The sequence below is a fragment of the Streptomyces thermocarboxydovorans genome (assembly GCF_039524635.1).
GTDB classification, from domain to species: Bacteria; Actinomycetota; Actinomycetes; order Streptomycetales; family Streptomycetaceae; genus Streptomyces; species Streptomyces thermocarboxydovorans.
In genome coordinates this window covers 1-55,578 of the sequence record NZ_BAAAGU010000028.1, presented here as the reverse complement: position 1 = coordinate 55,578, position 55,578 = coordinate 1, and the positions used below count along the sequence as shown (strand labels likewise).

48 protein-coding genes and 8 pseudogenes (1 of these 56 only partly in view) are annotated in these 55,578 nt (G+C 71.2%); 26 read left to right on the top strand and 30 right to left on the bottom strand.

Translation table 11 applies throughout. The features are described 5' to 3' along the window. On the bottom strand, window positions 1-637 hold the start of the coding sequence (locus ABD198_RS14990; RefSeq protein ID WP_344001310.1) for an FAD-binding oxidoreductase. It extends 749 nt beyond the left edge of the window; the window shows 637 of its 1,386 coding nt (coding positions 1-637); the start codon lies at window positions 635-637; its stop codon lies off the left edge, out of view. A gap of 137 nt (window positions 638-774) precedes the next feature. Further along, window positions 775-2,481, bottom strand: coding sequence for a LuxR C-terminal-related transcriptional regulator (locus tag ABD198_RS14985; protein WP_344001308.1), 1,707 nt, complete (start codon window positions 2,479-2,481; stop codon window positions 775-777). 106 nt (window positions 2,482-2,587) lie between these two features. Between ABD198_RS14985 and ABD198_RS14980 the strand changes: the two genes are divergently transcribed. After that, entirely contained in the window at window positions 2,588-3,079 is a 492-nt protein-coding gene (locus ABD198_RS14980) for a phosphatase domain-containing protein (protein WP_344001306.1), read from the top strand. 66 nt (window positions 3,080-3,145) lie between these two features. Here the strand turns inward: ABD198_RS14980 and ABD198_RS14975 are convergent, their stop codons facing one another. The 5 genes from ABD198_RS14975 to egtA all read right to left on the bottom strand — a co-directional run bounded on the left by ABD198_RS14975 (window position 3,146) and on the right by egtA (window position 8,011). Beyond that, window positions 3,146-3,361, bottom strand: a complete 216-nt coding sequence (locus ABD198_RS14975) for a dodecin (RefSeq protein ID WP_344001304.1) — start codon at window positions 3,359-3,361, stop codon at window positions 3,146-3,148. A 261-nt stretch (window positions 3,362-3,622) separates the two neighbouring features. Next, window positions 3,623-4,585 carry an L-histidine N(alpha)-methyltransferase gene (egtD, locus tag ABD198_RS14970; RefSeq protein WP_344001302.1) on the bottom strand — a complete coding sequence of 321 codons (963 nt, stop codon included), beginning with the start codon at window positions 4,583-4,585 and terminating at the stop codon, window positions 3,623-3,625. Then, the gene (gene egtC / locus ABD198_RS14965; RefSeq protein ID WP_344001300.1) at window positions 4,582-5,400 is read right to left on the bottom strand and encodes an ergothioneine biosynthesis protein EgtC; all 819 of its coding nucleotides are present in this window, start codon (window positions 5,398-5,400) and stop codon (window positions 4,582-4,584) included. Before egtC ends, egtD begins: the two co-directional genes overlap by 4 nt. Next, window positions 5,400-6,716 carry an ergothioneine biosynthesis protein EgtB gene (gene egtB / locus ABD198_RS14960; RefSeq protein ID WP_344001298.1) on the bottom strand — a complete coding sequence of 439 codons (1,317 nt, stop codon included), beginning with the start codon at window positions 6,714-6,716 and terminating at the stop codon, window positions 5,400-5,402. The genes egtC and egtB overlap by 1 nt, the downstream gene beginning before the upstream one ends. Then, window positions 6,713-8,011 (bottom strand): ergothioneine biosynthesis glutamate--cysteine ligase EgtA, encoded by a 1,299-nt coding sequence (gene egtA, locus ABD198_RS14955; protein WP_344001296.1) that lies wholly within the window; start codon window positions 8,009-8,011, stop codon window positions 6,713-6,715. Before egtA ends, egtB begins: the two co-directional genes overlap by 4 nt. Before the next feature lie 295 nt (window positions 8,012-8,306). Here egtA and ABD198_RS14950 point away from each other — a divergent pair, with 295 nt between their 5' ends. Continuing rightward, the gene (locus ABD198_RS14950; protein WP_344001294.1) at window positions 8,307-9,170 is read left to right on the top strand and encodes a TIGR02452 family protein; all 864 of its coding nucleotides are present in this window, start codon (window positions 8,307-8,309) and stop codon (window positions 9,168-9,170) included. A gap of 18 nt (window positions 9,171-9,188) precedes the next feature. Here ABD198_RS14950 and ABD198_RS14945 read toward each other — a convergent pair. After that, a pseudogene (locus ABD198_RS14945) lies at window positions 9,189-9,633 on the bottom strand (type II toxin-antitoxin system PemK/MazF family toxin). 152 nt (window positions 9,634-9,785) lie between these two features. Between ABD198_RS14945 and ABD198_RS14940 the strand changes: the two are divergent. The 4 genes and pseudogenes from ABD198_RS14940 (at window position 9,786) to ABD198_RS14925 (ending at window position 12,273) form a co-directional block, all read left to right on the top strand. Further along, window positions 9,786-10,292: a cysteine hydrolase family protein gene (locus ABD198_RS14940; RefSeq protein ID WP_425580479.1), complete on the top strand. Its 507-nt coding sequence runs from the start codon at window positions 9,786-9,788 to the stop codon at window positions 10,290-10,292. Then, window positions 10,283-11,116: an aminoglycoside adenylyltransferase domain-containing protein gene (locus ABD198_RS14935; protein WP_344001290.1), complete on the top strand. Its 834-nt coding sequence runs from the start codon at window positions 10,283-10,285 to the stop codon at window positions 11,114-11,116. The genes ABD198_RS14940 and ABD198_RS14935 overlap by 10 nt, the downstream gene beginning before the upstream one ends. A gap of 105 nt (window positions 11,117-11,221) precedes the next feature. Continuing rightward, window positions 11,222-11,839: pseudogene (locus ABD198_RS14930) on the top strand (FHA domain-containing protein); the annotation flags it as partial. An 8-nt stretch (window positions 11,840-11,847) separates the two neighbouring features. Further along, entirely contained in the window at window positions 11,848-12,273 is a 426-nt protein-coding gene (locus tag ABD198_RS14925) for a CBS domain-containing protein (protein ID WP_344001288.1), read from the top strand. Between the two features lie 54 nt (window positions 12,274-12,327). On the opposite strand, the gene ABD198_RS14920 is transcribed toward ABD198_RS14925, so the two are convergent. After that, entirely contained in the window at window positions 12,328-12,780 is a 453-nt protein-coding gene (locus ABD198_RS14920) for a YbhB/YbcL family Raf kinase inhibitor-like protein (RefSeq protein WP_344001286.1), read from the bottom strand. Between the two features lie 135 nt (window positions 12,781-12,915). On the opposite strand from ABD198_RS14920, the gene ABD198_RS14915 reads away from it, so the two are divergent. Next, entirely contained in the window at window positions 12,916-13,578 is a 663-nt protein-coding gene (locus ABD198_RS14915) for a phosphoribosyltransferase (RefSeq protein WP_344001284.1), read from the top strand. Between the two features lie 50 nt (window positions 13,579-13,628). On the opposite strand, the gene ABD198_RS14910 is transcribed toward ABD198_RS14915, so the two are convergent. Next, the gene (locus ABD198_RS14910) at window positions 13,629-14,816 is read right to left on the bottom strand and encodes a CaiB/BaiF CoA transferase family protein (protein ID WP_344001282.1); all 1,188 of its coding nucleotides are present in this window, start codon (window positions 14,814-14,816) and stop codon (window positions 13,629-13,631) included. A gap of 72 nt (window positions 14,817-14,888) precedes the next feature. On the opposite strand from ABD198_RS14910, the pseudogene ABD198_RS14905 reads away from it, so the two are divergent. From ABD198_RS14905 to ABD198_RS14895, 3 genes and pseudogenes are all read left to right on the top strand, one after another. Then, window positions 14,889-15,125: pseudogene (locus tag ABD198_RS14905) on the top strand (LysR family transcriptional regulator); the annotation flags it as partial. Between the two features lie 289 nt (window positions 15,126-15,414). Further along, on the top strand, window positions 15,415-17,544 hold the full coding sequence (locus ABD198_RS14900) for a xanthine dehydrogenase family protein molybdopterin-binding subunit (RefSeq protein ID WP_344001280.1): 2,130 nt from the start codon (window positions 15,415-15,417) through the stop codon (window positions 17,542-17,544). Then, window positions 17,537-17,770 (top strand): annotated as a pseudogene (locus ABD198_RS14895) (XdhC family protein); the annotation flags it as partial. The gene ABD198_RS14900 and the pseudogene ABD198_RS14895, both read left to right, overlap by 8 nt. A gap of 33 nt (window positions 17,771-17,803) precedes the next feature. Here ABD198_RS14895 and ABD198_RS14890 read toward each other — a convergent pair. After that, the gene (locus tag ABD198_RS14890) at window positions 17,804-18,367 is read right to left on the bottom strand and encodes an NAD(P)H-dependent oxidoreductase (RefSeq protein WP_344001278.1); all 564 of its coding nucleotides are present in this window, start codon (window positions 18,365-18,367) and stop codon (window positions 17,804-17,806) included. Between the two features lie 118 nt (window positions 18,368-18,485). On the opposite strand from ABD198_RS14890, the gene ABD198_RS14885 reads away from it, so the two are divergent. Next, window positions 18,486-19,181 carry a TetR/AcrR family transcriptional regulator gene (locus ABD198_RS14885; protein WP_344001276.1) on the top strand — a complete coding sequence of 232 codons (696 nt, stop codon included), beginning with the start codon at window positions 18,486-18,488 and terminating at the stop codon, window positions 19,179-19,181. A 94-nt stretch (window positions 19,182-19,275) separates the two neighbouring features. Beyond that, window positions 19,276-20,313: a LacI family DNA-binding transcriptional regulator gene (locus ABD198_RS14880; RefSeq protein ID WP_344001274.1), complete on the top strand. Its 1,038-nt coding sequence runs from the start codon at window positions 19,276-19,278 to the stop codon at window positions 20,311-20,313. Between the two features lie 57 nt (window positions 20,314-20,370). Here ABD198_RS14880 and trxA read toward each other — a convergent pair whose 3' ends face one another. Next, a complete protein-coding gene (gene trxA / locus ABD198_RS14875) occupies window positions 20,371-20,772 on the bottom strand; it encodes a thioredoxin (RefSeq protein WP_344001272.1) in 402 nt (133 codons plus the stop codon). Window positions 20,773-20,890: 118 nt separating this feature from the next. On the opposite strand from trxA, the gene ABD198_RS14870 reads away from it, so the two are divergent. Beyond that, a complete protein-coding gene (locus ABD198_RS14870) occupies window positions 20,891-22,336 on the top strand; it encodes a dihydrolipoyl dehydrogenase family protein (protein WP_344001271.1) in 1,446 nt (481 codons plus the stop codon). Between the two features lie 223 nt (window positions 22,337-22,559). On the opposite strand, the gene ABD198_RS14865 is transcribed toward ABD198_RS14870, so the two are convergent. Together ABD198_RS14865 and ABD198_RS14860 are read right to left on the bottom strand one after the other, a co-directional pair. Continuing rightward, window positions 22,560-24,146: an ABC-F family ATP-binding cassette domain-containing protein gene (locus ABD198_RS14865; RefSeq protein ID WP_344001269.1), complete on the bottom strand. Its 1,587-nt coding sequence runs from the start codon at window positions 24,144-24,146 to the stop codon at window positions 22,560-22,562. A 258-nt stretch (window positions 24,147-24,404) separates the two neighbouring features. Then, entirely contained in the window at window positions 24,405-25,049 is a 645-nt protein-coding gene (locus ABD198_RS14860; protein ID WP_344001268.1) for a peptide deformylase, read from the bottom strand. A gap of 150 nt (window positions 25,050-25,199) precedes the next feature. Here ABD198_RS14860 and ABD198_RS14855 point away from each other — a divergent pair, with 150 nt between their 5' ends. Next, on the top strand, window positions 25,200-26,597 hold the full coding sequence (locus ABD198_RS14855) for a PepSY-associated TM helix domain-containing protein (RefSeq protein ID WP_344001266.1): 1,398 nt from the start codon (window positions 25,200-25,202) through the stop codon (window positions 26,595-26,597). A gap of 215 nt (window positions 26,598-26,812) precedes the next feature. Here ABD198_RS14855 and ABD198_RS14850 read toward each other — a convergent pair whose 3' ends face one another. Next, a complete protein-coding gene (locus tag ABD198_RS14850) occupies window positions 26,813-27,160 on the bottom strand; it encodes a tetratricopeptide repeat protein (protein ID WP_344001264.1) in 348 nt (115 codons plus the stop codon). A gap of 154 nt (window positions 27,161-27,314) precedes the next feature. Between ABD198_RS14850 and ABD198_RS14845 the strand changes: the two genes are divergently transcribed. From ABD198_RS14845 to ABD198_RS14835, 3 genes and pseudogenes are all read left to right on the top strand, one after another. Next, window positions 27,315-28,280 carry a pirin family protein gene (locus tag ABD198_RS14845; protein ID WP_344001262.1) on the top strand — a complete coding sequence of 322 codons (966 nt, stop codon included), beginning with the start codon at window positions 27,315-27,317 and terminating at the stop codon, window positions 28,278-28,280. A 204-nt stretch (window positions 28,281-28,484) separates the two neighbouring features. Then, window positions 28,485-28,844, top strand: a complete 360-nt coding sequence (locus tag ABD198_RS14840; RefSeq protein WP_344001260.1) for a DUF488 domain-containing protein — start codon at window positions 28,485-28,487, stop codon at window positions 28,842-28,844. Between the two features lie 71 nt (window positions 28,845-28,915). Next, window positions 28,916-29,245: pseudogene (locus ABD198_RS14835) on the top strand (hypothetical protein); the annotation flags it as partial. A 57-nt stretch (window positions 29,246-29,302) separates the two neighbouring features. Here the strand turns inward: ABD198_RS14835 and ABD198_RS14830 are convergent. The 9 genes and pseudogenes from ABD198_RS14830 to ABD198_RS14790 all read right to left on the bottom strand — a co-directional run. After that, window positions 29,303-29,734, bottom strand: a pseudogene (locus ABD198_RS14830) (GTP cyclohydrolase I); the annotation flags it as partial. A gap of 168 nt (window positions 29,735-29,902) precedes the next feature. Then, a complete protein-coding gene (locus ABD198_RS14825) occupies window positions 29,903-30,361 on the bottom strand; it encodes a Crp/Fnr family transcriptional regulator (RefSeq protein ID WP_344001258.1) in 459 nt (152 codons plus the stop codon). A 240-nt stretch (window positions 30,362-30,601) separates the two neighbouring features. After that, window positions 30,602-30,964 (bottom strand): DUF488 domain-containing protein, encoded by a 363-nt coding sequence (locus ABD198_RS14820; RefSeq protein ID WP_344001256.1) that lies wholly within the window; start codon window positions 30,962-30,964, stop codon window positions 30,602-30,604. 37 nt (window positions 30,965-31,001) lie between these two features. Continuing rightward, entirely contained in the window at window positions 31,002-31,499 is a 498-nt protein-coding gene (locus ABD198_RS14815; protein WP_344001254.1) for a VOC family protein, read from the bottom strand. 135 nt (window positions 31,500-31,634) lie between these two features. Beyond that, window positions 31,635-32,117: a hypothetical protein gene (locus ABD198_RS14810; protein ID WP_344001252.1), complete on the bottom strand. Its 483-nt coding sequence runs from the start codon at window positions 32,115-32,117 to the stop codon at window positions 31,635-31,637. Beyond that, entirely contained in the window at window positions 32,114-33,898 is a 1,785-nt protein-coding gene (locus tag ABD198_RS14805; protein ID WP_344001250.1) for a glycoside hydrolase family 15 protein, read from the bottom strand. Before ABD198_RS14805 ends, ABD198_RS14810 begins: the two co-directional genes overlap by 4 nt. A gap of 235 nt (window positions 33,899-34,133) precedes the next feature. Then, window positions 34,134-34,658, bottom strand: a complete 525-nt coding sequence (locus ABD198_RS14800) for a DUF2231 domain-containing protein (RefSeq protein ID WP_344001248.1) — start codon at window positions 34,656-34,658, stop codon at window positions 34,134-34,136. Between the two features lie 202 nt (window positions 34,659-34,860). After that, window positions 34,861-35,901, bottom strand: coding sequence for a PP2C family protein-serine/threonine phosphatase (locus ABD198_RS14795; RefSeq protein ID WP_344001246.1), 1,041 nt, complete (start codon window positions 35,899-35,901; stop codon window positions 34,861-34,863). 256 nt (window positions 35,902-36,157) lie between these two features. Beyond that, window positions 36,158-36,515 (bottom strand): annotated as a pseudogene (locus tag ABD198_RS14790) (cbb3-type cytochrome c oxidase subunit I); the annotation flags it as partial. 429 nt (window positions 36,516-36,944) lie between these two features. On the opposite strand from ABD198_RS14790, the gene ABD198_RS14785 reads away from it, so the two are divergent. The 4 genes from ABD198_RS14785 to ABD198_RS14770 all read left to right on the top strand — a co-directional run bounded on the left by ABD198_RS14785 (window position 36,945) and on the right by ABD198_RS14770 (window position 40,590). After that, complete coding sequence (locus ABD198_RS14785) at window positions 36,945-37,346, top strand: Crp/Fnr family transcriptional regulator (protein WP_344001244.1); 402 nt, start codon at window positions 36,945-36,947, stop codon at window positions 37,344-37,346. 176 nt (window positions 37,347-37,522) lie between these two features. Continuing rightward, window positions 37,523-38,695 (top strand): transaldolase, encoded by a 1,173-nt coding sequence (gene tal, locus ABD198_RS14780; RefSeq protein WP_425580478.1) that lies wholly within the window; start codon window positions 37,523-37,525, stop codon window positions 38,693-38,695. A gap of 2 nt (window positions 38,696-38,697) precedes the next feature. Then, on the top strand, window positions 38,698-39,948 hold the full coding sequence (locus ABD198_RS14775; RefSeq protein ID WP_344001242.1) for an NAD(P)/FAD-dependent oxidoreductase: 1,251 nt from the start codon (window positions 38,698-38,700) through the stop codon (window positions 39,946-39,948). A 147-nt stretch (window positions 39,949-40,095) separates the two neighbouring features. Then, entirely contained in the window at window positions 40,096-40,590 is a 495-nt protein-coding gene (locus tag ABD198_RS14770; RefSeq protein ID WP_344001240.1) for a universal stress protein, read from the top strand. Window positions 40,591-40,673: 83 nt separating this feature from the next. On the opposite strand, the gene ABD198_RS14765 is transcribed toward ABD198_RS14770, so the two are convergent. The 6 genes from ABD198_RS14765 to gap form a co-directional block, all read right to left on the bottom strand. Beyond that, entirely contained in the window at window positions 40,674-43,037 is a 2,364-nt protein-coding gene (locus ABD198_RS14765; RefSeq protein ID WP_344001238.1) for a glycoside hydrolase family 65 protein, read from the bottom strand. A gap of 277 nt (window positions 43,038-43,314) precedes the next feature. Continuing rightward, window positions 43,315-44,613, bottom strand: coding sequence for a dihydrolipoamide acetyltransferase family protein (locus tag ABD198_RS14760; protein WP_344001236.1), 1,299 nt, complete (start codon window positions 44,611-44,613; stop codon window positions 43,315-43,317). A gap of 9 nt (window positions 44,614-44,622) precedes the next feature. Beyond that, the gene (locus tag ABD198_RS14755; protein WP_344001234.1) at window positions 44,623-45,639 is read right to left on the bottom strand and encodes an alpha-ketoacid dehydrogenase subunit beta; all 1,017 of its coding nucleotides are present in this window, start codon (window positions 45,637-45,639) and stop codon (window positions 44,623-44,625) included. A gap of 2 nt (window positions 45,640-45,641) precedes the next feature. Beyond that, on the bottom strand, window positions 45,642-46,745 hold the full coding sequence (gene pdhA / locus ABD198_RS14750) for a pyruvate dehydrogenase (acetyl-transferring) E1 component subunit alpha (protein WP_344001232.1): 1,104 nt from the start codon (window positions 46,743-46,745) through the stop codon (window positions 45,642-45,644). A 46-nt stretch (window positions 46,746-46,791) separates the two neighbouring features. Then, window positions 46,792-47,259: a CBS domain-containing protein gene (locus tag ABD198_RS14745; RefSeq protein ID WP_344001230.1), complete on the bottom strand. Its 468-nt coding sequence runs from the start codon at window positions 47,257-47,259 to the stop codon at window positions 46,792-46,794. Between the two features lie 55 nt (window positions 47,260-47,314). Next, window positions 47,315-48,322: a type I glyceraldehyde-3-phosphate dehydrogenase gene (gene gap, locus ABD198_RS14740; RefSeq protein ID WP_344001228.1), complete on the bottom strand. Its 1,008-nt coding sequence runs from the start codon at window positions 48,320-48,322 to the stop codon at window positions 47,315-47,317. Between the two features lie 407 nt (window positions 48,323-48,729). Here gap and ABD198_RS14735 point away from each other — a divergent pair, with 407 nt between their 5' ends. From ABD198_RS14735 to ABD198_RS14715, 5 genes and pseudogenes are all read left to right on the top strand, one after another. Then, complete coding sequence (locus tag ABD198_RS14735) at window positions 48,730-51,501, top strand: aconitate hydratase (protein ID WP_344001226.1); 2,772 nt, start codon at window positions 48,730-48,732, stop codon at window positions 51,499-51,501. 337 nt (window positions 51,502-51,838) lie between these two features. Further along, a pseudogene (locus ABD198_RS14730) lies at window positions 51,839-52,174 on the top strand (universal stress protein); the annotation flags it as partial. Window positions 52,175-52,658: 484 nt separating this feature from the next. Then, window positions 52,659-53,297, top strand: a complete 639-nt coding sequence (locus ABD198_RS14725; protein ID WP_344001224.1) for an NADPH-dependent F420 reductase — start codon at window positions 52,659-52,661, stop codon at window positions 53,295-53,297. 401 nt (window positions 53,298-53,698) lie between these two features. Next, window positions 53,699-54,061 (top strand): fluoride efflux transporter FluC, encoded by a 363-nt coding sequence (locus ABD198_RS14720; RefSeq protein WP_344001222.1) that lies wholly within the window; start codon window positions 53,699-53,701, stop codon window positions 54,059-54,061. Window positions 54,062-54,291: 230 nt separating this feature from the next. Next, window positions 54,292-55,236, top strand: a complete 945-nt coding sequence (locus ABD198_RS14715; RefSeq protein WP_344001220.1) for an MIP/aquaporin family protein — start codon at window positions 54,292-54,294, stop codon at window positions 55,234-55,236. Window positions 55,237-55,578 lie beyond the last annotated feature (342 nt).

Genomic DNA, 55,578 nt, shown 5'->3' with positions numbered 1-55,578 from the left:
CGGGATGCAGCCGGAAGCTGAAGGAGGTGACCACGCCGAAGTTGCCGCCGCCTCCGCGCACCGCCCACAGCAGATCGGCGTTCCGCTCCGGCGTGCAGGTCAGGAAGGAGCCGTCGGCCGTCACCAGGTCCACCGACTCGAGGTTGTCGCAGGCCAGGCCGCACCGCCGGGACAGATGGCCCATGCCCCCGCCGGTGGTCAGCCCGCCCACCCCGGTGGTGGAGACGATGCCGCCGGTGGTGGCCAGCCCGAAGGCGTGCGTGGCGTGGTTGACGTCCGCCCAGGTGGCGCCGCCCTCGACCCGGGCGGTGCGCGCGTCGGGATCGACCCGGATCCCGCGCATCCGGCCGAGGTCGAGCACCACGCCGTCGTCGCAGGTGCCGTAGCCGGCGACGCTGTGGCTGCCGCCCCGCACCGCCAGCGGCAGCCCCTCCTCACGGGCCAGGCCCACGGTGGCGACGACGTCTCCGGCGTCGGCGGCCCGCACCACCAGCGCGGGGCGTTTGTCGTGCATGGCGTTGTACACCCGGCGTGCCTCGTCGTAGCCGGGGTCGCGGGGCCGCACGATCTCACCGTGCACGGCGTCGCGCAGCCGATCCGCCAGCCGGTCGTCCACGGCCGGCACCGAGATGGTCATGGCCGTCACCCGCTCTCGTCTCCGGATCGGAAGAACTCACACCACCGGTGTACGCGCGGGGGCGGCCCCGTCTCATCGGGGGAACGGCTCATTCTCGTCAGGCGGGTATGGGCGGAACGGCCCATGCCGTGCGTGGATCAGGCCAGCCCGTGCCGGTAGGCGTACGCCGTCGCCGCCGCCCGCGAGGACACATCCAGCTTGGCGAAGATGTTGTTCAGATGGCGGGCGACGGTGTGCTCGCTGATCACCAGCTCCGCGGCGGCGGACCGGTTGGTCTCACCCCGGGCGACCAGGCGCAGCACCTGGATCTCGCGCTCCGTCAGACCACCGGGCCGGGGGCGCGCTCCGGCCAGCAGCGCCGCCGCCCGGCGCGCGTCCGGCAGGGCGCCCAGCCGCTCGAAGATCTCATGGGCCGCCCGCCACTCCATCCGGGCACCCTCCTCGTCACCGGCCACACGGTCGGCCTCCGCCAGCGCCATCCGCACCTGGGCGGCCTCGTAGGGGACGTCCAGCTCCAGCCAGAGGGCCAGGGCCCGGCGCAGCAGCGGCAGCGCGCGGTCGAGGTCATGGGCGGCCAGGGCCACCGCTCCCTGAGCCGCATCGGCGCTCGCATGCACCGGCGTCGACCGTGAGCCGCGACGCCGCTGCCACTGCCCGGCCAGGCCGGTCAGCTCCCCGGCGGCGGTGCGGGCCTCGTCGAGGCGGTCCATGGCCAGGGCCACCTCCACCTGGGCGGCGAGCAGCCGGCACCGCTCGACACCGCCGTCCCCCTCCCACGCCAGGGCCGCCCGCAGTGCGCCGGCCGCGGACTCCGCGTGGCCCTCGGCCAGATGCAGCAGCGCCAGACCCGGCTGCGGATCGGCACCCAGCTCGTGCGCCCGGCGATACGCCTCCCGCGCCGCGGTGTACTCGCCGCGCCGCCGTCGGACGTCCCCCAGCAGACAGAACGCCCGCCCGGCCACCGGCCGTTCGTTGCGCAGCAGCTCCTCGCAGGTGCGCGCCCCCTCGGCCAGCGCCCCGGTCCAGTCGCCGCGCAGCTCCAGCACCTCGGCCCGGTGCACCCGGCACAGGCCCCGGAAGTTGTTCTCCGCCGGCATGGAGGCGCACCAGTCCATCGCCGCCTCGGTCCACTCGGCGGCGCGTTCCACATCCGCGCAGGCCATGCACCGCTGCAGACCGAGACAGTAGATCCAGCCGGTGAAGAACGAGCTGAGCTCGCCCGCCATCACCGCGCACATCGCCTCGTCGAGCACCTCAAGACCCTCGGCCATCCGGCCCTGGGCCATCAGCACTCCGGCCTGCGCCTGCACGCTCATGGCGAGCAGGTCCGCGCTGCCGCAGCGCTGGGCGATCCGGCCCATGCCGCCGGCCGTCTCCATCGCCGCGGCGAAGTCACCGCGCTCCTGGGCCCGCTCCGTGTCGACCCATGCCAGATAGCACTGCTCCACGCAGTCGGGCTGATCGCACAGATGCCGGCGGGCGCGACGCAGCCAGCCGGCGGCCACCGCGGACCGTCCGGCGAGCATGTGCTCGTAGTACAGCAGCCAGGCCATGAGACCGGCCCGCCGCTCGGCGCCCGCCGAGGCGTACCCGGCGTGGGCCCGCGTCCGGCGGTCGATCGACTCCTCGATGTGCCCGCCCCACCAGGCGGCGTCCGCGAAGACGGCCCAGTCGTCGGGGACGAGGCGGGCGGGATCCAGACGGTGCAGCAGGCCATAGGCCTCGGCCCATGCCTCCCGGGCCGCCGCGTCGCGCGCCCGGTGCAGTGCGTCCGCGTCCCCCGCGCGGGAGGTGCGCCGGACCGGCCCGGGCGCTCGCCGGGTGTCGGTGCTTCGCTCGGTCACACGCGGCTCCCTTCCCGCTCGCCGCGAGCAGGAGTGCCTGCCCTCAGGATATGCCGGTCCGGGACCGGAGATTCCCGGACGCCGGCACCTGTCTAGGCTGGGCGGCGTGACCGACAGCAGCAGGCGGCCGCTGGCCGTGTTCGATCTGGACAACACGCTCGCCGGCACCGCGCACCGGCAGCACTTCCTCGAGCGCAGGCCACGCGACTGGGACGGCTTCTTCGCCGCCGCCTCGCAGGATCCGCCGCTCGCCGAGGGCGTCGCCATGGCGCGGGAGAGCGCCCGCGAGTGCGAGATCGTCTACCTCACCGGGCGCCCCGAGCGCTGCCGCCAGGACACGCTGGACTGGCTGCGGAAGCACGGTCTGCCCGAGGGCACCCTGCACATGCGCGGCAACGCCGACCGCCGGCCCGCCCGCTGCACCAAGCTCGCCGTGCTGCGCCGGCTCGCCCGCAACCGGGAGGTCAGGGTGCTTGTCGACGACGACGAGCTGGTCTGCGAGGACGCCCGGCGGGCCGGATTCACCGTGCTGCACGCCCGCTGGGCGACCCCGTCGGACGCGCTCGAGGCCGCCCAGGAGCGCGAGGGCCGCACCTGACACCGTGCCGCGGCCGGCGGGCTGCCGTACCCGACGCTGGGCCCACCGCCGGGCGGCCCGCGCGGACTACTCGGTCTCCTCCAGGCGGAAGCCGACCTTGAGGCCCACCTGCCAGTGCGCGATCCGGCCGTCCTCGATCTGGCCGCGTACCTGGGTCACCTCGAACCAGTCCAGGTTGCGCAGCGTCTGCGAGGCGCGCTCGATGCCGTTGCGGACGGCCTGGTCGACCCCGTCGGGCGAGGTGCCGTAGATCTCGGTGACCCGGTAGGTGTGGTTCGACATGCGGGTGCTCCTCTCCGTGGCGGCTCCCACCGACCCCGGCGGTGCCACCTGTGTCACACGTCACTCCACCGTGCCCCAAGCCGTGGCCGGGCGCGAGACGTCGGCTCCGTTCGCCCGACGGCCCTTGACCCTGCACATTGGTCCATACCAAGATGCGTGAAACCCGTACGAGCGCGCGCCCGCTCTCCCCCCACGTCGGGACCACCCCTGTCCGCCCAGACAGAATGGACCCCACGTGAGACGTCGACTGCTCGCCCTCGGTCAGCGCACCGTGCTCAGCGACAGCGCGAAGCGTCCCTCGGAGTCCGTCCACCAGCGGCTCAGCTCCAGACCCGCGGCGGCCAGTTCGGCGCGCACGCCCTCCTCGCGGAACTTCGCCGACACCTCGGTGCGCAGCTCCTCGCCCTGCGCGAAGTCCACGGCGAGATCCAGCGCGGGCACCTTCACCGTCTGCGTCGTGCGGGAGCGCAGCCGCATCTCGATCCACTCCCGCTCGGCGTCCCACAGGGCGACATGCTCGAAGGCGGCCGGATCGAAGTCGGCGCCCAGCTCCCGGTTGATCACGGTCAGCACGTTCTTGTTGAACGCCGCGGTCACCCCGGCCGCGTCGTCGTACGCCCGCACCAGCACCTGCTCGTCCTTGACCAGGTCCGTGCCGAGCAGCAGACAGTCGCCCGGCGCCAGCAGTGCCCGCACGGAGGCCAGGAACGCGGCCCGTTCGCCGGGCAGCAGATTGCCGATGGTGCCGCCGAGGAACGCCACCAGCCGCGGCCCCGGGGCCTCCGGCAGCGTCAGCCGGTCCGTGAAGTCGGCGATCAGCGCGTGCACTTCGAGGCCGGGGTGCTCGGCCACCAGCGCCTCCCCGGCCTGGCGGAGCGCGCTCTCGCTGACGTCGACGGGTATGTAGGTGTGCAGCTCGGTGAGGGCGCCGAGCAGATGCCGCGTCTTCTCCGAGGAGCCGGAGCCCAGTTCCACCAGGGTGCGGGCACCGGCCGCGGCGGCGATCTCGCCCGCGCGGGCGGAGAGGATCTCGCGCTCGGCCCGCGTGGGGTAGTACTCGGGGAGCCGGGTGATCTTCTCGAACAGTTCGCTGCCGTGGGCGTCGTAGAACCACTTCGGCGGCAGCGTCTTGGGGTCACTGGTCAGGCCCCGCAGGACGTCGGAGCGCAGGGCCGCGCCGGTGGCGTCCTCGGGCAGGGTGCGGGTGATGCGGAACGGGCTCACGTGCTCGGCTCCTTCGGTGACGCGGCTCGGGCGGGGCCCCGAGCGGGGGCGGCCGCCAGGGCGTCGGCCGGCTCTTGCAGAGGGGTGAGCAGCACCTCGGTGCGGCTCGCCGTGAGCAGGGTGCGGTCCGGGACCTCCTGCCAGTGCGGGTCGTCGTCGTAGGGCTCGGAGGCCACGACGGTGCCGCCGCCGGGCCGGGCCAGGTACCACAGGGTGTCGCCCCAGGCGGTGGCCGAGACGGTGTCCCCGTCGGTGAGCAGCAGATTGAGCCGGGACGCGGGGGCGGCCCCGGCGACCTCCAGCACCGTGTCGCCGAGCGCCTGCCCGACCGGGGCGCCGGACCGCAGCCGGGCCAGCACCAGGGCCCAGACGAACGCCGAGTCGTTGCGGGCCTCCAGCGACAGCAGCTGCTCGGGCGGCAGCACGGACACCAGCGGCGCGAGGCTGCCCGGCCAGCCGGGGACCGCCCCGTTGTGGCTGAACAGCCAGGTCCCCGCGGGGAACGGCGCCGCGGCCTCCTCCGCGTCCGCGCCCGAGAGCGTCGCGTCCCGCACGGCCGCCAGCAGCGCCCGGGTGCGGACCACCCGGGCCAGGTCGGCGAACGACGGGTCCGCCCAGACCGGCCCGGCCCGCCGGTACCTGGCCGGTACCGGATCGCCCGGCGCGTACCAGCCGACCCCGAAGCCGTCGGCGTTGACCGTGCCGTAGCCCTGGCGGCGCGGCGCCCACGACTGCCGGTACAGGCCGTGCGCCGGTTCCACCAGCAGCCGCCCCAGCGGCTCCTCCGGCCCCACGTACGCCACATGACGGCACATCAGACGTCCTCCGAGCGTGCGGTGCGGAAGCCGGAGAAGATCTGCCGCCGGATCGGGTAGTCCCAGTTGCGGAACGTTCCCCGGCAGGCCACCGGGTCCACCGCGAACGAACCGCCGCGCAGCACCTTGTAGTCGGAGCCGAAGAACACCTCCGAGTACTCCCGGTACGGAAACGCCCGGAACCCTGGGTACGGCAGGAAGTCGCTCGCCGTCCACTCCCACACGTCGCCGATCAGCTGCCGCACCCCGAGCGGCGACTCACCGGCCGGACAGCTTCCGGCGGGCGCCGGACGCAGGTGCCGCTGGCCGAGGTTGGCGTGCTCCGGGCCCGGGTCGGCGTCGCCCCACGGGTAGCGCATCGAGCGGTCGCCGGCCGGGTCGTACCGCGCGGCCTTCTCCCACTCGGCCTCGGTGGGCAGCCGCCGCCCGGCCCAGCGGGCGTAGGCGTCCGCCTCGTACCAGCACACGTGCAGCACCGGCTCGTCGGGCGGCACCACCTCGGTGACGCCGAAGCGCCGCCTGAGCCACTGCCCGCCGTCCAGGCGCCAGAACAGCGGCGCGGTGATGGAGTTGCGGCGGATGTGTGCCCAGCCCTCCGGGGTCCACCAGCGCGGGTCCCGGTAGCCGCCGCCCTCGATGAACGCCAGATAGGCGGAGTTGGTCACCGGGGTGGTGTCGATCCAGAAGGGCGCCACCTCCCGCACATGCGCGGGCCGTTCGTTGTCCAGCGCCCAGGGCTCGGTGGAGGTGCCCATGGTGAACGGCCCGCCCGGCACCAGCACTTCGGACGGTCCGGTGAACAGCGGCGCCGGGTCCGGATCGGGCGCGGTCAGCGCCTGCGGCCCCTTGCGCAGCTGGTGGGTGATCAGCATCGTCTCGTCGTGCTGCTGCTCGTGCTGCGCGATCATCCCGAAGGCGAAACCGGCCTCGGTCAGCCGGGTCCCGTCGAACGCGGTGCTCTCCAGCACGTCCAGCGCCCGGCCGCGCACCTCGGCGGCGTAGCGGCGGGCCTCGTCGGGCGGCAGCAGCGGCAGCCTGGGGCGTTCGGCGCGCGGGTGCTCGAAGGCGTCGTAGAGGCTGTCGATCTCGGGCCGTATCGCCTCCTGCCCGGCGACGGCCCGCAGCAGCCACTGCTCCTCCTGGTTGCCGATGTGCGCCAGGTCCCACACCAGCGGGGACATCAGCGGCGAGTGCTGTGCGGTCAGGTCCGGCTCGTCCACGCTCTCGGTCAGCAGGGTGGTGCGGTCGCGGGCGGTGACCAGCGAGGTGACCGCGCGCTCGCGCAGGGTCTCGGTGTCGGGGGCGAGGTCGGTCATGAGCTCAGGTCCTTCCCGTACGGGGGCTTCCCGGCGTGGAGTGCGTCGAGCAGGTCGTCGGCGGGACAGCGCCCCCGCCTGACATGGCGGTCCTCGAACGCCGCCACGGCGTCCACGACCTCACGTGCGGCGCCCAGCCGGGGCAGGGCCTCCAGGGCCGCCGCGAAGCACACGGCGGCGATCTCGCGCAGCTCCGGGTCGGCGAGGCCGGTCCGGGCCGCAGCGCGCCACAGCGGATTGTGCGGGGCCGGCCGGCCCAGGGTCCGCTCGGCCAGCGGCTTCACCGCCCGGTAGGCGGTCTCGGTGGCCTGCGGATCGTCGAACAGCGCCGCCGTCACCGCCAGCGGCACGATCCAGCCGTCGTCACCGGGCTGCGCGTCGATCATCCGCAGCTCCAGATGTCCCCGCGGCCGCACCGGCGGGAACAGAGTGGTGGCGTGGTAGTCGAGATCCTCCCGGGTGGGCGGCCGGGGCCGCCGGGACCTCGTCCACTCCCGGAAGGTCAGCGACTCCGGCACCTCCCACGGCCCGCCGTCCCGCCGTACGCACATCACCGGCGCGTTCAGCACGTGCAGGGCCCACGCACCGCGCGGGTCGGCGTCCAGCGGGGCACCGCCGGCGCGGCCGGAGCCGATCTGCGCCCAGCGCAGCTGCCGGGTGGACAGCCAGCCGGTGGCCCGGCGCCCGGCCAGCGGGGAGTTGGCGAACACAGCGACCAGGACCGCGCCGAGCTGATGCGCCAGCCACCAGCGCCGTACGTGGCCCAGCGGGCCGGGCTCCTCGTACCCGGCGTCCACACAGACCTGCACCGAGGCGGAGGTGCACATCATGGCCCGGCCGGCGGGGCCCTCCCGGTCGAGGCAGGCCTCCATGGCGTCGTAGCGCGGTTCACGCAGGTAACGTTGGGGCGAGTGCCAGGGATCGTGGCCCAGGCCGACCAGTCGCAGACCGTCCTCGCGCAGTACCGCGCGCACGGCCTCGAGGTCGGCGGAGACGGTGCCCACGCACTCGGTCAGCGACCCGGCGGGCGGCGAGCTCAGCTCCAGCTGGCCGCCGGGCTCCACGGTGAGCGCCGATCTGAGGGGCAGCGTCCGCAGCGCGGCATAGGCCGCTTCGAGTCGTTCGGACGAGACGGGGAGCTGCGGGCTGCGCAGCTCGTGAACGAGCCATTCCACCTCGACTCCGAGGCGGCTCGGCGGTCCGGTCTTGAAGCAGATGCCGCGGACCAGGGCGTCCGCCTCCGCCTCGGTGATGGCGGGAGGCGGGTCGGTACAGCCACCTGCCGATGCAGACATGTCGGGATCCTCCTGAGATACCACCATGCCGGTCCGGGCTCGGTGGCCCCGGACGGCAGCGACGCGTCCCACCCAAGACGGTGGGGGCGCCGGGCACAAGGGCGCCTGCCGACGCGTTCCCGGTCTGTCACACTCCTCTCCAGGCCCCCGGCCTGGGCTTTCTCCGGCGTTCCCAGCTCCCGGCGGGGAGGGAAACTGCGTTGCGCCGCCTCCCCAGGATCACCCAGGATGCGTGCATGAGCACGACGAGGGAGATCGCGCGGCTCCCGCACACGCCGCGCACGGGGGTCGGGGCATGAGCGGGCGCCTGCGCGATCTCGCACGAGAGACGGAGCGGATCGTGGCCGCGGGACGCTACCGCGCGCCGGACGGCCGCGAGGTGTCCCTGAGGGCGGAGCTGGACGCCGCTCTGGCCGGGACCCGGCTGTACGGCCCGGAACCGGTCCTGGTGCCGCCGTTCCGTCCCGTCGCCACCCGGTTCGAGGTGACCGGCGAGAGCAGCCTCCAGGCCGCCCGCCGCCTCGCCTCCGGCGCCGGTGCCGGCACGCCCGCCGTACTGAACTTCGCCTCCGCCCGCAACCCCGGAGGCGGCTACCTCAACGGCGCCAAGGCCCAGGAAGAGGCCCTGTGCCGCGCCTCCGCCCTGTACACCTGCCTGCTGCGCGCCCCTGAGTACTACGAGCACCACCGCGCCGATCGCGACCCCTTCTACTCGGACCGCGTCATCCACTCACCCGGTGTGCCCGTCTTCCGCGACGACCGGGGCGTGCTGCTGAACCAGCCGTTCACGTCCGGCTTCCTCACCTCGCCCGCTCCGAACGCGGGCGTCGTCCTGCGCACCGCCCCGGAGCGCGCGGACGAACTGCCCCGCGCCCTCGCGGTCCGCGCCGAGCGGGTCCTGGAGACCGCGGCCGCCCACGGCTACCGCGCGCTGGTGCTGGGCGCCTGGGGCTGCGGGGTGTTCCGCAACGACCCCGCGCAGGTGGCCGGCGCGTTCCGGGCCCTGCTGGAGCCGGGCGGGCGCTTCGCCGGGGCGTTCGCGCACGTGGTCTTCGCCATCCTGGACCGGCGCGGCGAGACCCGCGGGGCCTTCGACCGCGCCCTCGCCGGCCTGACCCGCGCGGACGCCGTACCTCAGCTCCAGCCGTGGCCGGCCTGACCCGCGCGGACGCACGCCTCAGCTCCAGCCGTAGCGCTCCCTGAGGCGGTGGCGGACCAGGTCGAAACGCATCCGGTCCAGGGCGCACGCCTCCCGGCGCATGCCCTCCTCGTGCAGGCGCAGCACCCGGTCGAGGGCCACCCAAGACGCCCGGCCGGACCGGTCCCAGGGACCGCTCCCGATCGGCACCCAGTCCGGGTCGTTGTCGTGGTCCTTGCTGGACAGCTGCACCGCGAGCAGCGTCCCCGCGGGCTCGCGGGCCACCACCAGCACCGGCCGGTCCTTGCCCCGGCCGTCCCGCTCCTCGTAGGGGACCCAGGTCCAGACGATCTCCCCCGGATCGGGGTCGCCGTCGTACGCGGGCGAGTACGCGGTGCGCACCCGGCCCACCTCGCGGGGGTCGGCCTCGGTGGTCGCGCCGGCCGAAACGGCCGGGGACGTTCTCGGGGCTGTAGGCGGTCACAGACGTACCGTACGCGGACGTGCGTGAAAGCCGGACGGCGGGTAACCCGGGAAGCGGTGGGGTCCGGCAGGGACGGCCGGGCCCTGCCCCGTCCCCGGACGACGCACCACCGCTGGGAGCTCGCCGTGACCACCGCACTGATCGTCATCGACATGATCAACACCTACGATCACAAGGACGCCGAGCTGCTGATCCCCTCCGCCGAGCCCGTCGTCCCGGTCATCGCCGACCTGCTGAAACGCGCCCGCCGCCGCGACGTCCCGGTCATCTACGTCAACGACAACTTCGGCGAGTGGCGCTCGCACCACGGGGAGCTGCTGGAGAAGGCCCTGTCCGGGCCGCACGCCCGGCTCGTCGGACCGCTGCGCCCCGACGACTCCTCCCTCTTCGTCGTCAAGGCCCGGCACTCGATCTTCTTCGAGACGCCGCTGAACTACCTGCTGAGCCAGCAGGGCATCGACCGGCTCGTGCTGTGCGGCCAGGTCACCGAGCAGTGCATCCTGTACTCCTCGCTGGACGCCCACATCCGCCACTACCAGGTCGTCGTCCCGCGCGACGCCGTCGCCCACATCCACGCCGACCTCGCCGACGCGGCGCTGCGCATGATGGAACGGAACATGGGTGCCAAGGTGTGCGAGAGCGGAGAACTGTGGAACTGAACCGTCCCGAAGACCCCGGGTCCCCCGGGGCGCCCGGCGTCCCCGTCGAGCTGCGGCCCTACCTGACCGAGCTGGTCGACCGGACGCGTGCCGTGTGCGGGGCCGAGCTGGTGAGCGTGCTCGCCGTCGGCTCCGTGGCGCTCGGGGACTACCGGCACGGACGCAGCGACGTCGACGTGACCGTCGCGGTGACACCGGGCCTTCCCGCACCGGCACTGGAGGAGCTGGCCGGCGCACTCAGTCACGCGGCCCTTCCGTGCCCCGCCGCCGGGCTCGAACTCGTCGTCTACGACGCGGACTTCACGGCCCGCCCGTCCGGCGAGGCCGGATACCTCCTCGACCTCAACACCGGTAACGGGCTGCCCGGCAAGATCAGCTACGACCCGGCCGGGTCCCAGCCCTTCTGGTACGTCATCGACCGCTCCGTGGCACGGCAGTGCGGGCTTCCGCTGTACGGCCCGCCGGCGCAGCGGGTCGTCGCCGCGCCCGAACACCCCGTACTGCTCACCGCACTTCGCGCCTCCGTCCGCGAACACGAGGAAGGGGAGGGGCACTTGGCGGACAACCGGGTGCTCAACGGCTGCCGCTCCCTGATGTTCTGCCGCACCGGCCGCTGGCTGCCCAAGCGCCGGGCCGCGGCGGCGGTGGCCGAGGCCGAGCCGGCCTTCCGGCCCCTGCTCGAAGCCGCCTTGCACAGCTTCGAACGCCCGCGCGCCGAGGCGCTCACGCTGCCTCGGGACGAGGTGCGTGTTTTCCTGAAGCGGGTGGCCGAGGGCGTGGAGGAGGCGCAGGCGGCGGCAGCCGGCGGTGCCGCACCGCGCTGACCTGCCGCGTTTCTCACGTCACGCGTCGTCGGCGCCCGTCGTGCCGCCTCGCCGACAAGCGGAACGCGCCCCTACAATTCCTGGCGACTCGTCGGGGGAGCCGTCATGGAGACCATCATCGTCCAACTGCCGGACGCCACGGATCCGCAGGACCATCTGCCCGGCCGGCCATCCGGTGACAGGGGAGGCAAGCCGCGGCTGCTGCACCTCGGGCCCGGCGACATCGTCTCCTTCGGCCGGGGGCAGCCCGGCGGCACGGACGTGGCCATCCCGCTCGACGACCCCGGAATCTCCCGTCACGCGGGCCAGTTGGAGGCGGCCGGCGACTACTGGCGGCTGTCCAACTTCAGCCGCAGCGTGTCCTACGTGGTGGAGAACCTGGAGGGCGCCGGCGAGTACCTGACCGTCGCACCGGGCCGGCTCGGCGCACCCGTGCCCTTCGAGTTCTCCCGCGTGGTGCTGCCCGCGCTGGGCGGCACCGCCTCCTTCAAGGTCTTCGCCCCGCAGCACGCCTACCTCGGCGACCGGCCGGCCGACGACCTCGGCGAGCAGACCGTGCACCCCTTCGCGCTCGACCCTACGGCCAAGTACTTCCTGGTGCTGGTCGCGCTGTGCGAGCCCCGGCTGCGCGACCCCTCGGACTCCACGCTGCCCGGCGTCGGGGAGATCGTGGAACGTCTCCGCCCGCTCGAGTCCTGCCGCGACCTCACCCGTTCGGCGGTGATGTGCCCATGACCCGGCGGATACGGGACGTGATGTCCCCGGACACCGCGTCCGTCGAACCCATGACCACGGTGGCACGGGCGGCGCGCCTGATGCGGGAGCGGGACATCGGCGACGTGCTGGTGGCCTACGACTGCGACCTCTTCGGCGTGCTCACCGACCGGGACATCGTGCTGCGCTCGGTCGCCGAGGGCGCCGACCCCGAGATCACCACCGTCGGCTCGCTCTGCTCCCGCCCGCCGCTGGTGACGGTCACCCCCGAGGACACCACCGACCACGCCGTCCGGCTGATGCGCGAGCACGCCGTGCGCCGCCTGCCCGTCGTGGAGCACGGAGGCTGCCCCGCGGGCATCGTCAGCATCGGCGACCTCGCCACCACGGAGGACCCGCACTCGGCCCTGGCCGACATCAGCAGGGCGACCCCCACCCACTGACCGGACTGCACGGCTCGCAGGACCGGACTGCTGGGACTGCCGCCGCCCTGCGCCTCACCGCCGGTACAGTCCGACCAGCGCGCCGTCGGCCACCCGCACCTTCTCCACCGCCTCGTGCACCTGCTCCGCCCGTGGCGCCTCGGGCAGCACACAGGGCCCGGACAGCGCATACAGCCGGAACACATAGCGATGCGGGTCGTCACCCGGCGGCGGATGCGGCCCGCCCCAGCCGCGCTCGCCGAACCCGTTGACGAGCTCGGTGCCACCCGGCGGCACCTGCCCCTCACCGGTCCCGTCACTGCGCGGATCGATCCCGACCACCACCCAGTGCACGAACGAGCCCGAGGGCGCATCAGGATCCTCACAGAGCAGCACCAGCTCCTTCGCCTCCTCCGGTACCCCGCTCCACCGCAGCGGAGGCGAGACGTTCGCCGCCTCGTACGCATACCGGCGCCCGATGAAGCCGCGCTCCTCGAAGGCGCCACTGCCGATGTCGATGCCGGTCATGCCCCCGGAGTACCCCTGCGGCCACGGGCCGAATCGATGCGCCCCTCCGCCGCGTCGGCGTCGTGCATCGGGCACCGGCAGAGGGGTACGCGGGGAGCGGAGAGCTGCTGGCGGGGAGAGGGAGGAGGGGCGGAGATGCGCTTCCGGGATCGTCGGCAGGCCGGGCGTGAGCTGGCCGAGCGGCTGCGTGGGCTGGGGGAGGAAGGGGGGTGGTCCGATGTGGTCGTCCTCGCTCTGCCTCGCGGTGGGGTCGCCGTGGGGCAGGAGGTGGCGCGGGCGTTCGGGGCGCCGCTGGATGTGCTGGTGGTGCGGAAGATCGGGGCGCCCTTCCACGAGGAGTACGGGGTCGGCGCCATGGCCGGTGACGAGGTTCCGCTGTTCGACCGGGAGGCCCTGTACCGGCTGGGGCTGAGCGAGGCGGATCTGGAACCGGCGGTGGAGCGGGAGCGCGCCGAGCTGCGCCGGCGCGAGGCACTGTACCGCCAGGGGCGTCCCGCGCCGGAGCTCGCGGGCCGGACGGTGATCGTGGTGGACGACGGTCTGGCCACCGGTTCGACGGCCCGGGCCGCCCTGCGTTCGGTGCGGCGGAAGGGCCCGGCCCGGCTGATCTTCGCGGTGCCGGTCGCCTCGCCGGAGGGTGCCGCGCTGATGCGGAGGGAGGCCGACGAGGTGGTGTGCCTGTCCGAGCCGGCCGGGTTCATGGCCGTCGGGCAGTGGTACGACGACTTCGAGCAGCTGACGGACGAGGACGTGCTGGCCGCGCTGCAGGAGCGCGCCGAGGGCGCCGGAGGCCGGTGAGCCGGGGCGGCAGGTGCCGCTCGGGGTCTGCCAGATCACCTTGGGGTCTTTCAGATCACCGCGTCGGCGCGGAGGGCCTCGATGGCGGCGGGGGAGTGGCCCAGTTCCGTGAGGATCGCGTCGGTGTGCTCGCCGACGGCAGGTACCGGGTCCATGCGCGGGGGCAGTCCCGCGAGGTCGGCGGGCGGGAGGAGGGCCTCGACGGTCGTGCCGCCGGGCACTTCCACCTCGCTCCAGCGGTCGCGGGCGGCGAGGACCGGGTGGTCGAGGAAGGCGGGCATGTCGTTGACGCCGGCGCAGGCGATGCCGATGGACTCCAGGTCCTTCAGCAGCTCGTCGGCGTCCGAGCGGGCGAAGCGCTCGGCGATGACGGCGTTCAGCTCCTCGCGGTGGGCGACCCGGGCGGAGCTGGTGGCGAAGCGCGGATCGTCCGTCAGGTCGGGGCGGCCCAGGAACTCGGTGCACAGCGCAGCCCACTCGCGCTCGTTCTGGATGGAGAACAGCACCTCCCGGCCGTCGGCCGCGCGGTAGGTGCCGTAGGGGGCGATGGTGGCGTGCTGGGTGCCCAGGCGTGGCGGCTGGCTGCCGCCGTAGCGGGTGTAGTAGGCGGGCTGGCCCATCCACTCGCCGAGCGCCTCGAACAGGGACACCTCCACCGGGTGCGCCTGGCCGGTGGTGGCGCGGGTGTAGAGGGCGGTCAGGATCCCGCTGTAGGCGTACATCGCGGCGGCGATGTCGGCCACGGAGATGCCGGTGCGGGCGGTGCCCTCGGGCGTGCCGGTGAGCGACACCAGCCCGGTCTGGCACTGCACCAGCATGTCGTACGCCTTGCGGTCGGCCCACGGGCCGGTGGTGCCGTAGCCGGAGATGGTGCACGGGATCAGCCGCGGGTAGCGCCGGGTCAGCTCCTCCGTGCTCAGGCCCAGGCGGTCGGCGGCGCCCGGCGCCAGGTTCTGCACGAAGACGTCCGCGCCCTCGAGCAGGCTGTGCAGGATCTCCAGGCCGCGCGGGTCCTTGAGATTGAGGGTGAGGGACTCCTTGGAGCGGTTGATCCAGACGAAATAGCTGGACTGCCCGTGCACGGTGGTGTCGTAGTGCCGGGCGAAGTCGCCCTCGCCGGGCCGCTCCACCTTGATCACCCGGGCGCCGAGGTCGGCGAGCTGCCGGGTGGCGTAGGGCGCGGCCACGGCCTGCTCCAGACTGACCACCGTGACCCCCGACAGGGGATGTTTCCGCACGCCCGTGCCTCCGCTCCCGGCGGGATCATCCGTCCCGACAGTTTCGATTAGTACGGGTGTGCTCCGCCGCCTGTCAACGCCGCCCTCGACTGGAACGTCACCGCGCATCTGGTCGCCAACGGCCTCGGCGTGGCCCTGATCCCACGCCTGGCGCACCTCACGCCGCACCTCCCGATCACCCGTGTCCGCTGCTCCGGCCATCCCCACCGCAAGCTGCTGACCGCCACCCGCGGCGGCGGCCACGCCCGCCCGGCGGTCCGAGCCGCCCTGAAGGAACTCCGGGAACTGGCGCCGACGGCGGTGGCCTGAACGGCCTGCGGGGGCGTGAGCAGACGGCGATGGCCTGATCAGACGGCGGTGGCCTTGTTCATCGCGCTCCGCGCCCGCCCCAAGGGCCTCGCGCTGCCGGTCGGTTGGCGGGCACCGGGGACCTGTCGCGGGCGTGGCGCGTCATCGGTCTGGCCAGGGGGAGCTGTGCCGTTCGCCCGCCTCATGGGCGTCGCGTTGTCCTGCCCTCGAAGCCCCCGGCTGCCCCGCGGCCCGCGCCGCAGCCTCCGCGGTCCCTAGGTGTGCTGTTCGGCGCCCAGGAGGCCGCCCGATGACCACCACGACCCTTCGCCCCGCCGCGGCGGCCGGCGCGGTCGGCACCGCCCATCCCCGCGTGGAGGGCCTGGAGAAGGTCACCGGAGCCGCCCGCTACGCCGCCGAGTTCCCGCTCCCGGGTCTCGCCCACGGCTGGCTGGTCGTCTCCCGCGTGGCCCGCGGCCGCATCCGTTCCATCGAGACCGGGCCCGTCCTGGCGATGCCCGGCGTCCTCGCCGTCCTGCACCACGGCAACGCACCCCGGCTGAACACCGACTTCGAGGGGCTGTTCGGCCGTCCCGACCAGACCGCGGCCGTCTTCCAGCACGACCGGGTGCCGCACGCGGGCTGGCCCGTCGCCCTGGTCGTCGCCGAGACGCCCGAACAGGCCCGCGAGGCCGCCGAGTCGCTCACCGTGACCTACGACGAGGAGCCGCACGACATCGCGCTCACCGCGGACCGGCCGGACGCCTGCACGGTGGACGACCACATGCCCGGGGTGACGGAGAAGGGCGACCTGGAGGCCGAACTCGCCGCCTCCGCCGCCGTCGTGGACGCCGAGTACACCACTCCCGAGGAACACCACGCGATGATGGAGCCGCACGCGGCGACCGCGCGCTGGGAGGACGGCCGGCTCGACCTCCTCGACTCCAACCAGGGCACCACCTGGGTGCAGCGCGAACTCGCCGGCCTGTTCGCGCTCGACCCCGCCGACATCCGGGTGCGCTCCGAGCACATCGGCGGCGGATTCGGCAGCAAGGGCCTGCGCGCCCACCAGGTCGCCGCCGCGATGGCCGCCCGCGTACTGGACCGGCCGGTGCGCGTGGTGCTGACCAGGCGTCAGATGTTCAGCCTCACCGGCCACCGCAGCCCCACCGTCCAGCGGGTCCGGCTCGGCGCCGACGCCGACGGACGGCTGCGCGCGCTGGAGCACCGCTCGCTGAACCGCACCTCCACCGTGCACGAGTTCCTCGAACCCGCCGCCATCCCGGCTCGGGTGATGTACGACGCGGACGCGCACCGCACGGCCATGGAGATGGTGCGCCTCGACTTGCCGTCGCCGACCTGGATGCGCGCCCCGGGTGAGGCGCCGGGCTCCTTCGCCCTGGAGTCGGCGCTCGACGAACTCGCCGAAAAGCTGGGCCTCGACCCGATCGAGCTGCGGCTGCGCAACGACCCCGAGCGCGGCCCGGTCTCCGGGCTGCCGTTCGCCGGGCGCAATCTCGCCGCCTGCTTCCGCGAGGGCGCCCGCCGGTTCGGCTGGGCCGGCCGCGACCCGCGCCCCGGCGTCCGGCGGGAGGGCCGCTGGCTGCTCGGCACCGGCACCGCCGCCGCGTCCTTCGGCGCCGGAGCGGGACCGTCCACGGCGACCCTGACCGCCGAACCCGACGGCACCTTCACTGTGCGCATCGCCGCCGCCGACATCGGCACCGGGGCCCGTACCGCCCTCACCCTGGTCGCCGCCGACGCCCTGAAAACGACACCGGACCGGGTGCGGGTGCGCATCGGCGACAGCGCCTTCGGACCGGCGATGATCGCCGGCGGCTCCACCGGCACCCGCTCCTGGTCCTGGGCGGTCATGGCGGCCGCCGAGGAGCTGCGCGAGCGGCTGGCCCTCGCCCCGGACATCCCGGCGGAGGGCATCACCGTGCGCGCCGACACCACCGAGGCGCTCGGCACCCTGTCCCAGAAGGAACGGCACTCCTTCGGCGCGCAGTTCGCCGAGGTCGCCGTCGACCCCGCCACCGGCGAGGTGCGGGTGCGCCGCATGCTCGGCATCTTCGCCGCGGGCCGCATCGTCAACCCGCTCACCGCCCGCAGCCAGCTCGTCGGCGGCATGACCTGGGGCCTGTCCATGGCCCTGCACGAGGAAGGGGTCCGCGACCGCGCCTTCGGCGGCCTGTACGGCGGCGACCTGGCCGGCTACCACATCGCCTCGCACGCCGATGTGCCGGCGATCGAGGCGGACTGGGTGGACGACCCGGACCCGGAGGACCCGGTCGGCATCAAGGGCATCGGCGAGATCGGCATCGTCGGCGCCGCGGCGGCCGTCGCCAACGCGGTCTGGCACGCCACGGGCGTACGCCACCGCCACCTGCCGATCCGCCCGGACCGGGTGATCGCGGCGGGAGCACCGGATGCTTGACATCGCCGGTGAGCTGAGCGCCTGGCTGGACGGTGGCCGTCGCTTCGCGGCGGCCACCGTCGTCGACGTCAGCGGCAGCGCCCCGCGCGGCCCCGGCGCCGCGCTCGCCGTCGACGCGGACGGCACGGTGATCGGCTCGGTGTCCGGCGGCTGCGTCGAGGGGGCGGTGTACGACCTGTGTCTGCAGGCGCTCCAGGACGGTGTCCCGGTGCTCGAACGCTTCGGGCGACCGGCCCCGGGTGAGCCGCTCCGGTGCGGCTCAGGCCGCCGTCGGCGCCGCCGCGTGGCCCTGGATACGGGCGACGACCTCGGTCAGCTGCTCCGCCACCTCGGTGTCCTCGGCCGGGTGGGTCTCGGCGAAGCGCGTCATGGAGCCCGGGATGGAGAGCTTGATGTCCTCGAGCACCTTCGCGCCGGCGATGCCGACCGCCTTGCGGGTCTCGTCCTGCGCCCAGGCGCCGCCGTACTGGCCGAAGGCGGTGCCGACCACGGCGACCGGCTTGCCGCTGAGCGCACCGGCGCCATAGGGACGCGACAGCCAGTCGATGGCGTTCTTCAGCACGGCCGGGATGGTGCCGTTGTACTCGGGCGTGAACAGCAGCAGCGCGTCGGCGCTGCCGGCGGCCTCGCGCAGCTTCACCGCGGCGGCCGGGACGCTGCCCTCGACGTCGATGTCCTCGTTGTAGAAGGGGATGTCGGCCAGCCCCTCGTAGACGTCGACGCTGGTGCCCTCCGGCGCGAGCTTGACGGCCGCCTCGGCGAGCTGGCGGTTGTGCGAGCCGGCGCGGAGGCTGCCGACGAGGGCGAGGATGCGAACGGACATGAAGATCTCCTGGGGGGTGTGAAACAAGCCCTTAACAAACCGGACCGAGGTCCGCTTCTCTTGTAGCACTCTAACCGGACCACGGTCCAGTTTCATTCCGATGCTTTACGCTGGCTTCATGTCCGCCGTTCAGCCGCCCACTCCGACGTCGCCGGAGCCCGTCGAGTCGCAGGAACTGCTCCAGCTCGGTGCGGAGCCCGACCCCTGCCTGCGCGCCGACGCCGCACGCAACCGGGCACGTCTGCTGGAGGCCGCCGCCCGCCTCGTGGCCGAGCGCGGCGCGGACTGCCTCACCATGGACGCCGTCGCCGCCGAGGCCAACGTGGGCAAGGGGACCGTCTTCCGCCGCTTCGGCGACCGGACCGGACTGCTGTCGGCCCTGCTCGACCACTCCGAGCGCAAGTTCCAGGCCGCCTTCCTCAGCGGCCCGCCGCCGCTGGGGCCCGGCGCGCCTCCGGTGGAGCGCCTGCGCGCCTTCGGCCTCGCCATGCTGCGCCGCACCTCGGAGGAGCTCGAACTGCAACTGGCGGCCGAGCCCGCCGCGGACCGCCGCTTCACCGCACCGCCGCGCAGGGTGCTGCGCCACCATGTGACGCTGCTGCTGCGCGAGGCCGTGCCGGACGCGGACTCCGAGCTGCTGGCGCACACCCTGATGGCGCCGCTGGACCCCGCGCTGGTCCACCACCTCACCCGGCAGTGCGGCATGCCGCTCAGCCGCCTGGAGGAGGCCTGGGTGGACCTGGTCGACCGGGTGACGGGAGGGACCGAGCGGGGCGCGGACGGGGCCGACCGGGTGGCGGACGGGGCCGGCTGACCCCTTGCGGCGGCCCTCCTGGATCTGACGACCGCGTCGCTCAACTCCCCCGGCTGAAGGCGCCGTTCGGGCTTCTGCTTAGATGCGGTACGTCATGGTGCAGATACCGAAACAGTCCGCCCCTTCGTCCCCCGCACCGACGCGCCCGGTCCCCACGAGCGCCGATGTGGCCCGCCTGGCCGGCGTCTCGCGCGCGACCGTCTCCTACGTCCTGAACAACGCCGGTGCCGTCCGGATCAGCGAGCCCACCCGCCGCCGGGTCCGCGAGGCCGCCCGCGAGCTCGGATACGTCCCGCACGCCGCGGCGCGCAGCCTGCGCGCGGGGCAAAGCCGTACGGTCCTGATGCCCGCCCCCGCCTTCCCGGTCGGCCCCCTGTACAGCAGGTTCATCACCGAACTGCAGGAGGCGCTGGGCCGGCTCGACTACACCGTCGTGCAGTTCGGCACCACCGGCGGTCACGACGACGAGGCCGCCCGCGCCTGGGCGGAACTGCGGCCCGTGGCCGTCCTCGTGCCCGGCTCCGGTCTCGGGCCGAGCGGAGTCGCGGTGCTCAAGCGCTCCGGCGCCCGGGCGGTGATCACCCTGGGCCCGGAGTCCGTCGAGGGCGCCCACGCCCTCCTGCTGGACCACGAGGTCGTCGGCCACAGCGCAGGCGCCCACCTCTTCGACCGCGGCAGGCGCCGCATCGGCGTCGTCGTCCCCCGCGACCGGGGCCTGGAGGCGTTCTCCGCGCCCCGCCTCGCCGGGGTGCGCGAGGCGCTGCACGGCACCGACGCCGAGGTCACCGAACTGCCCCTCGCCTACGACGAGGAGGCCGCCGCCCGGCTCGCCGCCCGCTGGCGCGACCTCGGCCTGGACGCCGTGTTCACCTACAACGACGAGTACGCCATGCTGCTGATGCGTGCCCTGCTCGACGAGGGCATCCGCATCCCCGAGGAGACCGCCGTGGTGGGCGCCGACAACCTGGTGCTCGGCCGGCTGCTGCGGCCCCGGCTGAGCACCGTCCACCTGGAACTGCCCTCCGGCTGCGAGCTGGCCGAACTGGTCGACCGCGCCGTGCGCGACCCGGCCGCCGCGCCCGAGGCACACAAGGTGCTCGGCGCGACGGTGGTGCAGCGCGAGTCCAGCTGACGCGACCCCGCGGGCCGGAGTGCCCGCAACCCGTCAGCCGAGGTGGTCCGGCGAAACTCAGGCGCCCTGGCCCGGCGCCTGAGCCTGGCCCTGCTGTGCCTGCTGCTCGGCGATCTGCCGGCGGACCTCGTCCATGTCCAGCTTGCGCGCCTGCCCGATGACATCGGTCAGCGCCGCCTCCGGAAGGGCACCCGGCTGGGCGAACACCGCGACCTGATCCCGGACGATCATCAGCGTGGGGATCGACTGGATCCCGAAGGCCGCGGCCAGCTCCGGCTGCGCCTCCGTGTCCACCTTGCCGAACACCAGATCGGGGTTCTCCTCCGCGGCCTTCTCGTAGACCGGGGCGAACTGCCGGCACGGCCCGCACCACTCCGCCCAGAAGTCGATCAGCACGAACTCGTTGTCCGTGACCATCTGGTCGAAGTTCTCCTTGGTGAGCTCAACGGTGCTGCTCATGGCGTGGTCTCTCTTCCTGGTGTCGGGTCGAGCCGTCGGCACAACACGGCCGGCCGGTCACGTATTCCGCGCCCCTACCCATGTGGCCACCGCGCACACCACCCACCAGACTGACGCCATGACGGAATCGCAATCGACGCACAACGCACCCATCGCCTACGACGTCGTGGTGCTCGGGGCCGGACCCGTGGGGGAGAACGTCGCCGACCGCACCCGCGCGGCCGGCCTCACCACCGCCGTCGTGGAGAGTGAACTGGTCGGCGGCGAATGCTCCTACTGGGCGTGCATGCCCAGCAAGAGCCTGCTGCGCCCGGTCATCGCCCGCGCCGACGCGCGCCGCGTCCCCGGCCTGCGCCGATCCGTGCAGGGCCCCCTCGACACCGCCGATGTCCTGGCCCACCGGGACTACGAGACCTCCGGCTGGGACGACGCCGGACAGGTCTCCTGGCTGGAGAGCATCGGCGCCGACCTGTACCGGGGGCACGGGCGGATCACCGGAGAGCGCACGGTGACCGTCACCGGCTCCGACGGCAGCCGGCACGTCCTCACCGCCCGCCATGCCGTCGCCGTCTGCACCGGCAGCCGCGCCCAGCTGCCCGACCTGCCCGGACTCGACGAGATCGAACCGTGGACCAGCCGGGAGGCCACCAGCGCCAAGGCGGCACCCGGCCGGCTCGTCGTGGTCGGCGGCGGCGTGGTCGCCACCGAGATGGCCACCGCCTGGCAGGCCCTCGGCTCCCGCGTCACCCTCCTCGTCCGCGGCGGCGGCCTGCTGTCCCGCATGGAGCCGTTCGCCGGGGAACTGGTCGCCGAGGCGCTCGCCGAGGCCGGCGCCGACATCCGCACCGGCACCTCGGTGACCTCGGTGAGCCGCGAGAACGGCACGCTCATGGTGGTCACCGGCAAGGGCGACCGCATCGAGGCCGACGAGATCCTCTTCGCCACCGGCCGCGCCCCGCGCACCGACGACATCGGGCTCGAGACGATCGGCCTCGAGCCGGGCTCCTGGCTCCCCGTGGACGACAGCCTCCGGGTGACCGGCCACGACTGGCTCTACGCCGTGGGCGACGTCAACCGCCGTGCCCTGCTCACCCACCAGGGCAAGTACCAGGCCCGTGTCGCGGGCGCCGCGATCGCCGCCCGCGCCGCGGGCGAACCCGTGGCGACCGACCCCTGGGGCGCGCATGTCGCGACCGCGGACGGCGCCGCCGTCCCCCAGGTCGTCTTCACCGACCCCGAGGCGGCGGCCGTCGGCCTCTCCCTCGCCGAGGCGGAGCAGGCCGGCCACCGCGTCCGCGCCGTCGACGTCGACCTCGCCACCGTCGCCGGGGCCGGCCTCTACGCCGACGGCTACCGGGGCCGCGCCCGGATGGTCGTCGACGTGGAGGAGGAGATCCTGCGCGGAGTCACCTTCGTCGGCCCCGGCGTCGGCGAACTCATCCACTCGGCGACCATCGCGGTCACCGCCCGGGTCCCAGTGCCCCGCCTGTGGCACGCGGTCCCCTCCTACCCGACGATCAGCGAGGTCTGGCTCCGCCTGCTGGAGGCGTACCGCGACAGCTGACGTGCCGCCGGCACGGGCGGGCCAGCGGTTGGTGGCTCGGCCGGCCGCCTCCGGCGCCCGACCGGGCGGAGGTCACCGGCTCGCGGCCCGGCCGACAACCCCCGTCTCCCGGCCCAGGCGGCAGCCACCAGCCACCAGCCCCCGGTTCAGCCGGCGGTCACCGCCTCCCGGTTCATGCGGAGGCCGCCCGTACCCCGCTCATACGAGGGCCACCCGTACCCCCTCATGCGGAGGCCACCAGCTCCAGGTAGTCCTCGCTCCACAGGTCCTCCTCCGCCTCCGGCAGCAGCAGTACCCGGTCGGGGCGCAGGGCCGTGACGGCCCCCTCGTCGTGGGTCACCATGACGATCGCGCCCGGATAGGTGCCCACCGCCGCCAGCACCTCTTCCCGGGACGCCGGATCGAGGTTGTTCGTGGGCTCGTCGAGCAGCAGCACGTTCGCCCCCGAGTGCACCAGCCCGGCCAGCGCGAGCCGGGTCTTCTCGCCGCCGGAGAGCACGCCGACCGGCTTGTCCGCGTCGTCGCCCGAGAACAGGAACGACCCCAGCACGCCCCGCACTTCACCGTCCGTCAGATGCGGAGCCACCGACGCCAGCTGCCGGCGCACGGTCAGGTCGGGGCGCAGGGTGTCGTGCTCCTGGGCGAAGTAGCCCAGCCGCAGCCCGTGCCCGTGCACCACCCTGCCCTCGTCCGGCAGGTCGCGGCCCGCCAGGATGCGCAACAGGGTCGTCTTACCGGCCCCGTTGGGCCCCAGCACCACCAGCCGGCTGCCCCGGTCCACGGCCAGATCGACACCGCGCAGGACCCGCTGCCCGCCGTACGCCTTGGCGAGGCTCACCGCACCGAGCGGGATCCGCCCGCAGGGCGCCGGCTCGGGCAGCCGGATCCGCGCCGTCCGCTCCTTGCGCCGCTCCGGTTCCAGCTCGGCCAGCAGACGGTCGGCGCGGCGGGCCATGTTGCGCGCGGCCACCGCGGTCGACACCCGGGCCCGCATCCGGTCCGCCTGGGCGTGCAGCGAGGCCGCCTTGCGCTCGGCGTTGGCCCGCTCCCGCCTGCGCCGCCGCTCGTCCGCCTCCTGCCGGGCCAGATACGTGTCCCAGCCGGTGTTGTGGACGTCCAGCGCGGCGCGCTGCGGATCGAGATGGAAGACCCGGTTCACCGTGTCGGCGAGCAGGGATGTGTCGTGACTGATCATCACCAGCCCGCCCCGGAAGCTCGTCAGAAAGCCGCGCAGCCAGTCGACCGCGTCCGTGTCCAGGTGGTTGGCCGGCTCGTCCAGCAGCAGCGTGTCGTGGCCCGCGAACAGGATCCGGGCCAGTTCCACCCGCCGGCGCTGACCGCCGGAGAGCGCGGCGAGCTGCCGCTCCATCAGCGCTGACGACAGTCCGACACCGGCCGCGACCCGGGCGGCCTCGGCCTCCGCCGCATACCCGCCGCGCGCCTGGAAGTCGGCCTCGGCGCGCACATACGCCTTCATCGACCGCTCGGTGCCGTCCGCCATCGCCTCCTCGGCCCGGCGCAACGCCCGTACGGCACGGTCGAGTCCGCGCGCGGACAGGATGCGCTCGGCGACGGTGACCGACTGGTCCGCGGCACGGGAGTCCTGCGGCAGGTGACCGATGCCGCCGACGCGCGTGACGGTCCCGGAGGCGGGCCGCAGGGCCCCGGCCAGGACGTTCAGCAAGGTGGTCTTGCCGGCGCCGTTGCGTCCCACCAGGCCGACGCGGTCGCCGGGGGAGACGTGGAAGGAAACGCCGGACAGCAGCAGACGCGCGCCCACGCGCACGTCGACATCACGAACGGTGATCATGAGACGACGCTCCGAACAAGCAAGAGGACACACGGGTGACGTGAAAGCGGGTCCTCAGCTAAGAAATTCGGGGCGTAGACATGCGGCCAAGGTAACCGGGGCGGTGGGCCGGGCGCAGCCGAATTTTTCCGCGGGCCCCGGTCGGCAGAGTTCTTCCGCGCGCCCCGCCGTTTCAGAGGCCTTCGCAGTCGCAGTCACCGGACCGCCGGCGGGCGACACGGGCGGGCGACACCGGCGGGCCGTCTGCAGACCTCCGGACTACGGCAGTTCGAACCCCAGGGCCCGCGCCGCCTCCTCGGCAGTCGGCTGCGACCAGCGTTCCGCCAGCGCCTGCTGCGAGGCCAGCGAGCGCAGTTCGGCACGGTCGAGGTAGAGGATGCCGTCGAGGTGGTCCGTCTCGTGCTGCACGATCCGTGCAGGCCAGCCGGTGAAGACCTCGTCGAAGGACCGGCCGTGCTCGTCCTGCCCCCTCAGCCGCACCGCGGCCGGACGCGCGACCACCGCCTGATAGCCGGGCACGCTCAGACAGCCCTCGTAGAACGCGACCCGTTCCGGGCCGGCCGGCTCGTACGCCGGATTGATCAGCACCCGGAACGGCTGCGGCGTCCGCCCCCGCGCCCGGCGCACCTCCTCCGGGACCGGAGCCGGATCCTCCATCACCGCGATCCGCAGCGGAACGCCCACCTGCGGCGCGGCCAGCCCCACCCCCGGCGCCTCGTGCATGGTGAGGCGCAGCGCCTCGACGAAACGGGCCAGCAGACCGGGATCCAGCTGCCCGTCGAACGGCTCGGCGCCGCGCCGCAGCACCGGATCACCGGCGGCGACGATCGTCAACGGGCCGGGGACGGCGAGAAGTTCCTCCACCTGGGCGGCGATCGTTCCCTGACGTTCGGCGTGTCCCATCGCGCCAGCATGCCATGCCCCGACCGAACCCCCACCGCCCCACGTGGCACAGGTCACTCGCACTGCGCGGGAACTCCACGCCCCTCCGCCCCGACTACTGCATCGCTACCGCATCGCCAGGCCGGACACACGCCACGGAGGCCCCCACCGATGACCACCGCCCCGATCACCGAGGACGAGGCTCCCCGAACCGCCGCCACGCCACCGCGACGAAGCGGCTGGGCCGCCCTGCGCCCGCTGCTGCTGCGCCTGCACTTCTACGCGGGCGTCCTGGTGGCACCCTTCCTGCTCGTCGCCGCCCTCACCGGTCTGCTGTACGCGGCCTCCTTCCAGGCCGAGAAGATCGTCTACGACCATGAGCTGACCGTCCCCGTCGGCGACCGCAAGCTGCCCGTGTCCGAGCAGGTGGCCGCCGCCCGCGAGGCGCACCCCGAGGGCACCGTCTCCGCCGTACGCCCCTCGCCCGAGGCCGACGCGACGACCAGGGTGCTGCTGTCCGGCGTACCGGGCGTGGACCCCGACCACACCCTCGCCGTGTTCGTCGACCCGTACACCGCCGAGGTGCGCGGCGCCCTCGAACAGTACGGCTCCACCGGCGCGCTGCCCCTGCGCACCTGGATCTCCGAGCTCCACCGCGACCTGCACCTGGGCGAGACCGGCCGCCTCTGCAGCGAGTTGGCCGCCAGCTGGCTGTGGGTCGTCGCGTGCGGCGGCGTCGTGCTGTGGCTCTTCCGGCGCCGCGCCCTGCGCAAGGTACGCGGCACCACCGGCCGGCGCCGCACGCTCGCCCTGCACGGCAGCCTCGGCCTGTGGACCGCCGCCGGATTCGTCTTCCTCTCGGCGACCGGACTGACCTGGTCCACGTACGCCGGTGCCTCCATCGGCGAGCTGCGTGCCGCCCTCGGCCAGGAGACCCCCTCGGTGTCCGCGACGGCGAGCGGAGAGCACGCCGGCCACGACACCGCCGGCGGGGCGGCGGGCGATGCCGCCCACGGCGTGGGGCTCGATCAGGTCCTCGCGGCCGCACGCGCGAAGGACCTCGGCGACCCCGTGGAGATCGTCCCGCCCGCCGACGCCGGGTCCGCGTACGTCGTCAAGCAGGTGGGGCGTTCCTGGCCCACCGAGCAGGATGCCGTGGCCGTCGACCCGGCCACCGGCGAGGTCACCGAGGTGCTGCGCTTCGCCGACTACCCCGTGCTCGCCAAGCTCACCCGCTGGGGCATCGACCTGCACACCGGCACCCTCTTCGGCCTGCCCAACCAGCTGGCGCTGATGCTGCTGGCCGCCGCCCTGATCCTGCTGATCCTCTGGGGCTACCGCATGTGGTGGCAGCGCGGCCGCGGCCGGGCCTTCGGCCGCCCCGTCCCGCGCGGCGCCTGGCAGCAGGTCCCGCCGTACGTCGTCGTCCCCGCCCTCGCCGCGATTGCCGTCCTCGGCTACTTCATGCCCCTGCTCGGCATCCCGCTGGCCGCGTTCCTCGCCGTCGACATCCTGCTCGGCGAGCTCGCCCACCGGCGGACCCGGCGGGCCTCAGCCCCAACCGACTAGGCCGGACCGACCCCTCCGACACCGGTGCCCGGCTCCACAGGGGGGAGCCGGGCACTGTCCCTGGGCGGACCGCCGACGTCCGGTCGTCCGCCCCCGGCGTTCCTCGTCACAGGTCCCTGACCAAGACCTGTGACGAGGAACCCGCCCCGGCCCTGCCCAGGCACGTCGGTCTCGGTCAGCCCACATCACCCTTGGTCAGTCTCCGTCAATCCCCGTCAGTCCTCATCGAACCGCCCCTCGAACGCCGAGGCGATCCGCAGATGGGACGCGGCCTCCTGGTGCCGCCCCTGCCGCTGGAGGGTCCGGCCGAGCATCAGCCGGGCGTAGTGCTCCACCGGGTCACGCTCGACGATGGTCCTCAGCTCCGCCTCCGCGCGGCGCAGTTGGGCAGAGTGGTAGTAGGCGCGGGCCAGCAGCAGCCGCGGCCCGGTCTGCTCCGGCACCTCCTCGACCAGCCCCTCCAGGACACGCGCGGCGGCGGCGTAGTCCTTGGCGTCGAAGAACATCCCGGCGCGCTCCCAGCGCTCGGCGGGCGTTCCGTGGTCGTAGTACGTGGTGTCCACTCGTGACCTCCTCGAAGGCCCGCAACGGACGGAAGCGATCCGCTATTCCACTGCCCCTGCCGGCGAGGCATCCGGAGGGCGTCTCGCCCCCGATCGGGCCGATCCCGCTGCGACGGACTGACGCATCGCACGCCCCGCGGCTAGGTTGTCCGGCATGAGCAACCTTGAGCGCGAGGCGGTCCCCTCCGTGTGCGGCGGGCGGGGTTTCGTGGTCGCCGAACCGGTGCGGGAACTCCTCAGCCCCCGGCACGTCCGGCTCGGCGAGTCCACCGAGGTACGGCGGCTGCTGCCGAACCTCGGCCGGCGCATGATCGGCGCCTGGTGCTTCGTCGACCACTACGGCCCCGACGACATCGCCGACGAGCCCGGCATGCAGGTGCCCCCGCATCCCCACATGGGCCTGCAGACCGTGAGCTGGCTGCACGAGGGCGAGGTGCTGCACCGCGACTCCACCGGCAGCCTCCAGCTGATCCGCCCGCGGGAACTGGGCCTGATGACCTCCGGCCGGGCGATCAGCCACTCCGAGGAGAGCCCCCGCGAGCATGCCCGCTTCCTGCACGGCGCCCAGCTCTGGGTGGCGCTCCCCGACAGCCACCGCCACAGCGACCCGCACTTCGAGCACCACGCCGACCTGCCCGTGGTCACGGCACCGGGCCTGAGGGCCACCCTGATCCTCGGCAGCCTGGACGGCGCCACGTCCCCCGGCACCACCTACACCCCCATCGTCGGCGCCGACCTGGCCCTCACCCAGGGCGCCGACCTCCGCCTCCCCCTCGAAGCCGACTTCGAGTACGCCGTCCTCGCCATGTCCGGCGAGGCCCACGTCGACGGCGTCCCAGTCCTGCCGGGCTCCATGCTCTACCTCGGCTGCGGCCGCGCCGAACTCCCGCTGCGCGCCGAGTCGGACGCCGGTCTGATGCTGCTCGGCGGTGAGCCGTTCGAGGAGGAACTCATCATGTTCTGGAACTGGATCGGACGGTCGCAGGAGGAGATCGCACAGGCCCGCCGGGACTGGATGGAAGGGACACGGTTCGGGGAAGTGAAGGGGTACGACGGGGATCCGCTGCCGGCCCCCGAGCTGCCGCCGACACGCCTGAAGCCGCGGGGAAGAGTCCGCTGACCTGCCGAAATGGCTGAGTGCGCTTGACGCAGGCGGCCTCACACCGTCTGTCCAACGGCCGCGGAACAGCCCGGCCGGCTCGCCCCTCGGCGAAGGGCGCCTCCCCCCGATAAGCTGGGTGAGCCGGCAACACCCCTGGGCGGGGCAGGCACCGGCCGCTCACGGTTGAGGGCCGGACGACTGATCGATCTGGAAGGTGCCGTCATGGCCGAGCAGATCACCTACCGCCGAGTTTACGAAGAGGCCTCACCCAAAGACGGCAAGCGGGTCCTTGTCGACCGTGTCTGGCCACGGGGTATGCGCAAGGACGACGCACACCTGGACGAGTGGCTGCGCGATGTCGCCCCATCGACCGACCTGCGCCGCTGGTACGGCCACGAGCCCAGCCGGTTCGCTGAGTTCCGCCGCCGCTACCTCTCCGAGTTGAAGGATGACGGACACCGGCAGGCCGCCGAGCATCTGCGTGACCTCGCCGCCCACGACAAGCTCACGCTCCTCACTGCCACTAAGGACGTGGATCACAGCCAGGCGGCCGTACTCGCGGAATGGCTGAGCGACACCTGACCCGGTACAGCGAGCCTCTGACCGCGTCGGATTCTGCGGGTCGGCACACCGGTTCCCCAGCTGGTCGGTTAATGAATGCGACGTCGGCGGCTGTAGCAGTCGCCGTCACCTTTCTCTGGCTCGGGATGGTGCTTGCGATCTCCTTCCTGGACGCGCCGTTGAAGTGTCGGGCTCCGGGCGTGACGATCCCGATCGGCCTCGGCCGGATGGTCTTCCGCGCGCTCAACCTCGTGGAGACAGCCCTGGCCGTCCTGGCCGGACAGCTTGCCGTCATCCGCCCACGCCTGAACAGGTGTTCCGACGCCGTACTCGCTGGTGAGGACCCCGCGCGGCACCGCGCCCGCGCCCACCTGTATGACGTGGCACTCGAGCTTGTGAAGGTGTTGTCCCTGCTCGCGCTGTGGCAGCAGGATCTGCTGCAGCGATTCGGCGAGCTGGCGGCCGATGCGCTCCTGTACCGAGAAGCGGCGGGCGAACAGCCGCACCAGCCTGGTCAGCTTGGACAGACCGAGGATGTGCTCGTGGGCGATGTACCCGATGTACGCCTTGCCGAAGAACGGCAAAGCGTGGTGCTCACAGAGAGCGAAGAACGGGATCGGTCCCTCGACGATCTGGCTGATCCGGCAGTCCGACCCTCCGTGGCATTCGGTTTCGAAGGCGGTGACCAACTTCTCGTCGCCTTCGTATCCGCTGGTGGCGTCGAAGAGGGCACGTAGGAAGCGGCGGGGGGTGTCCGCGGTAGCCTCTGACCCAATGGCCAGGCCCAGCGCCCCGAAGATCTCACTTATGTATCCCTCGAACCGTTGCCAGTCCTCGGGGCCGATCTGCCGCGGAGACACGGCCGCCCACTCGGCCTCGTCCGTGACGGGTACCAGGCTCTCGCCGACCATCCCCACGACGGGCGGGGGGCCCGTGCATCTGCGTGAGTCGCTCGTTCATATGCGCCCTCAAGATGCGATGAACATCCCGCGAAGCCGACTCGTTCCATTGTCGCTCTGCATGCGCCGGAGTGCTGAGTGAGTTCCTGTGGCGTCTGTGGTGGCACACCGAGTCTCCGGTCAGAGCTTCGGTCCACTGCCGGCTGGTCCGTAGAGATCCAGCAGGCGGGTCCGGGTGGACTGAAGTCGGTTGCCGACCACGGTAGCGACGCAACGTGTGATCGCCAGCCCAAGGACCGGCTCCTCGTCGATCAGCGTGCGCACCGCTGACGCGTCGAATTCCAGGGCGTGTACCGGGCCATGCGCCTCGGCGCCCAGCTGCCACGTGTGCGGCGGGACCAGCCACGACCAGCCGAGCAGTTCGCCTTGGCCGATGGCGTCGACAGTCGCTGCCCGGCGACCAGGGACGTGTACGTCGAGAGCAACCAATCCGGTGAGGACGACCCAGAATCGGTCGGCCCTGCTGCCCTCCTCGAAGATGCGGGCGCCTGCGGGGAAAGACACGTCGGCCGCGAACTTCAGCAAGCGGTCGCGGTCCGCGGGCGAGAGCAGACTCAGCAAGTTCGTCGTGGTGGCCATCCAGGACCTCCCTCAGATGTACCGTCTGCCTGGCATTTCCTTCCGAGGAGAGGCGGCGACCGGAGCCGCTGCGAAGAACCTGCCAGCAAGGTCCCAACCCTTCCTCGGGCCCTGGGGTCGCGGCGTCGGGGCGCTACCCGAGAGACGTACAGATGGGCGGTGCGTCTGTGCCTGCGCCGTATCGCCTCGCAGAGCCCTGAGGGCCTGCTGCAAGAGTGCGGTTGCGCTTCTCCTGTGCTGTCAGCATCGGAGAAGCCCGGCAAGCACCTCGGCTTTACTTGTCTCGGGATGTTTGGTTGCGGTGAGCAGTGTCAGGGTTCGATCTTCTGCCAGATCACGCAGGTGCGCCAGCGCGTCCGCGCGTTCGGGACCTTGGAGTTCGGCCTGGTAACGGTGGCTGAACTCCGCGAAGCGACCGGGGTTGCGGATGTACCACTTCCGTAGCTCTACGGAGGGTGCGATCTGCTGGCACCACTCGTCGAGGTGGGCCTTCTCCTTCGTCATGCCCCGGGGCCAGATGCGGTCGACCAGCACTCTGGTGCCGTCGGTCTGCGCCGGTGCGTCGTAGACGCGGCGGACGCGCACCGTTGGCTTGTGTGTCATTGGGGGACCTCCTGGTGAATCTCCGCTTCTTCCGCCGTCACACGTAGTAACGCGAAATGATCTCCAGTCGCGCCACTTCGTCCGGTCCGGGATAGGCCACCAGGACCGGCAGGCCACTGGGATCCCGGCCTTCGATGAGGGTGAACCCCTCACCTTCCCTGGTGTCGAAACGGTCGGAGCGGGCCCTGAGTACGCTCTCGCACCGCTGGAAGTCTTCGGGGCCGTCCGCCGTCCAGATCACGTACTGGGCGCCCACGTGGCCCACGGGATGCAGGGCATTCGGGCCCACGGAGCGTAGATACACCTGGAAGCCGTTGCGGCTCACGAGCAGCGCGGCGCTGGCGGTGCGTACGGTGACCTCCATTTTCAGCAGCTCCGCGTAAAAGTCGGCCGATGTGTCGTGGTCGTGGACAAACACCACGACCGAGGCCAGCCGGGGGCCGGGCCCATCCGATCCGCTACCGGCCGACTCGGAATTCGCAGGGAGCTGCACAGGCTGCCGACCGGAGGACGCCGCTCCATGTGGGTAAGCCATACGGCCCCCTTCCGCCTTCGACCCGATACGAGAGCTTTTTCTGGGATTCTTCCCGGTCCGGTTTCCACGCTACCCGGACGGTGTCGTGCTGGCTGGGGATGCGCCGCAGACCCATGGCGGCAGGGCCGCGGATGGTCAGCCTGGCCATGCAAGGAACCCTCCGACGATGGTGCCGTAGGCGAGGTGTGCCGTGAGGGTGACGGCGGGTGTGCCGGGCCCGTAGTTGAGCATCAGGAAGCCGGGTGGTTCGAGCAGTGCGACATGGGGGGCGCTGGTTTCGGGTTGGCCCATGCGCGGGTGGACGAGTGGCAGCAGGATGTTGACGAGAGCGGTGGTGGCGAACAGTCCGTGGACGAGGCCGAAGACGCATCCCAGCCACCAGCTGCTGTACCCGATGGCGGCGAAGACCGCGTAGTAGAGCAGGGCAAACACCAGCCCGTTGATGAAGTGCGCGCCGTAGCCGAGGGCCTTGGCGCGGGTCCGGTCACTGGTGAAAGCGGTCCCCAGCAGGAACGGCAGATCGATGCGGGTGAGGCTCAGGGCATTGGCCGCGCGCAGTCCGGTGGTCAGGACCAGGGTGCCGACGAGCCCGCCCGCCAGTGCGGCCCAGACGCTCATCTGGTGGCCTCCCCGATTGCGCAGGCGGCGCTGATCAAGGCGAGGTGGGACAAGCCCTGGGGCAGGTTGCCGAGGAATTCGCCGGTGGTCGGGTCGATCTCCTCGCTGTAGAGACCGACGTCGTTGGCGAGGGCCACAAGTTGGTCCATAAGGACGGCGGCTTCGTCGGCACGGCCGCAAAGGGCGAGGGCTTCGGCGAGCCAGAAGGAGCAAGCGAGGAAGGCGCCCTCGCTGCCGGTAACTCCGTCGGCGCCGAGGTAGCGGCTGACGTAGGGACCGTTCTGCAATGCTTGCTGGATGGCGGCGACGGTGCCGCGCATGCGCGGGTCGCCGGGCGACCGGTAGCCGTGGAGCAGCCCGAGCAGGAGGCCGGCGTCCAGCTCGTCACTGTCGGCGGAGCGCACGTAACTGTTCAGTCGGAGGCTGAAGCAGCGGTCGTCGATGAACTCGGCGATGGCCTGCCGTTCGCGCCGCCAGCGAGATGCGCGCCGGTCGGGGATCAGCCGCCGCTCGGCTAGGTCGAGGGCGCGGTCGAGGGCGACCCAGCACATCATCTTGGACTGGGTGAAGTGCCCGGGAGCGCTGCGGACCTCCCAGATGCCCGTGTCGGGCTGCTGCCAGGTTGAGCAGACGAAATCGGCGGTCTGGGCCAGCCGGCGGGCGATGTCGGCGTCGAGCCGATGGCCTGCCGTGGTGTACAGCCACGCGGTCTGCAGAAGCTCTCCGTACGTGTCCAGCTGGAGCTGGTCGGCAGCGGCGTTGCCGATGCGTACGGGCGTCGAGCCGCGGTAGCCCGAGAGTGCAAGCGTCTTCTCGGGGGCGCGGGCGCCGCCGTCGAGGCGGTAGAGGACGCGCAGACGGGGGTGGGTGAGCTGGGAGGCGTGCATGAGCCACCAGAAGTAGCCGGTCGCTTCCGGTGCGCAAGCCAGCTTCAGGAAGGCGTTCAGGGTGAAGGCGGAGTCGCGGATCCAGCTGAAGCGGTAGTCCCAGTTGCGTTCCCCGCCGAGTTCCTCGGGCAACGAGCAGGTCGCCGCGGCTGCGACCGCGCCGGAGGGAGCGAAGACAAGGAGTTTGAGAGCGAGGGCGCTGCGCAGCACCGCCTCGCGCCAGGGGCCCGCGTAGGTGCGGCTGCCCGCCCACTGTCGCCAAGTGGCGATGGTGCGGTCCAGACGGGCCTCGCAGTCGGCTCGTGTGGGGAGTACCAGCGGTTCCCGGTGCGCGTAAGACAGCGCGAGCACGGCCCGGGTGCCCACATCGGCACGGAAGCGGGATACGACGGCATCGGGATCGGGCTGCGGCTCTCCCGCGTTCCAGGCGCAGACGGCGACGGCCTCAGGTCCCGACGTGACGACGTGAACGCCCGCGCGATACGTCAGATGCGGTGCACGGGAGCCGTAGCCGAAGCGCGGCTGGACACTCCAGCGCATGGGGACGCTTCCCGCCAGGCCCTCGATCCGCCGGACCAGCTCCCGGGCAGGAGCCAGGGAGCTGGTGTCGGGAAGGGTCAGTGCGTCGGTGACCCGAACCGTGCCGTCTGTGGTGGTGAACGTGGTCTCCAGCACGTTGGTGCCAGGCAGGTAGCGGCGGGAGGCGGTGTAGGACCCCTCCGGCCGGAGGAGGAACCGTCCTCCCCGGGCGTGGTCGAGCACGGCGGCGAACAGGGTCGGTGAGTCAAGGTCCGGCCAGGCCAGCCAGTCCACCGCGCCGTCCCGGGCGATGAGCGCGACGCAGCGGCCGTCCCCGATCACCGCATAGTCTCGCAGTTCTGTGTACCCGTCCACGCGCGCCGGCTGGCCGCCCCGCACGTCTGACATATCAGGCGGACCTGTCGGCCGGCTCCTGGGCACGTCCGGTGCCGACGATGGAGAACCCGAACGGGGCGGTGCAGGTGTCACCTAAAGGCCCTTTTCCGTCATCTGTGGCGTCCTGCTCGAGGAGGAGGCCGGTCAGTCGTGGGTCGGGGGCGGTGGAACGGCCGGTCGACAGCTCCGGCCGCGTCATACCTGGGCCAGCCGTTCAAGCCGCGTGGGAGCCGCGATGCAGGTGGATCAGTTCGGAGCTCTGCACCGCCTCTTCATCGCTTTCCTGGAGGCGGGTGAGCCGGATGCCGACGTGGTAGTCCTGGACCAGCGTCCAGCCCAGGAAACCGGCCCCGAGCGTGCAGGCGAGTCCGGCTGAGGACAGTGCCAGCCCGGGAGTGACGCCAGTCGCCGGCCCATCCCAATGGGTGGCGTAGACGGCAAGGCTCGCGCCGAAGAGGCCAAGCGCCGCGACATTGAGAATGCCGTGGGCGATGCCGACGGTCTTTGCCGCCGACCGGCGGGGGATGCCGAACACCAGATCAGCGATACCGGGCAGGGCTGCCAGCAGTGCTGTACCAACCCCTGCGACGTTGAGGGCGATGGCCAGGTTGAGCCAGAACTGTTGCCCACTGGCCGCATAGACGGCGAAACCCACCAGCGTGCCGGTGTAGCAGGCGATGGGGAAGGCGACGAGCATCGGGTGAATCGGATGGCCGGCGATGGTGATCTTGCTGTACATGGCACCTCCAAGCCGGTTGGTTTGCTGAGCCTTCTCCAGCCTCTCCCTCGCTGTGCAGGAACGCCAACAGGAGCCGATCAGCGGTTGGGATCCCGGGCCCTACGGGGGCTTGGCCCCTCACCGCTCACAGGCTCCGTCGGCTCGCGGGTGCTCACTGAGGGTGAGGCCCAAGGGGTGTGGTCCCTCTCTTGGAAGCGCCTGTTCAGGAGGCTCGGCGGACTACGAGCGCCGTGATGTCGTCCCGCTGTTCACCCGCGGTGTGTTGGTTCAAGTCCTTGGTCAATCTGTCGGCAACTGCCCACGGGGAGACGTCCGCCCAGGCCCGCAGGCGCTCTTCGAGGGGATAGAAGGCGCCGGTGACGCTGCGTGCCTCGGTGACGCCGTCGCTGCAGGCAAGAAGAGTGACCCCAGGCGGAAACGGGAACCATACGACAGTCCGGGGTTTCGGAGCGAGGTCCGCAAGACCAAGGGGCACGCCGGGGTCGCCCAGACGCATAGGCGTCACCCCTTCCGTGTCCAGCAGGTAGGGCGGCGGGTGGCCGCAGTTGACCGCCTGCGCGTCCGTCGAGGCGTCGATGCCCAGGATGAGGGCGGTGACGAACCGTTCAGGTTCGCCGCTCTGCTGGGCGACAGCATTGTGGCGGACGACGGCCCTTTCCAGGTCGTCCACGAGCGCAGTCAGTGTCGGCTCGCGCAAGGCGGCCTCGCGGAACGCTCCGAGCGCGGCGAAGGCGGCTCCGATGGCAGGCAGGCCCTTGCCCTGGACATCGCCGAAGAGCAGGCGGGTGCCGTACGGCGAGGCCACCGCCTCGTAGATGTCTCCTCCTACCAGCCGGTCCTGTTCCACTGGCAGGTACACGCCGTCAACGATCACCCGGTCGGTCAGGACAGGAAGCGGGCGCAGCACCTGCCGTTGCAGGGCGACAGCCGTGGAACGGACGCGGCGGAGATCCCGTTCGCGCCGGATCCGCAAGTGGCAGGTCAGGACACTCAGCACGCCAAGGGTTGCGGCCAACGCCATGATGATCATGTAGTCGTACCACGAGGGGAGTGGCCTGTAGAGCATTACGCCAGTGATGACGATCAACACCCAGCCGACGGCGTAGATGGTCTGCCGCACCGTGCCGATCGCCGCCGGGAAGGCCGGCAGCAGGATCAGGAGGGGGGTGAGCCGCACCGTACGGTCATCGATGATCATTTCCAGTGCCACGATCGGGACCGTCAGCGCGACTACATAGGCCATCGGAGCTCTGATCGCGCTTCTGGGAAGTGGCTCAAGCGCGCTCTCGGAGCGTGGAAGTGGCGCGTCGGCTGTGCGGGATGGCAAACGCCTGCGGAACACACCACCAGCTTCCTTCAGCCCTTTCGGCCCCGCAACGGCGGATACCGCACTCTGTTCATGTGATCACTGGCCTTTTCGCGGGCTGTTCCTGCCTGCATGCGCCGGGGCATGGACACAGGCGTGAGGGCTCGCTGCGTACCGGCGCGGCATGCCTTCCGCGCCCAGTCATCTTCGGCCACCAGAAATGGAAGCCGGAGAACATGGCGAAGACGGCGGTTGCCGAAGACGACGTAGTGGAAGTGAGCGACGACGAAATAGGAATCCGTGACGTGGAAGTCCATGGGCGGCGAAGCCAGCAGGACACCCGTCAGACCCCCGAACAGAAAGGTGACCATGAAGCCCGTCGCCCACAGCATCGGAGTCCCGAAACTCAGCGAACCCTTCCACATGGTGCCGATCCAGTCGAAGAACTTCACGCCGGCCGGGACCGCGATGAGGTAGGACATGAAAGAGAAGAACGGCAGCAGGACACCGCCGGTGGCGAACATGTGGTGCGCCCGCACCGTCGCCGAGAGGAGACGCCGGCTCGAGTTGCGCCCTGCCGATTTGCGACGATCATGGAGTAATGAGCTGGGCTCGGAGTACCGGGTTGCCACTCGGCATGGCCGAGGTGGTGGCGCGCGTCTGGGCGGCTGGCGCGTCTGGGTGGCTGGAACGGCACTGGGCGGCTGGATCGGCACACTCCGCCTACGCGGCCCGCGGCAGAACACCGACGCTTCGGCGGCGGGGAAGCCCTGCAGGACTGGCCCGCGAAATTCGGGTGGTGCGCTACCCAGAACTGATGAGCGGTCCCTTGTGCTAGACCGATGCGCAGCAGACCCGCCCGCAGATGTGTGGTCGTCGTGCTCACAAAACCCGCCTCCACTTCCGGAGAAGGGAGAGGGATCGTGGTCGCAAGGACCGGCGTTTTTGGCGCCCTGGCCAAAGAGCATCGCGATCAGCTCATGTCGCTCGCTCGTGACGTGTGGTTCGACGTCGACGAGCGCATCTTCGACGAGGGCGGCAAGGCCGACCGCTTCTGGATCATTCGCACGGGCACCGTCGCCCTCGACGTTCGCGTGCCCGGCCGCCCTGCAGCGGTCATCGAGAGACTCGGCGTCGGGGAACTGCTGGGCTGGTCCTGGCTGGTCCCTCCCCATCACTGGTATCTGGGAGCCCAGGCCACCAGCCCGGTCCGGGCCTACGAATTCGACGCGACGGTGGTCCGTGAGCTGTGCGGGAAGAACCCGGAGCTGCGGCACGAGCTGTGGACCTACGTCGCCGAGGTGATCGGAAGCCGGCTCAGGTCCGCCCGGGTGCGACTGCTCGACCTCTATGCCCCCTACGGCGCCGGTGAAGTGCCCTGACGAGGCGAGATGGCTTGGCCTGCAACTTCACTGAGAATCACGAGGATGGAGGCATACGGCGTTGGTGAACCATGCGGCCAGGCCGACACACGGTCGGCCTGGCCCGGTATGCGGATGCGGGCCGCTGGCCCTCCAGAGACGATGGAGTGACAGGCAGGCTCTGGTGCGGGCCGCGGATGAACAGCAGCAAGCCCGTCCGCTTGGCGCGCGGGAGGAGCGGCAGCGTCATGAATCCGTTGAACACACTGAACGATGCCGGAGTGTCGATCTGGCTGGACGATCTCAGCCGGGAGCGGCTGGTGTCCGGGAGCCTGGCGGACCTGGTCGCGCGGGACCGGGTGGTGGGGGTGACCACCAATCCGACGATCTTCGCCAAGGCCATCACGAGCGGCGACGCATACGACGAACAGATCCGTGACCTGGCCGCCCGCGGAGTCGGGGTCGGTGAGGCGCTGCGGGCGCTGACCACCACCGATGTCCGGTGGGCGTGTGACGTGCTGCGCCCGGTCTACGACGTGACGGACGGTGTCGACGGGCGGGTCTCCATCGAGGTCGATCCCCGGCTCGCGCACGACACGGAGGCGACGATCGCTGAGGCGCGGGCGCTGTGGTGGCTGGTCGACCGGCCCAACCTGTTCGTGAAGATCCCGGCCGCCCGGCAGGGCCTGCAGGCGATCGCCGCGTGTCTGGCCGAGGGCATCAGCATCAACGTCACGTTGATCTTCTCTCTAGCCCGCTATGACGAGGTCGTGGATGCCTTCCTCGACGGGATGGAACGGGCCCGCGATGCGGGCCGGGAACTCTCCGGCATCGGCTCGGTGGCTTCGTTCTTCGTCTCCCGCGTCGACGCCGAAGCGGACGCCCGCCTGGACAAGATCGGCACAGCGCAGGCGGTCGAGCTGCGGGGCCGTTTGGCGATCGCCAATGCGCGGCTGGCTTACCAGCACTACGAGCGGGTTCTCTCCTCACCTCGCTGGCACGCCCTTCGGGGGGCGGGGGCCCATCCGCAGCGTCCGCTGTGGGCTTCGACCTCCGTCAAGGATCCCGCCTACCCCGACACGCGCTACGTGACCGAACTGGTCGCACCCGGCGTGGTCAACACCATGCCGGAGGCCACCTTGCGCGCGGTTGCCGACCACGGCCGTATACCGGTCGACTCGGTCCGCGCCCACTACGACGACGCTGAGCAGGTTCTCGCCGGGCTGCGGGCCGTCGGCGTGGACTATGGCGACCTCGTGCAGACCCTTGAGGACGAGGGCGTGTCGAAGTTCGACGCCAGTTGGGAGCAGCTCTCCGAGCAGCTCGCCGAAACGTTGCGGAGATGTCCCGCAACCCGGGAAGGGAACTGACGATGTCCGCGAACGACGCGTGTGTGATCGTCGGGGCCAGCCTGGCCGGGGCCAAGGCCGCCCAGGCCCTGCGTGATGAGGGCTTCGACGGCCCGCTGGTTCTGATCGGGGACGAAAGCGAACGGCCCTACGAACGGCCGCCGTTGTCCAAGGGCTACCTGATGGGCAAGGACGCGCGGGAGCAGATCTACGTCCATCCGCCGCAGTGGTACTCCGAACACAGCGTGGACCTGAGGCTCGGCATCGCGGTCACCGCCGTCGATCCGGCCGCGCGCGAGGTGACACTCGCCGACGGCAGCCGGGTCGGCTACGGCAAGCTGCTGCTGACCACCGGATCCTCGCCGCGCCGCCTGCCTGTCCCGGGTGCGGAGCTGGAGCGGGTGCTGTACCTGCGGCGGGTCGAGGACAGCGACCAGATCAAGGAAGCGTTCCAGTCCGCCTCACGGGCAGTGGTCGTCGGCGCGGGGTGGATCGGTCTGGAGACCACTGCCGCCGCCCGCGCGGCTGGTGTGGAGGTCACCGTGCTGGAGATGGCCGAGCTGCCGCTGCTGCGGGTCCTCGGCCGCGAGGTCGCCCAGGTCTTCGCCGACCTGCACCGCGACCACGGCGTGGACCTGCGGTTCGGTGCACAGCTCGCCGAGATCACCGGCAACGGCGGCGCGGCGGACGGGGTACGGCTGTCCGATGGCACCCGCATCGACGCCGACGTGGTCATCGTCGGGGTCGGCATCACGCCGAACATCGGGCTGGCGCAGGAGGCGGGCCTTGAGGTCGACAACGGCATTCGCGTCGACGAACGGCTACGCACCTCCTACCCGGACATCTACGCCGCCGGTGACGTCGCCAACGCCTTTCACCCGCTGCTGGGCAAGCACATCCGCGTCGAGCACTGGGCCAACGCGCTGAACCAGCCGCAGACCGCGGCCAAGGCGATGCTCGGCCGCCAGGACGCGGTGTACGACAGGGTGCCGTACTTCTTCACCGACCAGTACGACCTGGGCATGGAGTATGCCGGGTACGTCGAACCGGGCGGCTACGACCAGGTCGTCTTCCGCGGTGATGTACCCGGACGCGAGTTCATCGCCTTCTGGCTCGCCGGCAACCGGGTGCTCGCAGGCATGAACGTCAATATGTGGGACGTCAACGACCACCTCCAGGCCCTCGTCCGCACCGCCCAGCCAGTGGACGCAAGGAGGCTCACCGACCCACAGGTGCCCCTCGAGGCTCTCGTCCCCAGCGCCCAGCACCGGTGAGCGGTTCAGCAGCCGGCCATGACCGTGGCCGGTGCGGTGTGACAGTGGCTGCACCGGTAGCGGTGTGGCAGATACGACGGCCGCTTCCTGACGCTGATCAGAATGCTGCCCGGCCGGCCGCCGCGAGCCACCTCGGAAGGATTCCCGATGGCCGACACTCCCGCGCACGTCCCGGCTGGTCCGATCGTGGTCGGCACGGACGGCTCCCCGCACGCCCGGCGCGCCGTGCTCTTCGCTCTGCTCGAGGCACAGCTGCGCGGTACCGGTTTGCGGGCAGTCTGTGCTTACGACTACACCCCTGCTCGTTTCACGGGCTACGGATGGATGGCTGTTCCCGGAGGTGCCACCACGCTTTATGAACAGCTCCACGACGTCGCCCGGCAGGCGGTGACCGAGACGGTCCACGAACTACGGAAGCAGCTCGGCGGACCCCACGTGGAGGTGGAGATCATCGCCGAGGCGGGTCGCCCGGCGCAGGTTCTGCTGGACGCGAGCAAGAACGCCTCTCTGCTGGTGGTCGGCACCCGCGGTTCGGGCGTCTGGGGGCGCCTCACGCTCGGATCGACCAGCACCGAGGTCGTGCACCACGCTCACCTGCCCGTCGTAGTCGTGCCGGCCGACTCCCGCAGCGCCTCCTCCTGACGTCATCCGAGGAACGCTACGGAATGTCGCCTGTCTACGACCTCCGTGTCGGTGGGGGCGACGAATGCTGTCCGGGTGTGGACTCACTCGTTGTCTCCCGCCCGTCTGCGGCGGGCCGGACCACGGCTGGGAGGCTGCTGCGGTTCCGGCAGATCATGGACGGCGGGGATCGGCCGGCTGAGAGGGACGTCCCTGGTCACCTTCAATGGGCTGCCATGGTGGTGGATCATGAGCTCGCTGCCCGCCAGCAAGGTGTATGTGGCCTGTTGGTGGGAGATGTCCACCCGCACGCAGCGCCGGCGGAACTGCACGGCGAAAGCCAGCCGGCTGATCTGCTCGGGCAGCCGCGGGGCGAAGGAGAGGGCGTCCCCGTGGTGTCTCATCCCGCCGAAGCCCGCTACGAGCCCGGTCCAGGTCCCGGCCAGTGAGGCGATATGCAGGCCGTCGCGCGTGTTGCGCTCCAGGTTGGCCAGGTCCATCATCGCGGCTTCGCCGAGGTAGTCGTATGCCAGGCGCAGTTGGCCGACCTCGGCGGCCATCACGGCCTGACTGCCGGCGGACAGCGAGGAGTCCCGGACAGTGAGGGGCTCGTAGTAGGCGAAGTTGCGGGCCTTCTCCTCACTGGTGAACGCGTCGCTGCGCAAGTGCATGGCCAGGACCAGGTCGGCCTGCTTGGTCACCTGTTTGCGGTACAGGTCGAAATACGGGAAATGCAGCAGCAGCGGGTAGCGGTCCGCCGGGGTACCGGCGAAGTCCCACACCTGGTGGGAGGTGAAGCCGGCGGACTGCTCGTGCACGCCGAGTTCCTTGTTGAACGGCAGCACGATCCGTCGGGCGGCATCGCGCCAGGCCGCGGTCTCCTCGTCGTCCACGCCCAGCGAGACGGCCAGGTCGGGGTGGCGCTCGGCCGCGTCCGCGGCGGCGCGCAGATTCTGCTGAGCCATCACATTGGTGTAGGCGTTGTCGTCGGCGATCGCGCTGTACTCGTCCGGCCCGGTGACGCCGTCCAGGTGGAACACTCCGTGCGGGTCGTGGTGGCCGAGGGAGAGCCACAGCCGGGCGGTGTGCACCAGCAGTTCCAGCCCCGCCTCCCGCTCGAAGACGAGGTCGTCACTGGCAGCGGTGTAGCGCACCACCGCATCGGCGATGTCCGCGTTGATGTGGAACGCCGCGGTGCCGGCCGGCCAGTAGGCGGAGCACTCGTCGCCGTCGATGGTCCGCCAGGGGAACGCGGCCCCCGCCAGGCCGAGCTGGCGGGCCCGCCCCAGCGCGGCTGGCAGCGTGGTGTGCCGCCAGCGCAGCGCCGGCCCCACCGTGTGGGGCGCGGTGTAGGTGAGCATCGGCAGCACATACGTCTCGGTGTCCCAGAAGCAGTGGCCGTTGTAGCCCGGGCCGGTCAGGCCCTTGGCGGGGATGGCTCGTTCCTCGGCGCGAGCCGCTGCCTGAAGCACGTGGAACAGCGCGAATCGCACGGCCTGCTGGATCTCGGTGTCGCCTTCCAGCTCGACGTCCGCCCGTGCCCAGAAGACGTCCAGGTATCCGCGCTGTTCGGCGAGCAGGCCCTCCCAGCCGGTGCTGGCCGCCCCGGCCAGGGCGGCATCTACCTGATCTTGGACGGCGGGCAGCGACCTGGCGCCCGACCAGCCGTAGGCGACCGTCTTCTCGACCCGCAGTCGCTGGCCCGGCCGCAGCAGTGAGGTCACCGTCACTCGGCTGAGATCCTGGCCGCTCTCCGCGGAGAAGGTGGTGCCCCGTGGGCCGGTGATCGAGTGGTCGGCTGCCGCCGCCACGCGCAACCCGCTGCGGGCCGTGCGGTGTACCAGCCGCAGCCTGCTGTCCTGAGCAAAGTCCTCCTCGGGCTGCAGGACCGCTCCCAAGGAGGCGGAGACCCGGGGATCGCCCTCCCGTTTCGGAAGCTGTTCGTTGGCGACCAGCTCGGACTGGAGCACGATTCGCACCTCCTCGTGCACTGCCTCGACCTCGTAGGCGATCGCGGCGGTCGCCCGCTGGGTGAGCGAGACCAACCGGGACGAGCGGATGCGCACGGTGCGTCCCGACGGGGTCGTCCACTCGACCGTGCGGTGCAGTACCCCGGCGCGGAAGTCCAGCACCCGCTCGTGGCGGTGCAGTCGGCCGTAGCGCAGGTCGAACGGCTCGTCATCTACCAGCAGCCGTATCACCTTGCCGTTGGTCACGTTGATGATCGTCTGTCCGGACTCCGGGTATCCGTAGCCGGCTTCCGCGTACGGCAGGGGACGGAACTCGAACACGCCGTCGAGGTAGGTACCCGGCAGCCCGTGGGGCTCGCCCTCGTCCAGGTTGCCGCGCCAGCCGATATGGCCGTTGGCCAGCGCGAACACCGACTCGCTCTGCTCCAGCACGTCCAGGTCGAGTGCGCTCTCGCGCAGGCACCACGGTTCGACGGTGTACGCAGGATGGGTGATCATGGCGGGCCTCCGGCACTCGGTGACGGTCGCGGACGATCGGGCCGTGGCCCTGGCTGCCGCTGGTCTGTCGCGGCGCGTCCGGGAGAGGCTGGCTGGTCAGGGCGGGCGGTGCAGAAGCCGGGTGCCGTGGTGATCCGGCCTCTCGTGCTCCTTGCCTGTACGGGTGGTACCTGAACCCGTGGTGTGCGGCGATGCCGCAGACGCACGGCTGGCGGGCAACGCAGGCTGGCGGCACAGGCGATGGCCGGACCGGTGAGCGGGCAGGCGTCATCATCGGCTACAGCACGATGCCAAGGGGGTGTTCGAGGAGCGTTTTGAGGTCGGCGAGGAAGGCGGCGGCGGTGGCGCCGTCCAGGACGCGGTGGTCGATGGACAGGGTCAGCGCCATGGTGGTGCCGACGGCGAGTTCGCCGTTGCGGATGACGGGCTGGGGTTGTGCGGCGCCGACGGCGAGGATCGCGGCCTGGGGCGGGTTGATGACGGCGGTGAAGTGGTCGACGCCGTAGGTGCCCAGGTTGCTGATGGTGAAGGTGCCGCCGCTGAGGTCCTGCAAGGCCAGGCGGCCGGCGCGGGCGTTGTCGGCCAGGGCGTGGGCCTCGCGGGCGATCTGGGTCAGGGTCTTGCGGTCTGCGTCGTGGACCACGGGGACGGTCAGTCCGTCCTCGAGGGCGACGGCGATGCCGATGTGAATGCGGCGGTGGCGCAGGATGCGGGTGCTGTCCCAGGAGGAGTTGGCCTGCGGGTGGGTGCGCAGCGTTGTCGCGCACGCTTTGACGAGCAGGTCGGTGGCGCTGATGCGGGGGCCGGGTTCACCGAGTTGCGCGTTGATGTCGGCGCGGAAGGCGAGCAGCGGTTCGGCGTCGGTGACGGTGGTCAGGTAGAAGTGCGGGGCCTGCTGAGTGCTCTGGGTCAGGCGCTGTGCGGTGAGCCGGCGGACGGTGCTCAGCGGTACTTCCTCATCGTCCTCGGCCTCCTCGGCGGGCATCGGGTGCGCCCTGGCCCGTCCGGCGGACTGTTCGGGGTCGGGTGCGGTGGGCGGCCGGATGGCGCCTGGTCGTCCGCCGTGCCGGGTGATGGCGTCGTCGACGTCTGCGCGGACGATACGCCCGCCGGGGCCGCTGCCGGTGAGGGTGGTGATGTCGATGCCGTGCTGGCGGGCCAGCGTGCGGGCCAGTGGCGAGGTGCGCACCTCGTGCTCGTCACCGCGGGCGGGTGTGGGCGGCTCCGCGGTGGCGGGGGCGGTCGGCGCGGGGCTTTCGGTCGGTCCGGTGGGCGGTGTCGGGGCAGGTGCGGCCGCCTGCCGGGCTTGCTCAGGTGCAGCCTGGTGCGGCGCGGCCTGGGATTCGGTTCCGATGACGGCGAGAGGGGTTCCGATGGGCACGGTGGTGCCTTCGGCGACGAGGATGCGGCTCAGGGGCCCTTCGTCGTATGCCTCCAGTTCCATCACGGCCTTGTCGGTTTCGATCTCGGCGATGGCATCGCCCTTGTGGACCGGGGCGCCCTCGTGGGTGAGCCATCGGCTCAGGGTGCCCTCCTCCATGGTGTCGGACAGGCGGGGCATGAGGACTTCGGGCATCGCGGCCTCCTAACCGCCTGCGGGTGTGGTCGGGCGGGCGGTGAAACCGGTGGCGTCGAGGGTTTCGTGGATCACGCGGGTCAGGGCTGCCGCGTCGGGCAGGGCGGCGGTCTCCAGCTGTTTGGCGTACGGCAGGGGGACCTCGGCGGCGGCGACGCGGCGGACGGGTGCGTCGAGGCGGTCGAAGGCGCCCTCGGCGATGGTCGCGGCGATCTCGGCGCCGATGCCGTAGCTGAGCCAGTCGTCTTCGAGGATGACAGCGCGGGTGGTCCTGCGGACCGAGGCGCACACGGTCCGCCGGTCCAAGGGGCGCAGGCTGCGCAGATCGACGACCTCGACCGAGACGCCCTCCGCTTCGAGGCGGTGGGCGACGTCCAGGGCGATCGCGGCGGCGCGCGAGTAGGCGACGACGGTGAGGTCCCGGCCGGGTTTGGCGATGTGCGCGGTGCCGATGGGCAGTGTGTGTTCGCCGCCGGGGATCTCGCCCTTGGTGTTGTACAGCGCGAGGTTCTCCAGCACGAGCACCGGGTCGTCGTCGCGGATGGCGGCGGTCAGCAGCCCTTTGGCGTCCGCAGGGGTGGCGGGGGCGACGACCTTGAGGCCGGGGACGTGGGCGTAGTAGACCTCGAGGTTCTGCGAGTGGGTGGCGGCCAGTTGCTGTCCGCCGCCTCCGGGGGTGCGGATCACCATCGGCACCGAGACCTGGCCGCCGAACATGGCGTGCATCTTGGCGGCGTGGTTCACGATCTGGTCGATGGCCAGCAGGCTGAAGTTGATGGTCATGATCTCCACGACCGGCCGCAGGCCGAGCATGGCCGCGCCGACCGCGGCGCCGAGGAAGCCCTCCTCACAGATCGGTGTGTCGCGAACCCGGCGCGGCCCGAACTCGTCCAGCAGCCCGGCGGTGATCTTGTAGGAGCCTTCGAAGACGCCGATCTCCTCACCGATCAGCAGGATGTTCTCGTCCCGCAGCATCTCCGCCCGCAGCGTGTCGTGCAGCGCCTGGCGGTAGGTGACGGCGGCCACGGCTACTCCTTCCCCGGCTGGCCGGTGAAGACCTCGGAGCCGGCCGGGCTGTCTCCGGGCAGGCCGAAGTAGGTGTTGGCGACCTCGGTGGCGTACACGTGGTCGAACAGTCTGGCGACGTCCGGGGGCGGGCTGGCGTCGGCGAAGTCGACGGCGGCGGTGACCGTCTGCTCACATTCCTCGTCGATGAGGTCCGCCGCCTCCTGGTCGAGGATGTGGTCCTCGATCAGGAGGGCCCGGAAGGCGGGCAGCGGGTCCTGCTCGCGCAGCCGCTCGGTCTCCTGCGCGGAGCGGTAGCGGGCCGGGTCGACCACGGAGTGGCCGCGCAGCCGGTGGCTGACCGCCTCCAGAAGCCGGGGCCGGTGCTCGGTGCGTGCCTGCTCCAGAGCGGTCTGCGCGGCGTCGCGGACCGCGATCACGTCGTTGCCGTCCACCCGCGCGCCGGGGATCCGGTAGGCGCAGCCGCGCCGGTACAGCGACGGTTCGCCGGAGGCGGCCTCGACCGGGGTGCCCATGCCGAGGTGGTTGTTGACGATGACGTAGACGATGGGCAGGTGCCATACGGCGGCGAGGTTGAGAGACTCGTGGAAGGCGCCGATGTTGGTGGTGCCGTCGCCCAGCAGGCACATCACCGCCTCGCTGTCCGGTCCGGGCTCGCCGCGGTGGGCGATCGCGAGAGCCGCTCCGGTCGCCGGTGGCATCTGGCCGCCGACGATCCCGTAACCGCCGAGCATCCGCAGCGCGGCGTCGAACAGGTGCATGGAGCCGCCGCGCCCGCCGGACAGGCCCGTGGCGCGGCCGAACAGTTCGGCCATCACCCTGCCGGGGTCGGCACCGCGGGCAAGCGCATACCCGTGATCGCGGTAGGTGGTGAACAGGTAGTCGGTCGGCCGCAGTGCGGCCATCAGGCCGACGACGGTGGCCTCTTCGCCAAGGTTGAGGTGGCAGTAGCCGCCGATCTTCGCCCGGGTGTACATCTCCGCGGCCCGCAGTTCGAAGTGCCGGATCAGGGCCATCTGCCGGTAGTAGACGCGCAGCGTTGCCGGATCCTCACTCGCCGGGGGTACCTGTGGGTGGGGCTCGGTGCGGTCCTGCGTCGGGTCCATGGCCGGTCTCTCCTGCTTGTCTGGGCCTGCTGTCTGCCGTGGTGCGTCAGCTGCCAGGGGGCGGTGCCTGCTGAGTGAACCCGTCCTTGCCGGCGTCGCAGATGGGACAGCGCGGTGGCGGGTGAGGGCCGCGCTCGGTCTGTCCGCAGACTTGGCAGACCCATTCGGTGGTGAGCAGCGCGATCACGTCGGACCGGCTGACGATGCCGGCCAGGCGCTGCCCGGCCAGAACCGGGACGCGTCGGATACGGCGTTCGACGAGCAGGTGGCGTACCTGCTCGACGTCGGTGTCCTCGCTGGCGGTGATGACCTCGCGGGTCATCACCTCGCGGGCGGTGGCACCCTCGCGGGCGAGCAGGTCGTACTCGCTGACCAGGCCGACCACCGCGCCGGCGGTGTCCAGGACCGGCACGGCACTGATCCGGTGCCCGCGCAACACTGCGGCGATGTCGGCCACCAGGGTGTCCTCGGCCACCGTGACCACCCGGGTGGTCATGATCTCTTTGACCTTCACCGTGCTCCTTCCCGGTGGGTGCAACGGCCGGTCCGCCCGACTGAGGTGCGGCGTTTCACCGCGGTTGAGTGACGCCGAGCACGGAGAGCGCCTCGCGGACCATCTGGTGCGTGAAGCCCCACTCGTTGTCGTACCAGCTCATGATCTTGACCAGGGTGCCGTCCACGACCCGGGTCATCGCCGCGTCGACGATCGAGGCGCGTGAGTCGCCGATGATGTCGCTGGAAACGATCGGCTCGTCCGAGACGCCGAGGATGCCGCTGTAGCGGTCGGTGGTGGCCTCCGCACGGAAGTGCTCGTTCACTTCCTCGACCGATGTCGGGCGGGCGGTGACGAGCACGATGTCGGCGATCGATCCGACCGGGATCGGGATCCGGACAGCCACGCCGTCGAAGCGGCCGGCCAGTTCCGGGAGTGCCTTGGTGGTCGCGAGCGCGGCGCCGGTGGAGGCGGGAAGCATGTTGGCGGCCCCGGCCCGGCCGCGCCGGAGGTCCTTGCTGGGCCCGTCGATGAGCTGCTGGGTGGAGGTGTAAGCATGGATGGTGGTCATCACTGCCCGCTCCACGCCGATTCTGCGGTTCATCACCTCCACCACCGGGGTGATGCAGTTGGTCGTGCAGCTCGCACAGGAGATGACCTGTTGCCCGGCCGGGGAATTGTTCACGCCATGGACGACGGTGGCCATCGTCCCGGTGCGGGCGGGCGCCGAGAGGATCACGAATCGTGCGCCCGCTGACAGGTGCCGGGACAGTTCCTCCTCGCGCCGGAACGCGCCTGTGCACTCCAGGACGAGGTCGATGCCCAGTTCGTGCCACGGCAACTCGGCCGGGTCGCGGCGGCTGTACAGCGGGACGGCGTGTCCGTCGACGACCAGCCCGTCACCGGAAGTGGTGACGGACTTCCCATAGCGTCCGTAGACGGTGTCGTGGGTGAGCAAGTAGGCCAGATTCTCGGCGGGGACCAGGTCGTTGACTGCAGCCACCTCAACGCCGTCGAGGTCGTGGAGAATCTTGAACGCGGCCCGTCCGATGCGTCCGAGCCCGTTGATCGCGATCTTCGCCATCCGGCACTTCCTTCCCATCGTCTCAGGGCAATTACGGACGAGGCCCATGATTCGTCCTATCACCCCTCCGCTCCTCGTGCAGGCGGGGCGAAGTCCCGCGTCCTTTCCCTGGGTTCCCGGATTTGCTCCGTTTGCGTGCCGGGAATGTGTGGTCGAGACTGGTCATGGTTGGTTCCGCCCGCCTTGCGGTGCAGGGCTGTGGGTTGCGCCGGAGGTGTCGACACGGGCGACCGGAGCCGGGCGCCAGGGGTGACCTGAGGTGACGGCGGGAACGGTCGGCGAGACGACCGGCATGCGAGTTGCCAGGGCGGACGGCCGAGCCGGGCCCGGACCGTGCGCCGGGACGCGTTTGGTGGGACCCGGGTCCGTGCCGATCTCCTCCCGATCCGTACCGAGGAGGCACGCTCATGTCCCTGGACAGCTTCGCCGCCCGCGGCACGCTCGACGCCGACGGCACCTCCTACTCGCTCCACCGGCTCGACGCCCTGCCCGACTCGCAACGGCTGCCCTACAGCCTGAAGGTGTTGCTGGAGAATTTGCTGCGCCATGAGGACGGCCGTACCGTCACTGCCGATCAGATTGCGGCGCTGGCAGGGTGGGATCCGGCGGCGGAACCGGTGACCGAGGTCCAGTTCACGCCCGCGCGGGTGCTCATGCAGGACTTCACCGGGGTGCCGTGCATCGTGGACCTGGTGGCGATGCGCGAGGCCATGGCTGCACTCGGCGGCGATCCGGCGCTGATCGATGCGCGGCGGCCCGTGGAGCTGGTGATCGACCACTCGGTGATCGCCGACCACTTCGGCGTTCCCGAGGCGTTCGGCCGCAACGTGGAGCTGGAGTACCGGCGTAATCGGGAGCGTTATCAGTTCCTGCGCTGGGGGCAGACCGCGCTGCGGAACCTGCGCGTCGTGCCCCCGGGTACTGGCATCTGTCACCAGGTGAACCTGGAGCACCTGGCGCGGGTGGTGTTCGCCGAGGACGGCACGGCCTTCCCCGACACTCTGGTCGGGACCGATTCCCACACGCCCATGGTCAACGGGCTCGGCGTGCTCGGTTGGGGCGTGGGAGGCATCGAGGCGGAGGCCGCGATGCTCGGCCGGCCGGTGAGCATGCTCATCCCCAAGGTCATCGGCGTCCGGCTCACCGGCGGGCTGCCCGAAGGGAGCACCGCCACGGACATGGTGCTGACCATCGCCGAGCGGCTGCGTCAGCACGGCGTGGTGGGCGCCTTTGTGGAGTTCTACGGACCTGGCGTGGCCGAGGTGCCGCTGGCCAATCGGGCCACCATCGGCAACATGAGCCCGGAGTACGGCGCGACCTGCGCGATCTTCCCGATCGACGCCGAGACCCTTTCCTACCTGCGGCTCACGGGCCGGGACCCCGGCCAGGTAGCGCTGGTGGAGGCGTACGCCAAGGAGCAGGGACTGTGGCACGATCCCGGCCACACCCCTGACTACTCGCAGACCCTCGAAGTGGACCTGTCGGCCATCGTCCCGTCGATCGCCGGGCCCAAACGGCCGCAGGACCGCATCGCCCTGGCGGACGCGTCGCGGGTCCTCACCGCTGTCCTGGACGGGGACGTGACCTGCGATGCGGCCCCGGTCGGGCTCGACCAGAGTGGCGCGGAGTCCTTCCCGGCTTCCGATCCGGTGGCCGTCACCGGCAGCCACATCGGTGACCGGCCGGGGTGCCTCGATGCGACCGGAACGGGCAAGGCCCGGCCGCCTGAGCGCGTTCCGGTGACGCTGGAGGACGGCAGCAGCTTCGAGATCGGGCACGGCGCCGTCGTGATCGCCGCGATCACCTCCTGCACCAACACCTCCAACCCCCAGGTGATGGTCGCCGCCGCGCTGCTGGCCAAGAACGCCGTCGAGCGCGGCCTGCGGTCCAAGCCCTGGGTGAAGACCAGTCTGGCGCCGGGGTCGCGGATCGTCATGGACTACTTCGAACGCGCGGGCCTGACCCGGTACTTGGACACGCTCGGCTTCGACCTGGTCGGCTACGGCTGCACCACCTGCATCGGCAACTCCGGCCCCCTGATCCCCACGGTCTCGCAGGCGGTCGCCAAGGCAGACCTCACTGTCGCCTCGGTGCTCTCCGGCAACCGCAACTTCGAAGGCCGCATCCACCCCGAGACGCAACTCAACTACCTCGCCTCACCACCGCTGGTCGTCGCCTACGCCCTGGCCGGCTCCATGGCCGTCGACCTCACCCGCGACCCCCTGGGCACCGGCGAAGACGGCCGGCCCGTCCACCTGCGCGACATCTGGCCCACCCAGGATGAAATCCAGCAGGTGATCTCCACCAGCCTGCGGCCAAGCATGTTCACCGACGGCTACGCAGACCTGTTCACCGGCGACGAGCGGTGGCGTGCCCTGCCCACTCCCGAGGGCGACCTGTTCACCTGGGATCCCGCCTCGACCTACGTGCGCAAGCCGCCCTACTTCGAGAACATGCCCCGCAGTCCGCAGCCACCGGACGACATCATCGGCGCCCGGGTGCTGGCCCTGCTCGGCGACTCGGTCACCACCGACCACATCTCCCCTGCCGGCGCCATCAAACGGGACTCACCGGCGGGCGAGTACCTGCAGGACCACGGCATCGCGCCCAGGGACTTCAATTCCTACGGTTCCCGGCGCGGCAATCACGAGGTGATGATCCGTGGCACCTTCGCCAACATCCGGCTGCGCAACCTGCTGGCTCCCGGAACCGAGGGCGGCTACACCAGGCACCTGCCCGACGGTGAGCAGACCACCATCTACCAGGCGGCGATGCGCTATGCAGCCGAGGACGTCCCCCTGCTCGTCATCGCCGGCAAGGAGTACGGCTCGGGATCTTCGCGGGACTGGGCGGCCAAGGGAACCGCACTGCTGGGCGTCAGGGCCGTCCTTGCCGAGTCGTTCGAGCGAATCCACCGCTCCAACCTGATCGGGATGGGAGTCCTGCCGCTGCAGTTCGCCCCCGGCGACAGCGCACGCTCTCTGGGCCTGACCGGTGAAGAGCAGTACACCATCCACGGCCTGGCCGAGCTGCCCCACGAGGTCACCGTCGAGGCGGAAGGGGCTGACGGCACCACACGGCTTACCGCACGCGTGCGCCTGGACACCCCAACGGAAGCCGACTACTACCGGCACGGCGGCATCCTGCCCTACGCCCTGCGCGCCCTGCTCCCCACATGACACCGCTTCTTCGATTCTCCCGGCCGGCACCGGGAGGGCGCCCGTCCTCGATGCAAACGCCTCGTCCATGCGCTACTGGAGGAGGCGCCAAAGCCTCATCCGCAGCGGGCCTGCCTCACTCGGCCTGTGTACCGGCGTCCGTCACCTCGACGGTCCCACGAACGATGACGACTGGGCACGTGGCATGCATCGCACACTGCTGACTCAAAGTCCTCGGCCGGGAAGTCTTCCGGCGCCAGGGCGAGCACCCGCAGGGGAACTCTCAGTGGCGGACGGGCCAGGAGATGGCTCGTGATCCGTTCGCAGCAGGACGTAGTTGGAGGCGACCTGGAGGGGGACCATCTGGATCGCGCCGATGTCAGCGCCGCTGGACGAGGCAATGCCGTATGCGAACGAACCGGGAGCGCCGGCCGCGCAGGAGGCACGTCTCCTGTACGAGGCGCTTGCCGGCCGCCAGGAGACGTATCCGGGCGTGAACGTGAAACACGAGGTTGTCCACGGCGGGACGCGGGAGGCGCTGATCGAGGCGAGCCGCACGGCCCAGCTGCTGGTGGTCGGTGCGCGCGGACGCGGCGGATTCACCGGACTCCTGCTCGGATCCGTGAGCCAGGCCATGCTGCATCATGCACACTGCCCAGTGGCGGTGGTCCGCAGCCCCGTCAAACGCCGTTGACCGTGCCCGATCTCTGTTCCGCACGCCGAACGCCTTGCCTGTCGTCTTCTTGGTGAGGTCATACCTCCCGAGTAACCAGGCAGGCCACGAGACCCCACCGGCGAATAGCGCGTAGCCATTGCGTCCATCGGCGCCAGGCTCTCCTTCGCCCACCCCCGTGCACCTCGATGTCGGAGGTCGGCCGCACAGCGCACGGTCATCGACGATGTCAACGGGTGCCCGTAGACCCGGTTGTCGGCGTGCCGACCAAGGGAGCAAGACAGCGACCACAGTCCCCTGCGCCTGAGCCGTCCGCCTCATGTCCGTCCTCCGGGTGACCGTGGCCTTCCTCCGCGAACTGCTCGTCGGGCCTGGGAAAGGGATACATCTGTGCCTTGAGCGTCCCGGACTCTGACCCGGGCCTACGCTCCAGGCCGTCCTGTCCGCTGTCAGGCGGCTGGACCCGACAGCGTCGTACGCTCCGTCAGACCGGAAGGCAGCAGCAGTGAAGATCAACATTGTGGGCCCCGGCAGCATGGGCCGCGCCATCGCCACTCGTGCCCTTGCCGGCGGCCATGGCGTGTGCGTGGTCCACCCCAACACCGACTCTGCCCGAGCTCTGGCAGAAGAGCTCAAGCAGCGGTTCCCGGATGGCGAGTGCGACTCGGCCGCTGCGGTGGGGCCTGCTGATGTCACCGTGCTCGCACTGTGGTACGACGCGGCACTGGAGGCTGCGAGATCCGCCGGGGCCTCCCTGACCGGGCAGGTACTTGTAGACATCTGCAACCCCATCGACGTCGCCACCATGGACTCGAGGGTGACACCCCCCGACAGCTCGGCGGCCGAGGAGATCCAGCAGATCGTCGGCACCGACGTGAAGGTCGTCAAAGCGTTCAACACCACCTTCGCCGGCCTGCTGACACCAGGAGAGGGCCATGGCTTCCCGCTCGATGTCCTGATCGCCGGAGACGACTCCGCGGCCAAGGAGAAGATCGCGGAGCTTGTACGCTCCGGCGCGATGCGCCCGTTGGACGTAGGACCCCTGCGCCGAGCTCGGGAGCTGGAGGCGATGGGTTTCCTGCACATCGCCATTCAGCAGCCACTCCAGCTGAACTGGCACAGCTCGATCAAATTCCTTCCTTGACCGATCCCAGGTGGCCGCGGCTGTTGCATCAGGTATGACAAGCACCAGCAGGAGCATCGGCGGGCGGTCGGGACGAAAGAGAGGCATCCCGGTCGAGATCGCTCAAGTCCAGGAGCTGCGAAGGAGCGACAGGTGGCGCGGTGCCAAGCCGTGCATCGCCCGCCTGGCGGCCGAGTTGGCAGGGCGGCGAAGCCAGAAGGGGCTATGGGGCCAGCCAAGTCCGCGTGGGCGGAACGCTCGCCGCCGGGCGGGGCGACTCGGCACCAGAAGCCGGCCTTCCAGGTGAACATCCGGCGAAAACGCCGCCACCGGTCCTCGCCTGGAGCTCACCGCACAGCCACACTCCCTTTGGTGCGCCCGTTCCATACCCGTGCCCGAAACCATTGAGAGGAACGCATCCCATGGTGCCACTCATGATGTTCTTGGGCGCAGTGGGCGGAGCCGCATTGCGTCTCGTCCTCGAAAAGGGACTCTTCAAAGTGTGGCCACATGAGCCCTTGCCGTGGGCCGCCTTCACGGTCAATTTCAGCGGCTGCTTAGCGTTGGGCGTCCTCTTGGGCAACGCAATCGCGCGGGACCTTCCCAGTTCGGTGTACCTGTTCCTGGGCGGAGCTATTACAACGTTCAGCATCTTCGGGCACGAGCTGCTCAGACTCGGGCAGGGTGGACTGCACGGAATGGCTGGGATGAGAGCGCTCACCGGCTGGCTGGTCGGTGCGGGGGTAGCCACCGTTGGAGTACTGGTGGGCCTGCAGGCAGCCTGAGAGCACCTCACGCGGTCACGTCGAGGGCTCGCTCGCGCTCCGACAGGCCCCTGCCCCGGACCACACCGGTGTCGACTCGCGGCAGCCGCAGCACGGATTTATCTTAGCGACACGGCGCGATAAGACATGCCGCAGGAAAGCAGGATCTGAAAGCATCCAGTTTCCACCGCCGCGCAACGGCACGGGCAGCCGCGCTCAGACGCGGCCGGACGAACGTCTGGGAGGACCACATGGCCGTCGAGATCCAGCCCTTGCTGAAGCCCTCTCGGCTCAGGCGCCGCGGAGGCTTGTGGGGCGAATGCATTGCGGAGTTTCTGGGGACCTTTGTCCTCATCTCCTTCGGTTGCGGCGTGGTCGCGATGGCGGTCGCGGCGCTGCCGGGCTCAGGGCGCACCGAGGGACCCACCACGTTCTTCCTCGGTGCCGGAGACTGGCTGCTGATCACCTGGGGATGGGCCATGGCCGTGACCTTCGGCATCTACGTGGCCGGCGGGGTCAGCGGGGCGCACATCAACCCGGCGGTGACCCTGGCCTTCGCCGTCCGCCGCAAATTCCCGTGGGTCAAGGTCGTCCCCTACTGGGTGGCCCAAGTACTTGGCGCCCTGGCCGGCGCAGCACTGGTCTACGCCGTGTACCACGACGCCATCAACACCTTCGACGACGCCATGAAAGGGCCGAAGACGGGCGGACACACGCTCGCGTCGTTCTCGATCTTCGCCACCTTCCCGGCGCCGTACTTCAACGGTGGCATCTGGGGTCCGCTGATCGACCAGGTCGTCGGCACCGCCTTCCTGGTCATGCTGGTGGTGGCGATCATCGACCTGCGCAACACGGCCGTGAAGGCGAACCTCGGGCCGCTCGTGATCGGGTTCGTCGTGGCGGCCATCGGCATGTCCTTCGGTGCGAACGCGGGCTACGCGATCAACCCGGCCCGCGACTTCGGCCCGCGCCTGCTCACCTGGATGGAGGGCTGGGGGGAACTCGCCTTCCCAGGCAGCTTGGCAGGGGCGTTCAGTGGCTACTGGTGGATCCCGATCGTCGGCCCGCTCGTCGGCGGCGTCATCGGGGTGCTGGTGTACGACCTGTTCATCGGCGACGTGCTCCACGTCCGGGCGCAGCAGGGCGAGGCACCGGAGCCAGGCCGGACGCGCCCCACCACCTCCGACGAGGAGTAATCCCGCTGGCAGGCACAATGAGCGTCAGAACGTAACCCCGTCATGGCGAGAGAGACGCACCGAGACTGCACGGCCCAGCGCCGGTCGGTGTGACGCTCCCCGTGCGCCACCGCTACTCTGATGCCGTGCCCCGATCCTGCATGTGGAGGTGGGCCGGGCGTGGTCCACCTGTGGAGGTGGGCCGGGCGTGGTCCACCGTGAAGAGCGGCACACGGGGCACGCAGTGGTCGCCTCCGCCCGACGAGCTTGAGCGCGACCTTCTGGACTAGGGTCCGTCTTCAAAGATCGCTAGATGGTGGATCATGGTGGTGTGGTACGTCGTCATGAACTCACCGACCAAGA

What these genes read in the sequence shown, in the direction of transcription:
- ABD198_RS14885 (WP_344001276.1), top strand. Translation starts at nt 18,486, where the DNA reads ATGTCCGCCGTTCAGCCGCCCACTCCGACGTCGCCGGAGCCCGTCGAG.
- trxA (WP_344001272.1), bottom strand. Translation starts at nt 20,772, where the DNA reads ATGAGCAGCACCGTTGAGCTCACCAAGGAGAACTTCGACCAGATGGTC.
- ABD198_RS14950 (WP_344001294.1), top strand. Translation starts at nt 8,307, where the DNA reads ATGAGCGGGCGCCTGCGCGATCTCGCACGAGAGACGGAGCGGATCGTG.
- egtC (WP_344001300.1), bottom strand. Translation starts at nt 5,400, where the DNA reads ATGTGCCGTCATGTGGCGTACGTGGGGCCGGAGGAGCCGCTGGGGCGG.
- ABD198_RS14975 (WP_344001304.1), bottom strand. Translation starts at nt 3,361, where the DNA reads ATGTCGAACCACACCTACCGGGTCACCGAGATCTACGGCACCTCGCCC.
- ABD198_RS14920 (WP_344001286.1), bottom strand. Translation starts at nt 12,780, where the DNA reads ATGACCGGCATCGACATCGGCAGTGGCGCCTTCGAGGAGCGCGGCTTC.
- ABD198_RS14840 (WP_344001260.1), top strand. Translation starts at nt 28,485, where the DNA reads ATGGCCGAGCAGATCACCTACCGCCGAGTTTACGAAGAGGCCTCACCC.
- ABD198_RS14925 (WP_344001288.1), top strand. Translation starts at nt 11,848, where the DNA reads ATGACCCGGCGGATACGGGACGTGATGTCCCCGGACACCGCGTCCGTC.
- ABD198_RS14720 (WP_344001222.1), top strand. Translation starts at nt 53,699, where the DNA reads ATGGTGCCACTCATGATGTTCTTGGGCGCAGTGGGCGGAGCCGCATTG.
- ABD198_RS14860 (WP_344001268.1), bottom strand. Translation starts at nt 25,049, where the DNA reads ATGGGACACGCCGAACGTCAGGGAACGATCGCCGCCCAGGTGGAGGAA.
- ABD198_RS14890 (WP_344001278.1), bottom strand. Translation starts at nt 18,367, where the DNA reads ATGTCCGTTCGCATCCTCGCCCTCGTCGGCAGCCTCCGCGCCGGCTCG.
- pdhA (WP_344001232.1), bottom strand. Translation starts at nt 46,745, where the DNA reads ATGGACCCGACGCAGGACCGCACCGAGCCCCACCCACAGGTACCCCCG.
- ABD198_RS14785 (WP_344001244.1), top strand. Translation starts at nt 36,945, where the DNA reads ATGTCGCTCGCTCGTGACGTGTGGTTCGACGTCGACGAGCGCATCTTC.
- ABD198_RS14845 (WP_344001262.1), top strand. Translation starts at nt 27,315, where the DNA reads ATGAGCAACCTTGAGCGCGAGGCGGTCCCCTCCGTGTGCGGCGGGCGG.
- ABD198_RS14820 (WP_344001256.1), bottom strand. Translation starts at nt 30,964, where the DNA reads ATGACACACAAGCCAACGGTGCGCGTCCGCCGCGTCTACGACGCACCG.
- ABD198_RS14915 (WP_344001284.1), top strand. Translation starts at nt 12,916, where the DNA reads ATGCGCTTCCGGGATCGTCGGCAGGCCGGGCGTGAGCTGGCCGAGCGG.
- ABD198_RS14940 (WP_425580479.1), top strand. Translation starts at nt 9,786, where the DNA reads ATGATCAACACCTACGATCACAAGGACGCCGAGCTGCTGATCCCCTCC.
- egtA (WP_344001296.1), bottom strand. Translation starts at nt 8,011, where the DNA reads ATGTCTGCATCGGCAGGTGGCTGTACCGACCCGCCTCCCGCCATCACC.
- ABD198_RS14765 (WP_344001238.1), bottom strand. Translation starts at nt 43,037, where the DNA reads ATGATCACCCATCCTGCGTACACCGTCGAACCGTGGTGCCTGCGCGAG.
- ABD198_RS14810 (WP_344001252.1), bottom strand. Translation starts at nt 32,117, where the DNA reads ATGAGCGTCTGGGCCGCACTGGCGGGCGGGCTCGTCGGCACCCTGGTC.
- tal (WP_425580478.1), top strand. Translation starts at nt 37,523, where the DNA reads ATGAACAGCAGCAAGCCCGTCCGCTTGGCGCGCGGGAGGAGCGGCAGC.
- gap (WP_344001228.1), bottom strand. Translation starts at nt 48,322, where the DNA reads ATGGCGAAGATCGCGATCAACGGGCTCGGACGCATCGGACGGGCCGCG.
- egtB (WP_344001298.1), bottom strand. Translation starts at nt 6,716, where the DNA reads ATGACCGACCTCGCCCCCGACACCGAGACCCTGCGCGAGCGCGCGGTC.
- ABD198_RS14825 (WP_344001258.1), bottom strand. Translation starts at nt 30,361, where the DNA reads ATGGCCACCACGACGAACTTGCTGAGTCTGCTCTCGCCCGCGGACCGC.
- ABD198_RS14855 (WP_344001266.1), top strand. Translation starts at nt 25,200, where the DNA reads ATGACCACCGCCCCGATCACCGAGGACGAGGCTCCCCGAACCGCCGCC.
- ABD198_RS14900 (WP_344001280.1), top strand. Translation starts at nt 15,415, where the DNA reads ATGACCACCACGACCCTTCGCCCCGCCGCGGCGGCCGGCGCGGTCGGC.
- ABD198_RS14815 (WP_344001254.1), bottom strand. Translation starts at nt 31,499, where the DNA reads ATGGCTTACCCACATGGAGCGGCGTCCTCCGGTCGGCAGCCTGTGCAG.
- ABD198_RS14715 (WP_344001220.1), top strand. Translation starts at nt 54,292, where the DNA reads ATGGCCGTCGAGATCCAGCCCTTGCTGAAGCCCTCTCGGCTCAGGCGC.
- ABD198_RS14880 (WP_344001274.1), top strand. Translation starts at nt 19,276, where the DNA reads ATGGTGCAGATACCGAAACAGTCCGCCCCTTCGTCCCCCGCACCGACG.
- ABD198_RS14775 (WP_344001242.1), top strand. Translation starts at nt 38,698, where the DNA reads ATGTCCGCGAACGACGCGTGTGTGATCGTCGGGGCCAGCCTGGCCGGG.
- ABD198_RS14735 (WP_344001226.1), top strand. Translation starts at nt 48,730, where the DNA reads ATGTCCCTGGACAGCTTCGCCGCCCGCGGCACGCTCGACGCCGACGGC.
- ABD198_RS14770 (WP_344001240.1), top strand. Translation starts at nt 40,096, where the DNA reads ATGGCCGACACTCCCGCGCACGTCCCGGCTGGTCCGATCGTGGTCGGC.
- ABD198_RS14865 (WP_344001269.1), bottom strand. Translation starts at nt 24,146, where the DNA reads ATGATCACCGTTCGTGATGTCGACGTGCGCGTGGGCGCGCGTCTGCTG.
- ABD198_RS14870 (WP_344001271.1), top strand. Translation starts at nt 20,891, where the DNA reads ATGACGGAATCGCAATCGACGCACAACGCACCCATCGCCTACGACGTC.
- ABD198_RS14760 (WP_344001236.1), bottom strand. Translation starts at nt 44,613, where the DNA reads ATGCCCGAAGTCCTCATGCCCCGCCTGTCCGACACCATGGAGGAGGGC.
- ABD198_RS14800 (WP_344001248.1), bottom strand. Translation starts at nt 34,658, where the DNA reads ATGTACAGCAAGATCACCATCGCCGGCCATCCGATTCACCCGATGCTC.
- ABD198_RS14795 (WP_344001246.1), bottom strand. Translation starts at nt 35,901, where the DNA reads ATGGCCTATGTAGTCGCGCTGACGGTCCCGATCGTGGCACTGGAAATG.